At 73.5% G+C, this 42,756-nt stretch carries 37 protein-coding genes; 17 read left to right on the top strand and 20 right to left on the bottom strand.

What is annotated here, in order from left to right:
* Positions 1-39 precede the first annotated feature (39 nt).
* Together ACFWW9_RS22875 and ACFWW9_RS22870 are read right to left on the bottom strand one after the other, a co-directional pair.
* Complete coding sequence (locus ACFWW9_RS22875; protein WP_390381307.1) at positions 40-4,779, bottom strand: ThuA domain-containing protein; 4,740 nt, start codon at positions 4,777-4,779, stop codon at positions 40-42.
* A 222-nt stretch (positions 4,780-5,001) separates the two neighbouring features.
* Positions 5,002-8,712, bottom strand: coding sequence for a family 78 glycoside hydrolase catalytic domain (locus ACFWW9_RS22870; protein ID WP_390381301.1), 3,711 nt, complete (start codon positions 8,710-8,712; stop codon positions 5,002-5,004).
* Between the two features lie 398 nt (positions 8,713-9,110).
* On the opposite strand from ACFWW9_RS22870, the gene ACFWW9_RS22865 reads away from it, so the two are divergent.
* The 3 genes from ACFWW9_RS22865 (at position 9,111) to ACFWW9_RS22855 (ending at position 13,213) form a co-directional block, all read left to right on the top strand.
* Positions 9,111-11,372, top strand: a complete 2,262-nt coding sequence (locus ACFWW9_RS22865) for a glycosyl hydrolase (protein ID WP_390381298.1) — start codon at positions 9,111-9,113, stop codon at positions 11,370-11,372.
* Positions 11,369-12,754, top strand: a complete 1,386-nt coding sequence (locus tag ACFWW9_RS22860; RefSeq protein WP_390381296.1) for a glycosyl hydrolase — start codon at positions 11,369-11,371, stop codon at positions 12,752-12,754. The genes ACFWW9_RS22865 and ACFWW9_RS22860 overlap by 4 nt, the downstream gene beginning before the upstream one ends.
* 72 nt (positions 12,755-12,826) lie before the next feature.
* On the top strand, positions 12,827-13,213 hold the full coding sequence (locus tag ACFWW9_RS22855; protein ID WP_390381293.1) for an MmcQ/YjbR family DNA-binding protein: 387 nt from the start codon (positions 12,827-12,829) through the stop codon (positions 13,211-13,213).
* A gap of 3 nt (positions 13,214-13,216) precedes the next feature.
* Here the strand turns inward: ACFWW9_RS22855 and ACFWW9_RS22850 are convergent, their stop codons facing one another.
* From ACFWW9_RS22850 to ACFWW9_RS22835, 4 genes are read right to left on the bottom strand one after another with little or no spacing between them, the layout of a single operon-like run.
* Entirely contained in the window at positions 13,217-13,981 is a 765-nt protein-coding gene (locus ACFWW9_RS22850; RefSeq protein ID WP_390381291.1) for a DeoR/GlpR family DNA-binding transcription regulator, read from the bottom strand.
* Between the two features lie 18 nt (positions 13,982-13,999).
* Complete coding sequence (locus ACFWW9_RS22845) at positions 14,000-14,755, bottom strand: alpha/beta fold hydrolase (RefSeq protein ID WP_390381288.1); 756 nt, start codon at positions 14,753-14,755, stop codon at positions 14,000-14,002.
* The gene (locus ACFWW9_RS22840; RefSeq protein WP_390381285.1) at positions 14,752-15,600 is read right to left on the bottom strand and encodes a sugar phosphate isomerase/epimerase family protein; all 849 of its coding nucleotides are present in this window, start codon (positions 15,598-15,600) and stop codon (positions 14,752-14,754) included. The genes ACFWW9_RS22845 and ACFWW9_RS22840 overlap by 4 nt, the downstream gene beginning before the upstream one ends.
* Positions 15,597-16,637, bottom strand: a complete 1,041-nt coding sequence (locus ACFWW9_RS22835; RefSeq protein WP_390381282.1) for a Gfo/Idh/MocA family protein — start codon at positions 16,635-16,637, stop codon at positions 15,597-15,599. Before ACFWW9_RS22835 ends, ACFWW9_RS22840 begins: the two co-directional genes overlap by 4 nt.
* Positions 16,638-16,725: 88 nt before the next feature.
* Between ACFWW9_RS22835 and ACFWW9_RS22830 the strand changes: the two genes are divergently transcribed.
* Positions 16,726-17,658 (top strand): ROK family protein, encoded by a 933-nt coding sequence (locus tag ACFWW9_RS22830; RefSeq protein ID WP_390381279.1) that lies wholly within the window; start codon positions 16,726-16,728, stop codon positions 17,656-17,658.
* Here the strand turns inward: ACFWW9_RS22830 and ACFWW9_RS22825 are convergent.
* Entirely contained in the window at positions 17,600-18,304 is a 705-nt protein-coding gene (locus ACFWW9_RS22825) for a GNAT family N-acetyltransferase (protein ID WP_390381276.1), read from the bottom strand. The genes ACFWW9_RS22830 and ACFWW9_RS22825 overlap by 59 nt on opposite strands.
* A 92-nt stretch (positions 18,305-18,396) precedes the next feature.
* Here ACFWW9_RS22825 and ACFWW9_RS22820 point away from each other — a divergent pair, with 92 nt between their 5' ends.
* Complete coding sequence (locus ACFWW9_RS22820; protein WP_390381273.1) at positions 18,397-19,278, top strand: LysR substrate-binding domain-containing protein; 882 nt, start codon at positions 18,397-18,399, stop codon at positions 19,276-19,278.
* Positions 19,275-20,096 (top strand): hypothetical protein, encoded by an 822-nt coding sequence (locus tag ACFWW9_RS22815; protein ID WP_390381270.1) that lies wholly within the window; start codon positions 19,275-19,277, stop codon positions 20,094-20,096. Before ACFWW9_RS22820 ends, ACFWW9_RS22815 begins: the two co-directional genes overlap by 4 nt.
* On the opposite strand, the gene ACFWW9_RS22810 is transcribed toward ACFWW9_RS22815, so the two are convergent.
* Genes ACFWW9_RS22810 through ACFWW9_RS22795 form a run of 4 tightly spaced genes read right to left on the bottom strand, consistent with a single transcriptional unit; the run spans position 20,093 to position 22,303 of the window.
* Positions 20,093-20,692 carry a hypothetical protein gene (locus ACFWW9_RS22810; RefSeq protein WP_390381267.1) on the bottom strand — a complete coding sequence of 200 codons (600 nt, stop codon included), beginning with the start codon at positions 20,690-20,692 and terminating at the stop codon, positions 20,093-20,095. The genes ACFWW9_RS22815 and ACFWW9_RS22810 overlap by 4 nt on opposite strands.
* Before the next feature lie 2 nt (positions 20,693-20,694).
* Positions 20,695-21,189, bottom strand: a complete 495-nt coding sequence (locus tag ACFWW9_RS22805; RefSeq protein ID WP_390381264.1) for a methylated-DNA--[protein]-cysteine S-methyltransferase — start codon at positions 21,187-21,189, stop codon at positions 20,695-20,697.
* Positions 21,186-21,809: a methylated-DNA--[protein]-cysteine S-methyltransferase gene (locus ACFWW9_RS22800; protein ID WP_390381261.1), complete on the bottom strand. Its 624-nt coding sequence runs from the start codon at positions 21,807-21,809 to the stop codon at positions 21,186-21,188. Before ACFWW9_RS22800 ends, ACFWW9_RS22805 begins: the two co-directional genes overlap by 4 nt.
* Positions 21,806-22,303 (bottom strand): RNA polymerase sigma factor, encoded by a 498-nt coding sequence (locus ACFWW9_RS22795; protein ID WP_390381258.1) that lies wholly within the window; start codon positions 22,301-22,303, stop codon positions 21,806-21,808. Before ACFWW9_RS22795 ends, ACFWW9_RS22800 begins: the two co-directional genes overlap by 4 nt.
* 107 nt (positions 22,304-22,410) lie before the next feature.
* On the opposite strand from ACFWW9_RS22795, the gene ACFWW9_RS22790 reads away from it, so the two are divergent.
* The 3 genes from ACFWW9_RS22790 (at position 22,411) to ACFWW9_RS22780 (ending at position 25,581) form a co-directional block, all read left to right on the top strand.
* Positions 22,411-23,592: a histidine kinase gene (locus ACFWW9_RS22790; protein ID WP_390381255.1), complete on the top strand. Its 1,182-nt coding sequence runs from the start codon at positions 22,411-22,413 to the stop codon at positions 23,590-23,592.
* A complete protein-coding gene (locus ACFWW9_RS22785; protein WP_390381252.1) occupies positions 23,589-24,263 on the top strand; it encodes a response regulator in 675 nt (224 codons plus the stop codon). Before ACFWW9_RS22790 ends, ACFWW9_RS22785 begins: the two co-directional genes overlap by 4 nt.
* 124 nt (positions 24,264-24,387) lie before the next feature.
* On the top strand, positions 24,388-25,581 hold the full coding sequence (locus tag ACFWW9_RS22780; protein ID WP_390381249.1) for a serine hydrolase domain-containing protein: 1,194 nt from the start codon (positions 24,388-24,390) through the stop codon (positions 25,579-25,581).
* 3 nt (positions 25,582-25,584) lie between these two features.
* Here the strand turns inward: ACFWW9_RS22780 and ACFWW9_RS22775 are convergent, their stop codons facing one another.
* Positions 25,585-26,631, bottom strand: a complete 1,047-nt coding sequence (locus ACFWW9_RS22775; protein ID WP_390381246.1) for a magnesium and cobalt transport protein CorA — start codon at positions 26,629-26,631, stop codon at positions 25,585-25,587.
* Positions 26,632-26,805: 174 nt separating this feature from the next.
* Here ACFWW9_RS22775 and ACFWW9_RS22770 point away from each other — a divergent pair, with 174 nt between their 5' ends.
* Genes ACFWW9_RS22770 through ACFWW9_RS22760 form a run of 3 tightly spaced genes read left to right on the top strand, consistent with a single transcriptional unit; the run spans position 26,806 to position 28,969 of the window.
* Positions 26,806-27,381, top strand: coding sequence for an ATP-binding cassette domain-containing protein (locus ACFWW9_RS22770; protein WP_390381243.1), 576 nt, complete (start codon positions 26,806-26,808; stop codon positions 27,379-27,381).
* Complete coding sequence (locus ACFWW9_RS22765) at positions 27,378-28,229, top strand: metal ABC transporter permease (RefSeq protein WP_390381240.1); 852 nt, start codon at positions 27,378-27,380, stop codon at positions 28,227-28,229. The genes ACFWW9_RS22770 and ACFWW9_RS22765 overlap by 4 nt, the downstream gene beginning before the upstream one ends.
* Positions 28,190-28,969, top strand: a complete 780-nt coding sequence (locus ACFWW9_RS22760) for a metal ABC transporter solute-binding protein, Zn/Mn family (RefSeq protein ID WP_390381237.1) — start codon at positions 28,190-28,192, stop codon at positions 28,967-28,969. Before ACFWW9_RS22765 ends, ACFWW9_RS22760 begins: the two co-directional genes overlap by 40 nt.
* Before the next feature lie 39 nt (positions 28,970-29,008).
* Here the strand turns inward: ACFWW9_RS22760 and ACFWW9_RS22755 are convergent, their stop codons facing one another.
* Positions 29,009-30,574 (bottom strand): class I adenylate-forming enzyme family protein, encoded by a 1,566-nt coding sequence (locus ACFWW9_RS22755; protein WP_390381234.1) that lies wholly within the window; start codon positions 30,572-30,574, stop codon positions 29,009-29,011.
* Positions 30,571-32,232 (bottom strand): CoA transferase, encoded by a 1,662-nt coding sequence (locus ACFWW9_RS22750; protein ID WP_390381231.1) that lies wholly within the window; start codon positions 32,230-32,232, stop codon positions 30,571-30,573. Before ACFWW9_RS22750 ends, ACFWW9_RS22755 begins: the two co-directional genes overlap by 4 nt.
* A 95-nt stretch (positions 32,233-32,327) precedes the next feature.
* Between ACFWW9_RS22750 and ACFWW9_RS22745 the strand changes: the two genes are divergently transcribed.
* Positions 32,328-33,443, top strand: coding sequence for an acyl-CoA dehydrogenase family protein (locus ACFWW9_RS22745; protein ID WP_390381227.1), 1,116 nt, complete (start codon positions 32,328-32,330; stop codon positions 33,441-33,443).
* On the opposite strand, the gene ACFWW9_RS22740 is transcribed toward ACFWW9_RS22745, so the two are convergent.
* The 3 genes from ACFWW9_RS22740 to ACFWW9_RS22730 form a co-directional block, all read right to left on the bottom strand.
* A complete protein-coding gene (locus tag ACFWW9_RS22740; RefSeq protein WP_390381224.1) occupies positions 33,424-34,347 on the bottom strand; it encodes a hypothetical protein in 924 nt (307 codons plus the stop codon). The genes ACFWW9_RS22745 and ACFWW9_RS22740 overlap by 20 nt on opposite strands.
* Positions 34,344-35,429 carry an MFS transporter gene (locus tag ACFWW9_RS22735; RefSeq protein ID WP_390381304.1) on the bottom strand — a complete coding sequence of 362 codons (1,086 nt, stop codon included), beginning with the start codon at positions 35,427-35,429 and terminating at the stop codon, positions 34,344-34,346. Before ACFWW9_RS22735 ends, ACFWW9_RS22740 begins: the two co-directional genes overlap by 4 nt.
* 142 nt (positions 35,430-35,571) lie before the next feature.
* Positions 35,572-36,147: a sigma-70 family RNA polymerase sigma factor gene (locus tag ACFWW9_RS22730; RefSeq protein WP_390381221.1), complete on the bottom strand. Its 576-nt coding sequence runs from the start codon at positions 36,145-36,147 to the stop codon at positions 35,572-35,574.
* Between the two features lie 202 nt (positions 36,148-36,349).
* On the opposite strand from ACFWW9_RS22730, the gene ACFWW9_RS22725 reads away from it, so the two are divergent.
* Genes ACFWW9_RS22725 through ACFWW9_RS22710 form a run of 4 tightly spaced genes read left to right on the top strand, consistent with a single transcriptional unit; the run spans position 36,350 to position 41,428 of the window.
* Positions 36,350-37,915 (top strand): S8 family serine peptidase, encoded by a 1,566-nt coding sequence (locus ACFWW9_RS22725; RefSeq protein ID WP_390381218.1) that lies wholly within the window; start codon positions 36,350-36,352, stop codon positions 37,913-37,915.
* A complete protein-coding gene (locus tag ACFWW9_RS22720) occupies positions 37,912-38,490 on the top strand; it encodes an RNA polymerase sigma factor (protein ID WP_390381215.1) in 579 nt (192 codons plus the stop codon). Before ACFWW9_RS22725 ends, ACFWW9_RS22720 begins: the two co-directional genes overlap by 4 nt.
* Positions 38,487-38,921 (top strand): hypothetical protein, encoded by a 435-nt coding sequence (locus tag ACFWW9_RS22715; RefSeq protein ID WP_390381212.1) that lies wholly within the window; start codon positions 38,487-38,489, stop codon positions 38,919-38,921. Before ACFWW9_RS22720 ends, ACFWW9_RS22715 begins: the two co-directional genes overlap by 4 nt.
* Positions 38,918-41,428, top strand: a complete 2,511-nt coding sequence (locus ACFWW9_RS22710) for a CHAT domain-containing protein (protein ID WP_390381209.1) — start codon at positions 38,918-38,920, stop codon at positions 41,426-41,428. The genes ACFWW9_RS22715 and ACFWW9_RS22710 overlap by 4 nt, the downstream gene beginning before the upstream one ends.
* Here the strand turns inward: ACFWW9_RS22710 and ACFWW9_RS22705 are convergent.
* From ACFWW9_RS22705 to ACFWW9_RS22695, 3 genes are all read right to left on the bottom strand, one after another.
* Complete coding sequence (locus tag ACFWW9_RS22705) at positions 41,397-41,924, bottom strand: hypothetical protein (RefSeq protein ID WP_390381207.1); 528 nt, start codon at positions 41,922-41,924, stop codon at positions 41,397-41,399. The genes ACFWW9_RS22710 and ACFWW9_RS22705 overlap by 32 nt on opposite strands.
* Positions 41,914-42,450, bottom strand: coding sequence for a hypothetical protein (locus ACFWW9_RS22700; protein ID WP_390381204.1), 537 nt, complete (start codon positions 42,448-42,450; stop codon positions 41,914-41,916). Before ACFWW9_RS22700 ends, ACFWW9_RS22705 begins: the two co-directional genes overlap by 11 nt.
* A gap of 67 nt (positions 42,451-42,517) precedes the next feature.
* Positions 42,518-42,756, bottom strand: a 239-nt coding sequence (locus ACFWW9_RS22695; protein ID WP_390381201.1) for a GNAT family N-acetyltransferase, incomplete at its 5' end; no start/stop codon positions are given.

The raw sequence follows: 42,756 nt of genomic DNA, 5'->3' as shown, positions 1-42,756 counted from the left end.
CGGGTCGGGCGGACGCGGGGCGCCCGCCCGACCCGTGGACTACTCCCGGCGCCGCGGCGCGGGGTCGCCGTCGAGCTGGGCGATCACCGCGTCCGCGTCCCGGACGAGCACGGACCGCACGCCCGCGTCCGGCACGCCCGCGGCCAGGTCGCGGAACGTCCGCAGCTCCCGGACCGCCTTGGCGTCCTGGCCCGCCGCCTCGGCCTTGCGCGCCTTCGCCAGCTGCTTGGTGAGCTGGTCGTAGGTCGCCCTCGGCAACCGGTTGGTGGCCTTGAACCGGTCGAGCAGCTGGGACACGTCCCGCAGCGACGTGGTGACCGCGAACGGCACCGTCCTGGTGGTGGTGTTGCCCGCGACGTCGGTCGCGGACACCCGCAGCTCGTGCACACCCAGCGGCAGCTCGTGCAGCGCCACCGCGTAGCCGGAGGTCAGCGCCCGACCGGCCAGGGTCGCGGTGACCGCGCCGACGCCGGAGGTGGCGTCACCGGCCTCCCACGACACGACCACGTCCGTCGCGTCGCCGTACACCCGGCCGTTCGCCACGCCCGTGACGAGCAGGGTGGGCGCCGTGCCGTCGATCCGGATGGTCGCCGCCCGGTCGACCTCGGCGTTGCCCGCCGTGTCGACCGACCGGTGCAGCAGCGTGTGCGTGCCGTCGCCGGACACCGGGACCGGGCGGCTGTAGGCCGTCCACGCGCCGCCGTCGAGGCTCCACTCGGTGCGCGCCACCCCGGAGGCCGGGTCGGCGGCGGTCAGCACCACGGACACCGCGCCGCCGTGCCAGCCGCTCTCGCCGGGTGCGGCGAAGGTGGCGGTGGTGACCGGGGCCGTGGCGTCGAGCTTCAGCTCCAACGCCTTGACCTGCTCGACGTTGCCCGAGGTGTCGGTGGAGCGGTACTCCACCCGGTGCGCGCCGTCGCCGGTCACCACGACCGGCTCGGTGTAGGCGGTCCAGTCACCGCCGTCGAGCCGGTACTCGGTGCGCGCGACGCCGCCCGCGTCGGTGGCCGCCAGCTCCACCGACACCGGGGTCGCCGTGTGCCAGCCGGACCCACCGGGGGCGGTGCCGGTCGTGGCCCTGGTCTCCGGCGCCACCACGTCGAGGTCCTTGACGCGCACGTTGCGGAACCGCACGTCGTCGGCGTCGCCGTGGTTCTGCAGCCCGATGAAGCCCCGCGTCAGGTCGCGGGCGGGATCGGTGCTGGTGTAGTCGTTGATCGCCACGCCGTTCAGCAGCACCTGGATGCGCTGGCCGGTGACGACGATCTCGTAGGCGTTCCACTGCCCCGCCGGTTTCAGCGCGGCGTCGCGGGCGGCCAGGTCGGCGGCCTTGAACGTGTAGATCGAGCCGGTGGTGCGGTCGTCGGCGTCGGTCGGGTCGATCTGGATCTCGTAGCCCTTGTCCACCGCGACCCACGGGTCGTTCCCCGGATCGGGGAACCCGATGAACACGCCGGAGTTGTCGTCCCCGGCGAGCATCCAGTCGAGCTTCAGGCTGTAGGAGCCCAACTCGGCCTCGTGCCACAGCAGGCCCATGCCGCCCTCGGAGCGGATCGTGCAGTCGCTCTGCTGGGCGAACCGCCCCGGACCGGCCTGGTTCCACGCCTCCAGGCTCGCCGCGGTGCCGTCGTAGAGGCTGCGGTAGCCCGCCTCCGGCACGACCGGCACGCACGCGGCGGGCTGGTCCGTGCTGAAGGTGAACGAGTCCACGTCGAACAGCGCGCCACCGCCGCCCTTGAACACGAAGTACATCTCGTGCGTGCCACCGGGATCGGTGACGGGCGTCGGCGGGAGGTCGCGGTAGTTGTCCCAGCCGCCGGTGTTGGCCACCGGCACGGACTGCACCAGCGGACCGTCCGGCGCGTCGAGCCGGACCTCGAGCGTGCCGCCGGAGCCCCCGGACGAGACCCGGTAGCCGATCCCGGTCACCCCGGCGAGGTTCACCGGGCTGAACTTGATCCAGTCGCCGTTCTCGATCTCGCCGACCCGCTTGCGGCCCTCGGCCGTGTCGCGCTCCAACGCCCGCGCGCCCTGCGCGCCGGTGTAGAACTCGGCCTGCTTGTGCTTGGGCTGCAACACCGCCTCGTCCGACCCGGTCAGCGCCGGGGCGCCCGGAGCGCCGTTGTCGGTGTAGGTGGCGTTGATGACGCCGAAGACGTTGGCGTCCGCGCCGTGGCCGCCGTCGGCCGGGGTCGGGATGGTGCCCTGGCAGCCGGTGGCCCGGCTGAGCGGGTGGCCGTGGCTGTCGTGGCCGAGGATGTACTCCACGACGACCTTGGAGCAGTCGACCGGCTGGTCCTCCGGGTCGACGACCGTCACCGAGAACGGCACCTGGTCGCCGAAGCTGAACACCGAGCCGTCCAGCGGGGCGTTCAGGGTGACCACCGGGGCGGTGTTGCCGACGTTGACGACGACGCTCGCCGAGCCGGTCAGCCCGGTCGGGTCGGTCACCGACAGCTTGGCGCTGAACTGCCCGACGGTCGGGTAGGTGTGGCTCACCGGTCCGGCCTGCGTGGAGTCGGTGGTGTCGTCGCCGTCGAAGTCCCACGCCCAGGTCAGCTCGGGGCCGTCCTCGTCGGTGGTGCCGGTCGGGTCGAACGCCACGGTGAGCGGAGCCGGGCCGGAGGTCTTGTCGGCCTTGAGCTTCGCCACGGGCGTGTGGTTGCCGCGGGTGTAGTCGATCCGGTAGACCGCCGAGTCCGCGGCCCCGCCGAAGTAGCCGCTGCCGTAGTCCAGGACGTAGAGCGAGCCGTCCGGCCCGAACTCCACGTTCATCGGCCTGGTCAGGGTCATCGAGTCGAAGAACGGCGCGATCGTGCCGCGCTCGCCGTTCGGGCCGACGTCGATGGTCTTGATCCAGCCGCGGTCCCACTCGTAGGCGAAGTTCTTCTTGTCGAAGTACTCCGGGAACTTCGTGACCTGGTTCAGGGCGGGGTCGTAGTTGTAGGTCGGACCGCCCATCGGGGACTCGCCGCCGGTGCCGAACTCCGGCACGGACCCGCCGTCGTAGGGGATCCACGCGGCCTTGGCGGGCGGCAGGTCCACCAGCCCGGTGTTGTGCGGGCTGTCGTTGCGCGGGTGGGCGCAGTCGAACTTCGGCCCCGAGACGCCGGTGGCGAAGTCGTAGTCGTTGAACGCCAGGTTGTCCCCGACGCACAGCGGCCAGCCGTAGTTGCCCGGCTCCTTGATCAGGTTGAACTCGACCGTCCCGCCGGGACCGCGGTTCGGGTTCGCCGAGCCCGCGTCCGGACCGTAGTCGCCGAGGTGGATCCAGCCGGTCTTCTTGTCCACGGCGAACCGGAACGGGTTGCGGAAGCCCATCGCGTAGATCTCGGGCCGCGTCTTGTCGGTGCCCGGCGCGAACAGGTTGCCCGCCGGGACGGTGTACGAGCCGTCACCCGAGACCTTGACGCGGACGATCTTGCCGCGCAGGTCGTTGGTGTTGGCCGAGGAACGGCGGGCGTCGAACGCGGGGTTGCGGTCGGGGCGCTCGTCGATCGGGTTGTAGCCGTCCGAGGCGAACGGGTTCGTGTCGTCCCCCGTGGACAGCAGCAGGTTGCCCTGCGCGTCGAAGTCGATCTCGCCGCCCGCGTGGCAGCACAGGCCGCGGTCGGCCGGGATCTGGAGGATCCGCTGCTCGCTGGCCAGGTCCAGGGTGCCGTTGTCGGCCAGCTTGAAGCGCGACAACTGGTTGTGGCCCTGGAACGGCGCGAAGTCCGCGGCGGTCCCGCTCTCCGGCGCGTCACCGGCCGGGGTGTCCAGCGGCGGCGCGTAGTAGAGGTACACCCACTTGTTGGTGGCGAAGTCCGGGTCGACCGCGATCCCTTGGAGGCCGTCCTCGTCGTGGTTGTAGACCGACAGCGTCCCGGCCAGCGACGTCGTCGCCTCCGGAGTGGTCAGCCACACGCGACCGTCGCGGGAGGTGTGCAGCACCCGGCGGTCGGGCAGGACGGCGAGCGCGATCGGCTCCCCGGTCTTCTCCTCGCCCAGCGCGAGGGTGATCTGGTCGAAGTCCGCGTCGGTCGGCGGCTCGTTCGGCGTCGTGGTCCCCGGCGCGCAGTCCGCCCGCACGGCGCCCGCCGCGTAGCGGATGCCACCCAGCAGGTGCTGCCGGAACGCCGGGTCCGCGTAGGACTCCTTGGTGTGGCCCATGCCCGTGTACCAGGACCGGCCGCCGCCCTGCGGGTGGCACCACGCGATCGGGTGGTCGCCCGCGGGATCGGTGGGCGTGTAGCTGGTCTCGTCCAGTGCCGCCAGCACGTGCACGGCCGAGCGCGGGTTGCTCCGGTAGCTGTACCACTCGTCGGTGCGCGTCCACTTGGCGGGCAGGTGCGCCGTCGAGGCGTGGTCGTGGTCCTCGACCAGCACGTCGGCCTGCTGGATCGCCGGGTGGGACTTGAAGTAGGCGCCCACGAGGTCGCCGTACCAGGGCCAGGAGTACTCGGTGTCCGCGGCGGCGTGCACGCCCGCGTAGCCGCCGCCGTCCTGCACGAACCGCTCGAACGCGGCCTGCTGGTCGGCGTTGAGCACGTCGCCGGTCGTCGACAGCCACACGACCGCGTCGAACCGGTCGAGGTTGGCGTCGGTGAACGCGCCCGCGTCCTCGGTCGCCTCCACGGTGAACTCGTTGGCCGCGCCGAGCGCCTGGATCGCGGCGATCCCGTCCGGAATGGAGTCGTGCCGGAACCCGGCCGTCTTGGAGAACACCAGGACGTGCTCGCCGTCCGGGTGGGCCGCGGCGGGCGCGGCGAGGCCGACGAGCCCGGTCAGCAGGGCCAGTGCGGCGACGCCGAGGCGGGCCGCCGGTGGTCGTAGGTTCGGGGGTGGTGTCCGCAACTGCGGGTCGTGCTCCACGCTTCGCTTACCACGCACGGGTATTCTCTCCTCGTTCTCACCGAACTGGGAACCGCGGAAGCTGGGAGACCTCCTTTCGCGTCGCGGGGGGGGGGGGGCCCCGCCCCCCCCCGGCCCCCCCCCCGGGCCCCCCCGGGCGCTGTCCGGCTAGGCCGGTGCGGTGAAGGTGTAGCTGCCCGACGGCAGCCGGTAGGTCGCCGCCCCGGCCGAGTACCCGAAGGGCACCGCCTGCGCCGGGGCCGTGACGGCCGAAGCCGACCCGGCGGGCACCTTGACCGTGGCCGACGCCCCGGCGGGCACCCGGACCTTGAGGGTCAGCACGCCGCCCGAGATCGACCAGTCGCTGACCGCCTGCCCGTACGGCGTCTCGTACGCCGACTTCGCCGACGTCAGACCGCCACCCGGCTTCGGCGCGACGAGCACCGACCTGTAGCCGGGCGACGCCGGACCGAGGCCGCCGACCTGCCGGTAGAGGAAGTCGCCGACCGAGCCGAGGCCGTAGTGGTTGAAGGAGTTCATCCCGGCGTCCTGGAGGCTCCCGTCGGTGCGGATGCCGTCCCACCGCTCCCAGATCGTGGTGCCGCCCTTGGCCAGCATGTAGCCCCAGCCGGGGTAACCCGGCTGCAACAGGACCTGGTACGCGATGTCCGACCGGCCGTGGTCGGTCAGCACCGGCAGCAGGTTCTCCACGCCGAGGAAGCCCACGGTCAGGTGGCCGCCGGAGGCCGCGATCTTCGCGACCAGCTTGTCCACCAACGACTGCACGCGGTTGGCGGGCACCAGCCCGAACGCCAGCGCCAGCACGTACCCGGTCTGCGTGTTGCCCGACACCGTGCCGTCGGCGGCCACGAACCTCGCCGTGAACGCCGCCCCGACCTGGTCGGCCAGCGTCGCGTACTTGGCGGCGTCCGCCGTGCGCCCGGTCGCCTGCGCCATCCGCGACACGAGCCGCGCGGACCACCCGAGGTAGGCCGTGGAGATCAGGTTGCGGGCCGTGTCGTCGTTGACGTTGAGCCAGTCGCCGAACCCGCCGTCGTCGCGGATCAGGCCCGAGTCCGCGGTGGACCGCAGGTACTCGATCCACCGGGCCATCGCCGGGTACGCCTCGTCGACCACCCGGAGGTCGCCGGACCGCTGCCACAGGGTGTAGGGCACGATCACGCCCGCGTCGCCCCAGCCCGCGATCCCCTGCCCCGCGCCGAGGTCCGGCGCGGTGTTGGTGAACGCGCCGTCCGCGTGCTGGGCGTCGGTGAGGTCGTCGGCGTACTTGTTCAGGAACGACGACATGTCCATGTTGAACGTCGACGTGGCCGCGAACGCCGCGATGTCACCGGTCCAGCCCAGCCGCTCGTTGCGCTGCGGGCAGTCCGTCGGCAGCGACAGCATGTTGGAGCGCTGCCCCCACAGGATCGCCTGCTGCACCTGGTTGAGCATCGGGTTGGACGTGGTCAGGGTGCCGATCTGGGCGGCGGCGGTCCACGCGGTGCGGCCGGTGATCGCCGACGCGGTCGGGGTGCCGGGGAACCCGGTCACCTCGACGTACCGGTAGCCGTGCACGGTGAACCGCGGCTCGTAGGTCTCCGTCCCGTTGCCGGACAACGTGTACGTGTCCGTGCCGAGCCCGTCGATGCGCAGGTTCGTCGTGTACAGCGTGCCGTCGGCGTTGAGGATCTCGCCGTGCCGCATGGTCACCACGGTGCCCGCCGGGCCCGCGACCCGCAGCCGGTTCCACCCGGTGGCGTTCTGGCCGAGGTCGAAGATCCACACACCGGGCTTGGGCTGGGTGATGGCGATCGGCGTGCGGTCCTGCTGCACCCGGACACCCTCGTCCACCTGGGACACCAGCTTCGGCGCGGCGTCGGTCCGCACGCCGACCGCGCCCCACGAGCTGTCGTCGAAGCCCGCGCCGTCCCAGCCGCCGGGCAGCTTGCGGGCGTCGTAGCGCTCGCCCATCTGCATGTCGTCGGCGGTGATCGGTCCCGCCGTGTACTTCCAGCTGCTGTCGGTCCCGACGACCTGCGTGGTGCCGTCGGTGAACGTCAGCCGCAGCTGGGCGGAGTACCACGGCTTGGGGCCGTAGCTGCCCGCGCCGTACCAGGCGATGGTCCCGGCGTACCAGCCGTTGCCCAGCCACGCGCCCAGGGCGTTCGTCCCCTGGACGATCCGGCCGGTCACGTCGTACTCCTTGTACTGCAAGCGCTTCCCGTAGTCGGTCCAGCCGGGCGCGAGCACGTCGTCGCCGACCTTCGCGCCGTTGAGCCTGGTCTCCTGCAAGCCGAGCGCGGTGGTGAACAGGCGGGCCGAGGCGACCGGCTTGCCCACGGTGAACGCCTTGCGCAGCAACGGGGACGGCGTGGTCTGCGGGACGGCGACGCCGCTCCCCCACGGCCCGGAGCCGTAGGCCGCGGCCACCTGGGCGGCGGGCCAGGACGAGTCGTTGAAGCCCGGCTGCTCCCAGCCGGAGGCCGCGGTCTGCGAGGACTTCCAGGACCCGTCCGTGCTCGCGACCACGGTCCCGGCCACGACGAGCCGGGCGATCACGCCCGCGGGCGACTGGCTGGTGTTCTGGCCGGACAGCGCGATCGTGTTCGCCCCGGCGCGCAGGCGGCTCGCGACGTCGACGACGGCCGCCGTCTTCCACGAGTCCGCGACCCGCGGCGAGGTGCTGACCTGCGTGCCGTTGACCCACACGTCCACGGTGTCGTCACCGGTGACGATCAGGCTGGCCACGGTCGGCGCGGCGCCGAGGGTGACGGTCTTGCGGAAGTACCGGGTGGCGGCGGGCACTCCGCCCGCCGGATCGCCCTCGGGGTACCAGATCCAGTTCGCGCCAGTGAGCCCCTGCGGGTTCCCCGGCTGGCCGATGAAGGCGGCCTGCCACTCCGACGCGGGAGCGAGGAGGCCGGTCTCGAAGGACCGCACCGCGCCCCAGCCGCTCGCCTTGCCCTGGGTGTCCCAGACCTTGGCGCGCCAGAAGTAGCGGGTCTGCGACTTCAGCGCCGCGCCGGCGTAGACCACGTCCACGGACTGGCCGCTCGCCACGGAGCCGCTGTCCCAGAGGTCGCCGGTGCCCGCGTTCGCCAGCGCGGCGGTGCTCGCGACGATCACCTGGTAGGTGCCCTGCGCCTGGCCGCCGGAGCCGTCGAGCTTCCAGCCGAACCGGGGCCGGGCGGTGTCGACGCCGAGCGGCTCGACCTTGCGCTCGGTGGTGCCGTTGCCGACGCTCAACGGCGACGCGGCGGAGGGATCGGGGGCGACGACCCGGCTCGCCCACGGCCCGGTGCCGTACGCGCCGAGGTCCGCCACGGCGGGCCAGCCGCCGTCGTTGAAGCCCGGCTGCTCCCAGCCCTCGGCCGGCGTCTGCGAGGCCTTCCACGCGCCGTCGGTGGTGAAGTCGACCGTGCCGCCCGCGGCGACCACCCGGACCCGGCCCAGCACGCCCGCCGGGCCGGTGGAGCTGTTGCGCGCCACCACGGCGAGCGTGTTCGCGCCGGTCACGAGCGCGGACCGCAGGTCGACGTGGATCGCCTTGGTCCACGCGTCGACCTCGCGCGTCGAGGACGCCAACGGGGTGCCGTTGAGCCAGACGTCGACCGTGTCGTCGCCGGTGACGACGAACTGGGCCTCCGTGACGGCGCCCGCCGGGACGGTGAACGCGCGGCGGAGGTACCGGTCGGCCGCCGGGGCCGAGACGGCGGGACTGCCCTCCGGGAACCAGACCCAGTGGGCGTTGGCCAGGCTGACCGGGGTGGCGGCGAGCGCCGCCGGGCTGGCGAGCGTGGTCGAGACGAGGAGGAGGGCGAGGCTCGCGACGAGGACGCGCAGGGGTCCTCGTCGTGTGCTGGGGGCACGTCGCATTCTGGGCTCCGCGGATGTCGAGAGCAGGGGACTCGAGGCATCGATCTGACGATTAAAACGTTTCAATTACGGCACGGTGAAGAAGCTAGGTGATGCGAGTCACAGCCGTCAACCGCCGTACTGCCGACCCGCCCGACCCCCGCCGTCGAGCCCGGAGCCGTTCGGCGCAACGGCCGCCGCCGATCGCCCGTTCGCCCCTGGCGACTTTCGCGGTTAATCAATCAAGCTTCTCTGTCCCGGCCAAGAATGCGCACAATCGTTGACAGCACTGGATGACACTCCTATGGTCCAGGTGCTTACGCGGTTAAGTTCACCGGGTAATCCGTGGTCGCACCCCTCACCCCTGCCCGAGGAGGCCGTTCCATGTCCCGCTCACCCCTGCTCGTCGAGCCGCCGCGATGACCCGCTCGGCGGTCGCCTGCGCGCTCCTGCTCGTCGCGTCCCTGCTCGTCCCCACGTCGGCGCGGGCGTTCCCCACCTCGACCCGCGCGGCCCTGATCGACTACCTCACCGGCATCTCCGGCCAGTACACGCTGTCCGGCCAGCACAACCGGGAACCCAACTCCGACCCCACGAAGTACACCCGCGTGGCCCAGTCGATCACCGGCCAGACCCCCGGACTGTGGGGCGGTGACTTCCTGTTCCAGGCCGACGACGTCGCCCACCGGCAGTCGATGGTCGACGAGGCGATCCGGCAGTGGCGCGGCGGCTCGGTGGTCGCCCTGACGTGGCACCTCTGCCCGCCCACCACCGGCTCCACCTGCGACTGGGACAACACCATCAAGTCGCACCTGAACGACCAGCAGTGGAGCCAGCTCGTCACCGACGGCACGGCGCTCAACACCGCGTTCAAGAACCGGTTGAACGAGGCCGTGCCCTACCTGCGGCAGTTGCAGAACGCGGGCGTGCCCGTGCTGTGGCGGCCGATCCACGAGATGAACGAGGGCTGGTCGTGGTGGGGCGGGCGTCCCGGAGCCGACGGCAGCCGCAAGCTGTACCAGATCGTCCACGACCACCTCACGAAGACGCAGGGGCTGACGAACCTGGTGTGGGTGTGGAACGTCAAGGACGTCAACATGGGCTCGATCTCCCAGTACTGGCCGGGAGCGTCCTACGTGGACGTGGCAAGCCTGGACGTGTGGGCGAAGCTCGAACCCAGCGCGTCGGACTACCAGGCGATGCTGTCCATCGCGGGCGGCAAGCCCATCGCGCTGGCCGAGGTCGGCCGGGTGCCCAGCCCCGCGCTGATGAACGCCCAGCCGCGGTGGGCGTGGTGGATGGTGTGGGCGGAGTGGCTCACCGACCCCGCGTACAACACCAACGCGGCCGTGCAGCAGTCGTACTTCGCGCCCCGCGTGCTCAACCGCGGCGAGTTCACCGTGCCCGGCGGCGGCGGTGGTGGTTCGCGCACCGGGCCGATCACCGGGCTCGCGGGCAAGTGCGTGGACGTGGCCGGGGCCAACCCGGCCGACGGCACGCAGGTGCAGCTGTACACGTGCAACGGCAGCGGCGCGCAGCAGTGGACCGTCGGGACGGACGGCACGGTCCGCGCACTGGGCGCGTGCCTCGACGTGAACGGCGGCATCAACGCCGACGGCACGAAGATCCAGCTGTGGACGTGCCTGTCGGGCAACACGCACCAGCAGTGGACGCAGAACGGGACCACCTTGCGCAACCCCGAAACCGGCCGCTGCCTGGACGCCACCGGCCAGTCCAGCGCCGACGGCACGAAGCTGCAACTCTGGACGTGCAACGGCCAGACGAACCAGAACTGGACGCTGCCGAGCGGGACCGCGCGGTGCACGGCCACCCCCGGCGAACGGATCCTGCCGGTCACGTTCGCCGGGACCACCTACCCGGTCACCACCTACGTCCCCGCCGGAACCACAAGCCCGCTCCCGGTCGTGCTGAACCTGCACGGCAGCACCAGCACGGGCCCAGGGCAGCTCGCGTACAGCGGCATGAAAGCCGCCGCCGACCGGGACAAGTACGCCGTCATCGCCCCGAGCGGCGCGATCCCCAGCGGGAGCGGCTACGTCTGGAACGTCCCCGGCGTCGGCGCTCCACCCGCGGGGGCACGCGACGACGTGGCGTTCCTGGACCAAGTGGTCGCCACGCTCGCCGCTCCCCTGTGCGCCGACACCACCCGCGTCTACGGCACCGGCTACTCCGGCGGCGGTCGGATGGTGTCGGCCTACGCGTGCGCCCGTCCCGGCAAGGTCGCCGCCATCGCCCCGGTGGCGGGCCTGCGGGCGGGTCGCCCCGACCCGAACGACACCACCCGTCCGGACACCGTTTCCTGCCAACCGGGCCGCGGTGTTCCAGTGATCGCGTTCCACGGTCAGCAGGACGCCACGAACCCGTACGCGGGTGGTGGCAGTGATGTGTGGCGGTACTCCGTGCCCGCGGCGCAGCAGCGGTGGGCGGCCATCGACGGCTGCGGTCCGACTCCCACCACCACGGCGGTTTCCGCGCACGTCTCCCGGATCGCGTACACCGGGTGCGGCGCGGACGTGGTCCTCTACGCCGTGTCCGACGGCGGCCACACCTGGCCGGGCGCGCCGACCGAGTCCGCGGGCAACGGCACGACCACCCGCGAGATCGACGCCAACACCCTGATGTGGCAGTTCTTCCAGCGCTACACGGGCGGTGCCGCGTGACCCGCCGCTGGGCCGCGGCGCTGGCCGTCGCCGCGCTCCTGACCACCGCCCCGGCCCCCGCCTCGGCCACCACCACCGCCGCCGACGTGGTGGGCTACCTCGCGTCCATCAGCGGCCGGAACACCCTGTCCGGCCAGCAGGACGGCCCGAGTTCGGCGCCGTGGACGTGGCAGAACAAGGTCCACGACATCACCGGCGAGTACCCCGGCGTCTGGGGCGGCGACTTCGCCTTCGAGCAGACCGACGTCAACGCCCGCGCGACCGTGGTCGCCCAGGCCAAGGCCGTGTGGGCGGCGGGCTCGATCCCCGCGCTCATGTGGCACTCGTGCCCGCCCACGGTCGCCACGACGTGCCACTGGGACTGGGGCGACGGCGCGATCCGCAGCACGCTGTCCGAGTCGCAGTGGACCGAGCTGGTCACGGACGGGTCCGCGCTCAACCGGCGGTGGAAGCAGCGCCTCGACGAGGCCGTGCCCTTCCTGCGGGACCTGAAGAACAGCGGCGTCCCGGTGCTGTGGCGGCCGATCCACGAGATGAACGAGGGCTGGTCGTGGTGGGGCGGCCGTCCCGGCGCGAACGGGAGCCGCAAGCTCTACCAGATCACCCACGACTACCTCGCGAACACCCAGGGCCTGACGAACCTCGTGTGGGTGTGGAACGTGAAGGACATCGCGGGCGGCGCGGCGCACCTGTCCGACTACTGGCCCGGTTCGTCCTACGTGGACCTAGCCACGCTGGACGCGTGGTCCAACAAGCAGCCCACGGCGGAGTACTACCAGGCGATGCTGTCCGTCGCGGGCGGCAAGCCGATCGCGCTCGCCGAGGTCGGCACCGTGCCCACCCCGCAAACCCTGGCCGCGCAACCGAGGTGGACGTACTTCAGCGTGTGGATCGGCTGGCTCACCGATCCGGCGTGGAACGACAACGAGTCCGTCAAGCGCACCTACTACGACGGCCGGGTCCTCAACCGCGGCGAGGTCCACCTCACCCCGCCGTCCACCCGCACCGGCCCGATCACCGGCATCGGCGGCAAGTGCGTCGACGTCCAGGCCGCGAACCCGGCCAACGGCACGCCGGTCCAGCTCTACACCTGCGACGGCGGCACCGCGCAGCGCTGGACGGTCGGCACCGACGGCACCGTGCGGGCACTGGGCAAGTGCCTCGACGTCACCTCGGCGGGCACGGCCAACGGCACGGCAGTCCAGCTCTACGACTGCAACGGCACGGCCGCCCAGCAGTGGACGGCCACCGGAACCCGGCTGGTCAACACCGGCTCCGGCCGCTGCCTCGACGCCGTCGGCAAGGCCTCGGCCGACGGCACCCGCCTCCAGATCTGGGACTGCACGGGGAACTCCAACCAGGCCTGGACGCTGCCCGCGTGACCCCGTGGGTGGTCGGGTCCCCCGCCCGGCCACCCACCTATACTGGGGCTCCTGACTTTCCGGGGAGCGACCGTGTCCGTGTCGAGCGACGAGTTCTTCCACCTCCTCACCACCCTCGTGGACGTGCAGCGCGCGGACGGCGCGCAGTACAGCTCGTTCAGCGTGAGCGGCAAGCGCTTCGGCTACTACTGGCCCCGCACGCAGACCGTCGGTCTCAAGCAGACCATCACCGAACAGCTCGCACTGGTGGCCGAACGCCCGGACGTGTTCGAGGAGCAGTTCACGTCCGGCGGCTTCGGCTGGGTCGTCGTCTACCTCGACGGCGTCGAGGCCGACGAACTGGCCGAACTGCTCTTCGAGGCCTGGCGCCTGTCCGCACCGGAAGACCTGGTCGCTACCGTGCCCGACCTGGCCCTGTCCCGCCAGACCACCCCGCGCCGCCGCGGCAAGCGGGCGTAGCCGCTACCGCGCGACGGTCAACTCGACGTCGTGGTCGCGGCACCACCGCGTGACGTCGTCGGTGGCGCGCTCGGTGACGACCACGTCCACGCGGTCGAGCGAGCACACCGAGACGAAGTCGCTGACGCCGAACTTGCTGCTGTCCAACGGAACGACGACCCGGCGGGCCCGGTCGATGACGGCCTGCTTGACCTGAGCCTCGGAGACGTCCGCGACGGTGAGCCCGTCCTCGGTCAGCCCGCTCGCGCCGACGAAGGCGATGTCGACGGTGAACCGGGCGAGGTTGTCCAGGGCGACCGGGCCGATGAGCGACCCGCCGAGCGGCCGGACCTGACCGCCGATCAACGTGTGCCGGACGCCCGGTCGGTCCGCGACGAGCGAGGCCACACCGAGCGCGTTGGTGAGGACGGTGACGTCCGAGAGGTCCTCGGCGATCGCCTGCACGGTGGTGCCGGAGTCGAGGAACACCGACGCGCCACGGGTGATCTCGTCGCGGCACGCGCGGGCGATGAGCCGCTTGGCCTCCAGGTGGTGGCCGCCGCGGTCGTGGAACGGCACCTCGTGCCGCGGCTCCACGGCGATCGCGCCGCCGTGGGTGCGGCGCAGCAGCCGACGCCGCTGGAGTTCGTCGAGGTCCTTGCGGATGGTCGGCTCGGTGACCCCGTACGCCTCGACGAGGTCGGCCAGCCGCACCCGGCCCCGCGCCGCGACGGTGTCGGCGATGCTCCGACGCCGTTCCTCGGCGAAGACGGGGTGGTCGTTCGACATGGTCGACACTGTAGCCGGCTACGGTTCCGGGTCCGACGACCCGAGCGCGGCGGCGACCTCGCGGTGGACGGCGGTCCGGTGCTCGGCGGGGTCCACTCCCTTGTGCGGCACCAGGGTCAGCCGCGCGCCGGGGATCCACGTGGTGAGCGTGCGGGCCAGTTCCTCGGGGTGCACCGGGTCGCCGGGAGCGGCGAGGACGAGCGTGGGCACGCGGAGGTCGGCGTACGCCTCGCGGTTCGGCAGCGGCAGGTCGTGGGGCAGCTCGGCCAGCACCCTGGACCGCGCGACGGCGTGGGGGCGGGCGAACTGGCCGAGCAGGGACGCCGCCATGGCGGGCGAGGTGTCCACGACGGACAGGTACTCGGGTGTCGTCCGGAACGCGTCGAGGCCCGCTTCGGGGCCGAGGGTGCGCAGGAGGTCGGCGATCCGGCCGAACGGGGCGAGGTTCGGCGCCGGGCTCACGTCCAGCCACGCGGGCCGGACGAGGACCAGCCGCTCCACGAGGTCCGGTCGGGTGGCGGCCAGGGTCGTGGCCACGCCCGCGCCCATCGAGACCCCGACCACCGGCACCGGCCCGCCGAGGCGCGGCGAGTCGAGGAGGTCGGCGACCAGCGCGGCGAAGGCGGCGAACGACACCGGCTGGTCGTCTGTGAGGTCCATGTCGCCGTGGCCCGGCAGGTCCGGGGCGATCCGCGTGGCGCGGACGTCGGCGGGGAGGAGGTCGAGCGACTGCGCCCGACTCCCGCCGAGGCCGTGCAGCAGGACGGCCGTCACCGGGCCGCCGCCTCGGCGTGCCAGCGGAGCAGGTCGGCGTGGACGCGCGGGGCGTCCTCCTCGGAGGCGTCCTGGACGATCATCGGCCCGGCGGCGACCCGGTCCAGTTGGGCGAACAGCGCCGGGTAGTCCATCAGGCCAGCGCCCGCCGCGGCGTAGCCGGACTCGACGACGTCCTTGGCCTGGGTGCCGAGGATCCGCGCGCCGAGCAGGTCCACGGCCTCGCCGACGATCTCGTCCTGCCGGGCGACCGTGTGCGGCGTGAGCAGGTTGGCGGGGTCGAGCACGATGCCGATCGGGGCGTCGTCGCCGAGTTCGGCGAGCAGGCGGGCGGCGGCCTGCGCGTCGCGGACGACGTTGCCGTGCTCGGGTTCGACGCCCAGCCGGACCCCCGCAGCGCGGGCGGCGTCGAGCAGCGGGTCCAGGGTGCGCCGCAGGTCGTTCCACGCGGCGGGATCGGTGTTGTCCGGGTGGGCCCGCCACATGTTCTCCGGGTCGCGGGTGCCCGTGCACAGGGTGAGGACGTCCGCGCCGAGCACGCCGATCAGCTCGATCAGCCGGACGGCCTGCTCGGTCTGGCGACGGCGCAGCCCGGTGTCGGGGTGGATGGCGTTGAACGTCCCGGACACGCTGGGGATGGCCAGGCCCGCGGCGTCGAAGGCCGCGCGCACCTCGGTGAAGCGGGCGTCCTCGACGTCGACCGCCAGGGTCGGCAGGCCGATCGCGGCGAAGTTCCAGTGCGCCAGGGCGTAGCCCGCTCCGGCGACGGCCGTGGCCACCTCCGCGGGCGTGCGGCGGGGGAAGGTGCGGGCGAAGATGCCCAGCCGGGGAGCCAGGTCGCTCACAGCGCCACCTCGACGCCGGTCTCGACGGCGGTGGCCGTGGCGTCGATGAGCCGCACGGCCTGCACGCCGTCGTCGACGTCCGGGTCCGGCGCACCGCCTTCCCGGATGGCGCGAGCGAACGCCTCGACCTGGCGCTCGTAGGCGTCACCGTCGGTGAGTTCCGGAACGGTCGTGGCGCCGTCGACGTACGCGTGGACGGTGGAAGCGCGGCGGTAGAACGGGAAGTGCGTGTCCACCCGCACCGAGCCGTGCGCGCCGAACACCTCGATCCCCTCGGACGGCAGGCCGGGCACGTCGACCGTGATGCCGACGGTGCCGACCGCGCCGGACGCGGTGGTCAGCAGGACCTGCCACGTCTGGTCGCGGCCGTCCTCGCGGTGCCGCACGACCACGGAGGCGACGTCGCCGAGCAGGAACCGGACCGTGTCGAAGATGTGCGAGCCGTGCGTCGCGAGCAGGTAGCGGCGGCGGTCCGCCTTGAAGGCGGCCTCGGTCTCGCGCGCCGCGGGGTCCGCGTGGACGTGCGGGAACAGCGTGGCCTCGATGCCGGGGCGCAGGTCGCCGATGCGGTACCAGGCGGTGAACGAGCGGGGGCCGCCCAGGCGTTCCGCGACGAACCGCCGGGCGTACTGGAGGCCCTGGTCGTGGCGCTTCATCGCGCCGACCTGGAGCACCAGCCCGGTCCGGTGGACCAGGTCCGCCAGGTCTTGGGCCTCCTGGACCGTCGTGGCCAGGGGCTTCTCCACCAGCACGTGCTTGCCCGCCGTGAGCGCCTCGGCGGCGATCGAGCGGTGGAACCGGTCGGGAGCGGCGACGATGACCGCGTCGACCGACGGGTCCTGGAAGACCTCGGCCTGGTCGGTGTGCGCCGAGGGCACGCCGTAGCGCCGCGCCACGGCGTGGACCACGTCCTCGCTCGGGTCGCACACGGCCACCAGGTCGACCCCGTCCGCCTTCTCCAGCGCGGGCAGGTGCGCCACCTGGGCGATCCGCCCGCAGCCGATCAGGGCCAGCCGGGTCACGCTCTCCCTTGACACGGTCGCGTCCTTCCTGTTCGGTCGGATTCGAAACCATTCGAACCAAACCGAATCAAAACGAATGCCCCTTGTCAAGGAAGGCCCGACGATGGACCGTGCGCTCGGGATCGACATCGGCGGCACGAAGATCGCGTGCGGCCTGGTCCACCCGGACGGGACGGTCGACGAGGTCGCCACGATCCCCACCGCCGGGACCGGGCAGGCCGTCGTCGACCAGGTCGTCGCCCTCGTCGACGACTACCGGAGCCGGCATGCCCCGACCGCCGTGGGACTCGTCGTGCCCGGCGGGGTGGACCCGCGCACCGGGATCGTCACCGCCGCGGCGAACCTCGACTGGACCGACCTGGACCTCGCGGCCGCCCTCCGACTGCCGCCCTCGGTCACCGTCCACGTCGACAACGACGCCGACGCGGCCGCGTGGGCCGAACACCGCTTCGGCGGCCACCCGCGCGGGGACTCGCTCGTGCTGATCACCGTCGGCACCGGCATCGGCGGGGGCATCGTCGTCGACGACCGGGTCGTCCGGGGAGCCACCGGCGCGGGCGGCGAGATCGGCCACCTCCCCCTGGTCCCTGCGGGCAGACCGTGCGAGTGCGGCTCGCGGGGCTGCTGGGAGCAGTACGCCAGCGGCCGCGCCCTGCACCGCGCCGCACAGGCGGCAGGCTGGCCCACCGGCCACGCCGCACTCCGAGAAGCACTGCGCGGCACCACGTCCGCGACCGAGGTGGTCACCGAGATCACCACCCACCTGGTCCACGGCATCACGATCCTGACCGCCGTCCTCGACCCGGCCCAGGTCCTGCTCGGCGGCGGCCTCGGCACCGACCCCGCGTTCCAGCACTTCGTCCACACCGCCGCGGCGGCCACCAAGCCCACCAAACCCCGCGCTCAAGTCCCGATCCGTCCCGCCACGCTGGGCACGCACGCGGGCGTCATCGGCGCAGCCGACCTCGCCAGGACCGCTACGCCACGGCGTGGGGACCGCGGAGCACGGCGAGGTGGAAGTCGCGGCGGGCGGTGAATCCCAGGGTCTCGTAGAGGCGGATGGCGTTGGTGTTGGTGGCTGTCACGTGGAGGAACGCGGTGTCGCCCCGGTCGGTGGCGGTGGCGATCAGTGCGCGGACGAGGCTGGTGCCCAAGCCTTGGCCGCGGTAGGCCGGGGAGGTGCAGACGGCGCTGATCTCGACCCAACCCGAGGGGCGCATGCGTTCGCCTGCCATGGCGGTCAGCACGCCGTCCTGGCGGATGCCCAGGTAGGTGCCCATCTCGATGGTGCGCGGCAGGAACGGGCCGGGTTTGGTGAGGGCCGCCAGGTCGAGCATCTCCGGGACGTCCTCGGGGCCCAGGCGGACGGCGCGGGGGTCCGGTGCGCCCTCGGCGGTGGGGGACGCGGTCATCTGCACGAGGTCGAACTGGTCGACGACGGTCCAGTCGTCGGGCACCGAACCCGACCGGTGCGGGTAGGCGGCGGTGTCGGGGCCCAGCAGGTGGGCCGCGTCGTTCCAGTCCTCCACCGTGGGGTCGTCGGGCAGGCCGAGGAACGGCGACACGTCGGCCGGGTAGCGCAGGGCGCGACCGCGGGTGAGGGCGAGGTGGGCGTGAGCGGGAGAGGACAGGGACCCGTGGACCGGGTTGTCCAGGACGTGCACACCGGCCTGGTTCAGCACAGGACCTCCTTGATCGGCCTCCAGCATCACCCCGGCCGTTACGATGAGGCAAATCGATGCACTTCATCCGGTGATCGGCGGAGTCGATGAGCGTGACCTTGCGTCAACTGGACGTGTTCGTGGCCGTGGCGGACCACGGCGGGTTCGGCGCCGCGGCGGGCGCGCTGGGCATGAGCCAGTCCTCGGTGTCGCACGCGCTCGCCTCGCTCGAGGCCGCGGTGGGCGGCGATCTCGTCGCGCGGGCCACCCCCGTCCGCCCGACCGCGCTCGGCGAGGTCCTGCTCCCCCACGCCCGCGCGACGCTCGCCGCCGCGCGGTCCCTCACGGCCGCCGCGGCCGCGCACACCAGGGCCGCGACCAGCGGGACGATCAGCCTGTCCGTGCCGCCGACCGTGGCGCGCGGTCTGCTGCCGGGGCTGCTGCGGCTGTGGCACGAACGCCTGCCGCACCTGGAGATCACCGTCTTCGAGGCGGTCGACGAGGAGATCCACCAGTGGTTGGAGAGCGGCACGGTCGACGCCGCCTTCCTCATCGACCCGGACCCGCTCCCCCACGGCGCGCTGCACGTGGCGACCGACGTCTACGAGGCCGTGGTCCGCGCCGACCACCCGCTGGCGGGCGAGGACGTCATCGACCTCGCCGACCTGTTGGAGGACCCGCTGCTGGTCACCACGTCCGGGTTCGAGCCGCCGCTGCGCCGCCTGCACGCGCTGGCGGACCTGCCCTACCGGCCCGCCCGGCGCATCCGGGAGCTGATGACGCTGCTGTCCATGGTGGAGGCGGGCATCGGCGTCGGGGTCCTGCCCTCGCTGGCCGCGAGCATGCTGTCGGACACCCTCACGCTGGTCCCGCTGCGGCCCCGGCAGGAGCGCAAGCTCGTGCTGACCGGCCCGACCGCCCGACCGTGGCACCCGAGCGTCCTGGCGATCCGGGACCTCACCGAGGCCGCCGGTCGGGCATCATCCGTGGGATGACAGGTGCGCGGCGGTTCTGGGAGTTGTACGAGTCGGTGCACGCGGTCGTGTACTTCCACCCGACGGCGTTGGCGGCGTTGAGCGACGTGGGGCTGCGCGGGTTCTGGCGGGGGTACTTCGCGCAGCGCGCGGCCCCGTTGGGGGCCGTGGGCGAAGGGCCGGTGCGAGCGTCGTTCTTCGGCTTCTCGGTGGCCATGACGGGACGGGCGCTGCCCGCCGTGTGGGAGCTGGCGTCGCCGGAGGCGGTCCTGGAGGCGCGGCGGGTCGGCGCCGGGCGCGCGGTGGCCGAGTCGTTCGGCGGTGACGTCGCCGGGCTCGCGGACGACCTGTGGGCGGTCGTGGCGGGGATGCCGTGCGACGGGCGGGTGCTGGCGGCGGCGAACGCCGCTCTGCTGCGGCCGGAGGACCCGTTCGAACGGCTGTGGCTGGCGACGACCGTGCTGCGCGAGCACCGCGGGGACGGGCACGTGGCGGCGTTGCTCACGGCCGGGCTGACCGGGCTGGAGTCGTTGGTGCTGCGGGCTTCCTCCGACCTGGAGCGCTCGGTGCTGCAACCCGCGCGCGGGTGGACCGACGACGAGTGGTCGGCCGCGGCGGAGGCGTTGGCGGAGCGGGGCCTGGTGCGCGACGGGCGGATCAGCGACGCGGGGCGGCGGCTGCTCGACGAGGTCGAGCGGGTCACGGACGTGCTCGCGTGGGACGGCTGGACGCGAGCCGGGGGCACGGCGGACGTGGTGGAGCGGTTGCACGGCCCGGCGGTGGCGTGCCAGGCCGTGCTGCCCGCGGTGAACCCGATCGGGCTGGGGAAGCTCGACTAGCGCGCCGAGTCGTCCACCTGGACCGGGTAGCCCGCCCGCAGCACCGCGACCGTGGCCGGCGGGGTGATCAAGCACGCCGTGCCCGCCGTCGGCACCGGGAGGTGGTCGCGGTAACCCTCGTGGGTCCACGTGGTCAGGTGATCGTCGACCACCACCGCCGGGATGTCGTCGAGCAGCACGAACACGCCGTCCGGCAAGTCCCTCCACGGCAAGGCGTGCAGACGGCGGCGGTGGGTACCGCGGACGATCCGCTCGTCGTGCAGCCGCCGGTTCATCTCCCGCGCCGACGCGCCGCCCCACGCCTCCTGGTACGCCAGGTAGCCGGGGCGGCGGCACTCGCCGCACGGGCGGTGTCCGGCGGCGAACGACACGGCCTCGTCGTGGAAGAACAGGTGCGTCCACCGGCGGGGCAGCCACTGCTCGCGCCGCCGGTCGCGGAACTCCAGCGCGCAGGTGATCCAGAGGTCGCCCGCGTGCCGCCGCACGATCTCCCGGCCCTCGTGCAGGACTCCCCGGTTGCCGGTCCACGCGCCGCGCAGCGGGATCGCGACGATCTCGCCCAGCGGCGTCACCCGGTTCCGGGCCGGGGAGTCCACGGCTAGAACAGCCTGCCGTCGTCGGCCGCGGGCGGTTCCTCCAGTGCCAGCAGGAAACGCTTGCGCTCCAGGCCTCCCGCGTAGCCTGTGAGGCCGCCGCTCGCCCCCACGACCCGGTGGCACGGCACGATGATGCTGATCGGGTTCCACCCGTTGGCGTTGCCGACGGCCTGCGCGGCTCCCGGTTCGCCCAACTCGGCGGCCAGTTGGCCGTACGTGCGGGTCTCGCCGTGCGGGATCTTGGTCAGCAGCGCCCACACCCGGCGTTCGAACCCGCTGCCGCGCGGGGCCAGCGGGAGGTCGAACTCGGTGCGCTCGCCCGCGAAGTACTCGCCGAGCTGCCGAACGACCTCGGGGAAGGCCGCGTCGTCGCGCGGGCCGAGGTCGGTCACGCGCGGGCGGCGCTTGTGGCCGTCGAAGTAGAGGCCCACGAGGGACTCGCCGTCGCCGACGAGCGTCAACGGGCCCACCGGGCTGTCGATCAAGGCGTGCTTCACGCCGCGGCCTCCATGGTCAGCAGGAGCCGCTTCGCGTCCTCGCCGCCGCGGTAGCCGCCGAACGAGCCGTTCGAGCGGACGACGCGGTGGCACGGGACCACGAGCGGGATGGGGTTGGTCGCGCAGGCGGTGCCGACCGCGCGGACGGCCTTCGGGCTGCCCGCGGCGGTCGCGACCTGCGCGTAGCTCTCGGTCCGGCCGTAGGGGATGTCGACGAGGTGTTCGAGGACCGAGCGGCGGAACCCCTTGGACAGCCGGAAGTCCAGCGGCACGTCGAAGTCGTGCCGGGTGCCGGCGAAGTACTCGTCGACCTGCCGCGCCACGGCGTCGAGCCGCGCGGGCGCGGCGAGGATCCGGGGGCTCACCAGGGTGGCGAGTTCGGCCAGCACCGCGTCCTGGCCTTCGAGGTCGAAGGCGACGCGGACGAGGCCCGCGCTGGTCGCGGCCAGCAGCAGCGGCCCGACGGGCGAGTCCACGGTGCGGTAGGCCACGTCCAGGAGGCCTTCCCGGTGGGCGGCGGCGACCAGGCGGTCGCGCAGGTGGGCGCCGACGGCCCCGTCCAGCCGGTCGCGCAGTTCGGCGGTGACCGCCTTGTCCCGCAACGCGTCGACGTGCGTCATGACGGCGCTCCTTCCAGTTCGGTGGTCTTCAGGTACCTGGCGCGCAAGGCCTTCATCCCGTCGGCCGCCGCGCGGCGGGCGGCGTCGGCGCTGCCGCCCACGATCGCGGCGACCTCCTGGTACGGCAGGCCGACCAGGTGGTGGTACGCCACGGCCGCGCGCTGCTTGTCCGGCAGCCGGGCCAGCTCGTCCCACAGGTCGCCGTCCCAGTCCTCGGGCCTGCCGGTGCGGCTGTGCTCCTCGGGCGGCTCGCCGACCGGCACGGCCCGGCGGGCCCGCGCGCGGGTGATGTCGACGGCCTTGCGGTGCGCGATCGTGACGAGCCACGCCTCCACGTTGGCGTCGGCGGGCAGTCCGGGATAGGCCTTCAGCGCGGACAGGAACGTCTCGGACCACGCGTCGTCCGCGTCGACCGGCCCCACCACGGCGCGGCAGACCCGGAGCACCACCGGCCCGTACTCGTCCACGATCCGCTCGAACGGTTTCACGATCACATCCAGTAGACGCCGCGGCGACCGGAAACGTGAGGTGCCCGATCACGAACCCGGCACACTAGTCCATTCGGCCGTCCCGGCAGGCCCGCTCCCTATACTGCGCCCCCATGCAGGGGCCGCCGCTCAGCCGTTGGGCAGACCACGTCCGAGCGCTCCCCCGAGCCAGGCGGGACGTCCTGGTCGCGCTGCTGGTCGCGGCGGTGTCGTTCACGCCAGGCCTGGCCGACAAGGGCACCGTCCTGGGCTGGTTGACGCCGCTGCGGGCGTTCGACCTCCTGGCCGCGCTGCTGGTGCTCGCCCACTGCGCGCCACTCGTGGTGCGCGGCCGGGCTCCGGCGCTGTGCCTGCTGCTGGTGTCGTCGGCGTTCTTCGCCTACCAGTACCTGGGTTACCGCCCCACCGCCGCGTCGATCGCGCTGTACCTGGCGCTCTACGGCGCGGGCGCGCACCAGGAGCGGTTCCGCCGCGCCACGGCCGTCACGTGGGTCGCGGTGTACCTCGGCGTGTCGATCGCCCTGGTCGCGGCGGGCTCGCCGTTCACGGTCGTGGAGTACCTGGAGTTCCTCGCGCTGCCCGCGGGCTGCTGGTTGATGGGCACGGCGACCCGGTCGCGGCTGCGGGAGCAGGAACGGCAGCAGGAGCGCGACCTGGAGACGGCCATGCGGGAGGAGCGCGAGCGGATCGCCCGCGAGCTGCACGACGTGGTGACGCACCACGTGACCGCGATGGTCATGCAGGCCGACGCGGCGCAGTACGTGCCGGAGGCGGACCGGGCGGCGGTCGTGGGCGGGCTGGAGGCCATCGGCGGCACCGGGCGGCGAGCGCTCGCGGACCTGCGCGACCTGCTCGGCGTGCTCGCCCCGGCCCACGACGCGCCCGCCGCTCCCCGCGCGCCGACGGCGGGGTTGCTGGGCGACCTCGTGGAGCGGACCCGGCTCACCGGGCAGCCGGTGGACGTGGTGCGCGACGGCGAGCCGCGCCAGGTCGACGGGATCGTGGAACTGGCCGCGTACCGGGTCGTGCAGGAGGCGCTCACCAACGCGCTGAAGCACGCGCCGGGCCGCCGGACCGTGGTCCGGGTGTCGCACGCCGTGCCCGACGAGGTGACGGTCGAGGTGACGACGGCGGGCGGTCCCGAACCCGTCCCAAGGCCACCGGAGTCCGGGCGCGGGCTGGCCGGGTTGCGGAGGCGGGTGTCCCTCGTGGGCGGGGAGTTGACCGCGCGGCGCGACGACGACGGCGGGTTCGTCCTGCGCGCCCGGCTGCCGACCAGGTCCGGTGCCGTGTGACCACCAGGGTGCTGGTCTGCGACGACCAGGCGATGATGCGCGCGGGCTACGTGACGATCCTGGGCGCGCAGGCCGACATCGAGGTCGTCGGCGAGGCGGACAACGGGGTCGACGCCGTGCGCGAGGCCCGACGGCTGCGCCCGGACGTGGTCGTCATGGACATCCGGATGCCGAAGCTCGACGGGATCGAGGCCACCCGGCTGATCGCGGGCCCGGAGTCGCCCGACCGCGTCAAGGTGCTCGTGGTGACGACGTTCAACCTCGACGAGTACGTGTTCGAGGCGCTGCGCGCAGGCGCGAGCGGGTTCCTGCTCAAGGACACCCCGCCCGCCGAGATGATCGCGGGCGTGCGGACGATCGCGGCGGGCAACGCGCTGCTGGCCCCCGAGGTCACCCGCGGGCTGATCGGCCGGTACGGCGAGCGGATCCGCGACGACGGCGGCGCGGCCAAGCGGGTCGAGGAGGCGTTGGCGGACCTGACCGCGCGCGAGGTCGAGGTGCTGCGGCTGGTCGCCGCCGGGATGTCGAACGCCGAGATCGCCGACACCCTGTTCCTGGGCCGGGAGACCGTGAAGACCTACGTGTCGCGGATCTTCGCGAAGCTCGACCTGCGCGACCGCGTCCAAGCCGTCGTGCTGGCCTACCGGATCGGCCTCGTCACGCCCGAATGACCGCCGTCCATCCCCCACGGGAGCCATAAACGGCTCACCTCGGGGTGATCCCGCCGCGAGTCCCCGACTCCTAGCGTCGATCTTGTCACCGAGGCGGTGGCGACGACGACGAGGAGAAGAACCCATGACGCGCAAGACCACCCGGCTCGCGGCGCTCACGCTGGCACTGCTGACCGCGGCCACCGCGGTCCCGGCGTCCGCCACGACGTCCGACGTCCGGGAGTTGCGGCGGATCGCCGAGGCGGCCGTCGCCGCCGGGGTGCCGGGCGTGGTGGTCCGGGTCGACACCGGCCGCGGCCCGGCCGTGGAGGTCGTCCGGCAGGCCGCGTGGACCACGGCCGACCACGAGCTGGCCGCGGGCGACCGGTTCCGGATGGGCTCGAACACCAAGACCGTCACGGCGACGCTCGTGCTGCAACTGGTCGGCGAACACCGGCTCGCGCTGGACGACACCGTGGAGAAGTGGCTGCCGGGCCTCGTGCCCAACGGCCGGAACATCACCCTGCGGATGCTGCTCAACCACACCAGCGGGATCGCCGACTACGCGTACGAGGTGCTGCCGGTGATCACCGGCCAAGCGCCGCTGCCGACTCCGTTGGAACTGCTCGCGATCGGCACCGGCCTGCCGGTGAAGTCCGCGCCCGGCCAGGAGTTCCACTACAGCAACACCGGGTACACCGCGCTCGGCCTGGTGCTGGAGAAGGTCACCGGCCGCACGCTCCCCGACCTCGTGCAGCGGCGCATCGCCCGGCCGTTGGGGCTCAAGGACACCTTCCTGCCCGACGGCGCGGTGCCGCGGATCGCGCACGGCTACGAGCCCGACGCGGCGCACCTCGCGCCCATCCTGCCGCCGGGCACGCCGGAGGGCTTCGGCTTCGTGGGGCCGGTCCACGACGAGCACGTGAACGTCACCGGGCTCGACCAGTCGTGGGACGACGCGGCGGGGTCCATCGTGTCCACCACCGCGGACTGGGCCCGGTTCGACCGGGCGCTGCTGGCCGGGGAACTGTTCCCCCGGCGGCTGCTGGCGGAGATGCGGCCCAGCATCGTGGAGGACGAGACCGGCGTGAACCGGAGCTACGGGCTGGGGCTGGAGGAGTACCGCTCGCCGTGCGGCACGGTGTGGGGCCACGACGGCGCGCTGCCCGGCTACCGCAGCGACAACTTCGCGGACCCGTCCGGGCGCAGGACGGTGTCGATCCTGAGCACCACGCACTTCGGCCTCAAGGCGAACGCCGAGGCGGGCGCGGCCGAGGACCGGCTGGTGGACGCGGCGATCTGCGTCATGCTCGGCAAGCCGATCCCCGCCGCGGGCTGACCGCTACAGCCACCGGTTGCGCTTGAACATCCGGTGCAGCACCAGGCAGCCGGTGGCGACCACGGCCAGCACGCCGTAGTAGCCGTACTCCCAGTGCAGCTCGGGCATGGTCTCGAAGTTCATCCCGTACAGCCCGAAGACCATGGTCGGCAGGGCGACGATGGCCGCCCACGAGGTGATCTTGCGGACGTCGTCGTTCTGCCGCAGGGTGATCTTCGCCAGGGTCGCGTAGAGCAGGCTGGTCAGCAGCACGTCGAACGAGGCGATCCGCTCGGACACCGACGCCAGCCGGTCCACGAGGTCGCGGAAGTCCGCCCGGACGTCCTCGGGCACCAGCGGGCTCTCGTGCTCCCCCAACGCGCGCAGCAGCGTGGCCAGCGGGGTCACGGACCTGTTCAGCTCCACGATCTCGCGCTTCATCAGGTACATCTGCTCCGCGCCGACCGGGCTGTCCGGGACGAAGACCTGCGCCTCGATCTCGTCGATGTCGCCCTCGAACGCCTGCGTCACGCCGAGGTGGCTGGCCACGACGTGGTCGGCGATGGCGTGCAGCACCGCGGACGGGCCGCGCGCGAGCCGTCCGGGCGCGGCCTCCAGCTCCTCGCGCAGGCCGCGCAGGCTGGAGTGCCGCCCGTGCCGGACCGTGACGACGAAGTCCGGGCCCAGGAACGCCATCACCTCGCCGGTCTCCACGATCTCGCTCGCCCTGCCGGGCGCGTCGTGGGCGACGTGGTGGGCCGTCTTGAGCACCATGAACGTGCAGTCGGCGTGGTGCTCCAGCTTCGGCCGCAGGTAGCCGCGCACGGCGTCGGCCGGGGCCCGGCCGGGCAGCCCGAACACCTCCGCGAGCGCCCGGACCTCCTCGATCGGCGGTTCGAGCAGGCCGAGCCACACGAACCCCTCGCCACGTCGGCGCACTTCGGCCAAGGCGTCGGCGGGCGTCCACGACCCCGGCACGCGCAGACCGTCGACGTAGACGGCGCACCCGACCACGGAGGTGTGGCCGAGCAGCGCCCGTTCGTCGTCGCCCGTGGGCGGCGCGCTCGTCATGTGGGTCCTCCCGTCGGCGGCCCATGATGATGCCAAGTCCCCCGCCACCGCCGGGAACCAGGACCGCCCACGCGCCGACTACTGGGCGGGCCAGCGGATCGAGGGGGACGGGTGTCGGTGGGACTGCGGGTGCGCTTGGACGGGGTGACGTGCGCACACGGGCGGAGAGCCGTCGTGCGCGAGGTGGACCTGGTCGTCGATCCGGGGGAACGGGTCGCGCTGACCGGCACCAACGGCTCCGGCAAGACCACGTTGCTGCGGGCCGTTCTCGGGCTGCACCCGGCGCGGTCGGGCGTGATCGAGGTCGGCGGGGTGCGCGCCGGGTCCGCCGCGGACTGGACCCGACGGCGGCGGGAGGCCGCGTGGATCCCGCAGAAGCAGGCCGCGGGCCGGTTCCCGCTGCTGGCCGACGAGCTGCTCGCCAGCAGCGGAGCGCCGGAGGCGGCCCGTGCCGCCGCCGAGGAATTGGGGGTCGCCCACCTGCGGTCCCAGCCGCTGCACACGTTGTCCGGCGGGCAGTTGCAACGCACCTACCTCGCCCGCGCGATGGGCTGCATCGCCGCGGGCGCGGGACTGCTGCTGGCCGACGAGCCGACGGCGGCGCTGGACTTCGCGGGCCAGGCCGACGCCGCGCGACTCTTGACCGGCCTGCCGGTGACGGTGCTGGTGGTCACGCACGACCGCGCCGTCGTGGACCGGTGCGAACGCGTGCTGGAGATGGCCGCCGGAACCCTGCGGGAGATCACGTGACCGGGTTCCTGGACCTGCTGGCGCTCGGGTCCGTCCAGCGGGCGGCGTTCGCCTTGCTGCTCGGCGCGATCGGGCTGCCGATCGTCGGCGTGGTCATCATCGGCCTGGACATCGTCCCGGTGCGGTTCGCGATGATGCACATCGCCCTGCTGGGCATCGCCTTCGGCCTGCTGACGGGCGTGGACCCGTTGCTGTGCGCGGTGGTCGCGTGTGGACTGTCGGGCGCGGGCCTCGCCCCGCTGGCCCGCAGCTCCACCGGCCTGTCCGGCGCGATGGGGCTGTTGATGAGCCTCGCCATCGCGGCGGCGCTGCTGCTCCTGTCGATCTCCGGGGTCAACGCCGCGGGCGCGTTCGAGCTGCTGTGGGGGTCGATCCTGGCGACGCGCACCGGTGACGTCGTGCTGCTCGCCGTGCTGGCGGTGGTCGTACCCGGCCTGTTCTTCCTGCGCCGCGAACAACTCGCGCTGCTGCTGCACGACCGGGAGTTGGCCGCGTGCTCGGGGGTCCGGGTCGAGCGGCTCACGACGGTGCTGCTGGTGCTGGTCGCGATCGCCGTGGCGGGCGCGATCCGGCTGACCGGCGCGCTGCTGGTCGACGCCCTCACCCTGCTGCCCGCGCTGGCCGCCCGGCGGTTGGCCCACTCGCTGACCGGCATGGCCGCGTGGGCGGTCGGCATCGGCGTCGTGGTCAACCTGGCCGGGTTCACCCTCGCCCTTCTCCTGGACCAGCCACCCGGCCCGGTCCTCGTGCTCCTGGCGGGGGTCATCGCCCTCGCCGCCCACCTGATCCCCGAACGGAGAACCACCGCATGGCAGTCCTCACCCCACGAAGCGGTCTCGCCGCACTAGTCGCCTCGGCGCTGCTGGCGGGCTGCGGGGCAGGCGCCCCGACGACGCCCGCCGCCAAGTCCGACGGCCCCAAGGTCGTCGCGACCACGACGTGGGAGGCGGGGTTCGCCAAGGCGGCGGGCGCGACCGACGTGAAGGTGATCGTGCCCCAGTCCGTGATGCACGCCCCGGACTACGACCCGAAGCCGTCCGACTTGGCGGCCGTCGCCGACGCGGACTTCGTGCTGTTCGCGCCGTTCGAGGGCTTCGCCAAGAAGATCACCGACGCGGCCGGGTCGGACGCGAAGACCGTCGAGGTCGCGCTGGACAACTCGCGCGACAAGGTCAAGGCCGAGGTGACGAGGCTCGGGGAGTTGTTCGGCACCAAGGAGGCCGCGGCGAAGTGGACCGCGTCCTTCGACACCGAGTACACCGCGCTCGCGGGCCAGGTGAAGGCCGCGTGGCCGGGCGGGCAGCAGCCGAAGGTCGTGGCGCAGGCGTTCGTCGGCTACGCCGCGGACCTCGCGGGCGCGCAGGTGCTCGGCGTCTACGGGCCCGAGCCGATCACCGCGTCCCAGGTGGCCGACCTGTCCGGCAAGGGGCCGCAGTTCGTGTTCGAGAACACCCACATGAGCACCGGCACCGTGCTGGCGGACTCGCCCGCGAAGCAGGTGATGATCGTCAACTACCCGGCCGACGACCTCGACCTGCTGGGCGTCTACCGCGTCAACGCCAAGACCATCGCCGACGCGATGAAGTGAGCCCGCGGGGTGGGGCGGCGACGCCCCACCCCGTCCGGCTCAGCCTAGGCCGATCCGGCGGCGCAGAGCGTCCTTGTCGACCTTGCCCGCCGGGCTCAGCGGCAGTTCCTCCAGCACCAGCAGGCGTTCCGGGTGCTTGTAGCGGGCCAGCCCCGCCGCTCCCAGGAACGTCCCCAGGTCCTCCACCGCCACGGTCGCCCCCTCGACGAGCACGAGGCACGCGCACAGGCGTTCGCCCATCAGCTCGTCCGGCACGCCGACGCACGCCGCGTCGCGCACGGCGGGATGGCCGACGAGCAGCTGTTCCACCTCGACGGGGCTGATGTTGTCGCCGCCGCGGATCACGATGTCCTTGCGGCGTCCCACGACGTCGAGGTAGCCGTCGGCGTCGAGCACGCCGAGGTCGCCGGTGCGCACCCAGCCGTCCGGCGTGCGGTGGCGCTCGTTCAGGGTGTCGTCGCCGAGGTAGCGCATCGGCGTCATCGGGCCGCGCGCGACGATCTCGCCGACCTGCCCGTCCGGCACCGGGTTCAGGGCGTCGTCGACGATCCGGATCTCCGCCACGGCCGGGTTCGGCCTGCCCGCGCCGGTGGCGCGCTCCGGCGGGTCGTCGAGCGCGGTGTGGCAGTTGACGCCGTCGGCCGAGCCGTAGACGTTGACCACGACGCAGTCGAACGCCTCCCGGCACGCCGCCGCGGTCACGGCGTCCAGTTGCGCGCCGCCGGGGGCGATCACCCGGATCGACGAGGTGTCGGTGGTGGCGAGCCGCGGGTGGTCCACCAGCATCCGGAACATGGTCGGCACGCCGAACAGGTGCGTCGGCCGGGCGCGCTCGACCAGGTCCAGCGTGGCCTCGGGGGTGAACTTCGCCTGCGCCACCACGGTTCCGCCGTGCCGCGCGAGCGTCACGGTCGTGCCGTTGCTGCCGAACGACGACGCCAGCGGCACCAGGAACAGCGCCCGCAACTCCTCCCCCGGCGGGATCAGCCTGCCGACGAACGCGCCGCGACCGCCCAGCAGAGCGTTGTGGGAGTACAGCACCATCTTCGGCTCGGACTCCGACCCCGACGACACCAGGATCCGCGCGGACCCGTCCGGGTCGGACCGGACGGGAGTGATCGCACGCGCCTCCCTGTTGGCCAGGTCGTCCGATGTCAGGACGTGGTGCAGCGTCGGGAGTTCCAGGGCGCGGATGCCGGGTACGGCGGCGGGCTCCACCACCGCGGCGACGGCTCGGCTGCGGCCGATCAGCGAGCGCGCCTCCCGCGCGCCGCGACCGACGGGGAACGGCAGCACCACCCCGCCGAGCGCCGCCACGGCGAGGTCGACGGCGCACGCGTGCCGGGAGTTCGCCAGCTGCGTCGCCACGACGTCACCGGCGTCCACCCCGGTGGCGCGCAAGGCCGCGGCGTACCGCAGGGCCAGCGCGTTGAGGCCCGCGTAGGTGATCACGCCCTCGTCGTCGACCACGGCGGGCCGGTCGGGGTGCAGGAACACCTGGACGGAGAACAGGTCGTACAGGTCGTGGTCCGGGTAGAGGCCGAGGTCGGCCCACCGCCTGCGCAGGGCGGTCGGGACGAGGTCGAGCAGCGCCGTCGCGGTCATCGGAACCCCCAGGGTGTGAGCACGGCCGGACATCGGTCTTCGTCGAGGTGGACGGCGTCGGCGAACCGCGGGTCGCCGGGGACGGTCGCCAGGTCGTCGGTCACGCGCACTTCATCCACTGTGGACTCGGCGGCGACCCACCACCCATCGGTTCGCCGTTCCGGGCGGCGGAAACCCGGTGCCGGACGACCTTTCGCCCGTAGTTGCAGCAGGTCCGCGGCGGCCAGCAGCGACGACTCGCACCGGACGCCCCGGCCGGTCAGCTCGCGGGACAGCAGCGCGGCCACGGTCGCGTGCGCGCCCAGCAGTCCGCCGAGGACGTCGAGCAGCGTCATCAGCGACGGCGCGGGCGGCTCGTCGGCGGGGCGCAGCAGCTCGCCCAGCCCGGTGCGGGCCTGCGCCATGAAGTCCGTGCCCAGCGGCGCGTCCGCCAGCCGCCCGGCCCACCCCGACGTGTGCACGTGGACCAGCGCGGGGTTCACCGCCACCAGGTCCTCCGCGCCGAGCCCGAGTTGCTCGGCCTTGCCCGGAGCCCAGTTGTGCAGGAACACGTCCGCCGTGGACACCACGTCCCGCAGCACGTCCCGGTCGCGCGGGTCTTTGATGTCGACCTCCCGCGCGGACTTGCCGCGGTTGAGCGCGAGCCACCGCGCCGAGGTGTCGCCGCACGTGGGTGGCATGCCCCGCAACGGATCCCCGCCCGGCGGCTCGATCCGCACGACGTCCGCGCCCAGCAGCCGCAGCAGGTGCGCGGCCAGCGGGGCCTGCACGCGCCGCCCCGCCTCCAGCACGACGATCCCCGCCAGCGGAGCCGCCGTCGTGGCCGCTTTCGGGCCCACGTCATCGAATCCCGTGCCCAGCGGCGCGAGTTCCCACGCCGGAAGGGCGTCGAACTCGGCCCGCCTGCGGGCGAACGGCACCAGCTCGCAGATGCTCATGGCGGACCGCTCGGCGTGCTCGACCAGTTCGGGGAACCGAAGTCGTGCGGCGGCCTCCGCGAGGCCCGCGGGCAACGGCGCGGCGGCCGTGGCGTAGCGGAACTGGAACGGCCGCCACCCGGCGGCGATGTCGGCGTTCGCCGCGCCGACACGGGTCCAGAACGCCTGCCACACCGCGGGATCTAGCGCCTCGACCTCGAACAGCACGCCGTCCGAGCTGAGGAACGGAGGACCACCGGGGCCGATCGGCGCGGCCTCGCCGTCCGGAGCGCCCGCCGCCGCGAGGTACTGCGACACTGTGAGCAGCGCGGCCTGCGCCACGCTGGTGGTCACCTCGCCCGCCCCGCCGCCGCGCAGCGCGCCCACCCTGGCCGCCAGCAGGCCCGTTCCCGCGAGCACCCCCGCCGCCGTGCCGCAGTAGTCCAGGCCCAGACCCGCCGGGGCTCCGGTGCTGCGGCCGTGGACGTGCATCGGCCCGCACACCGCCTGCGCCGTGACCTCGTCGACCACCTCGCCGCCGCGCACCGGCCCGGCCCACTCGACGTCGAGACCGTCCGCCCGCGCCGCGAGACCACCCGCGTCCGGGAACCGGGACACCTCCGCGCCCGACTGCTGGAGGAGCGCGCCGAGGACGTCGGCCGCCGCCGAGGTCCCCCGCACGGTGATCGCGGTGGAGGTCAGCGGTGGATCGGTCGACGTCCGGTCGAGGTGCAGGGTCACGGGAACCTCCTGTGCCGTTGGCGTTGCCTCCCAGGAGTCGGACGGCCACCCGCCGGGGTTCCCGGCCGGTGGGAAACGAGGGCAGGAGGTTTTCCTTGCTTGACAAGGTTTCCGGTTTCGTGGTGGACGAGGTCGAACCCGTCGAGAGCACGCTCGACGCGGGTGGGGAACCCGCGCGCGAGGCCTTGGCGGTCCTGCGCGCGACCGCGAGGCGGCGGGGGTTGTGGGCCTTGCCACTCCCCGTGGAGCACGGCGGTGGCGGGCTCGGGCTGGCGGACTACTTCGCGCTGGCGGAGGCCGAGGGCCGCAGCGACCACGGTCCGGCCGCGCTGGGCTCGGCGAGCCTGCTGGACGTGCGGATGCTGGGCGCGCACGCCACTCCCGCCGTGCGCGAGCGGTACGTCGGCCCGCTGGTGTCCGGCGCGATCACCGGCAGCTACGCCATGACCGAGCCGGAGGTCGCGGGCTCGGACCCGTCCGCCGTCCGCACCCGCGCCGACCGCGTCGCCGACGGCTGGCTGCTGACCGGCCGCAAGTGGTTCACCACGGGCGCGGCGCACGCGGCGTTCACGACGGTCCTGGCCCGGTCGCCCGAGGGCCTCTCACTGTTCGTCGTGCCCACCGACACGCCGGGTTTCCGCGTGGTGCGGGAACTCCCGGTGCTCGGGGCGGCGGGCCAGGTCGAGATCGAGCTGGTCGACGTGCCCGTGCCCGCCGAGAACCTGCTGGGCGAACCGGGCTCCGGACTCGCTGTCGCGGGCGGCAGGCTGGCGCTCGGGCGGACGCTGCGCTGCCTGCGGTGGCTCGGCCAGGCCGAGCGGGCGTTCGACCTGATGTGCGACCGCGCGGCGACCCGCCGCATCGGCGACGGCGTGCTGGCGGACCGCCAACTGGTGCGGCAGCACGTGTTCGAGGCGCTGCTGGCCCTGCGCTCGGCCCGCGCGCTGGTCCACCAGGCCGCGGCGCTGGTCGCGGAGGACCGGCCCGCCCGCACCGAGATCGGCCTGGCCAAGGTCGCCGCCGCCCGGACCCTGCACCAGGTGGTCGACTCCGCGACCCAGGTGTTCGGCGCTGAAGGCCTGACGTCCGACACCCCGTTGCCGATGCTCGCCCGGCTCGGCCGTGCCGCCCGCATCCTCGACGGGGCCGACGAGCTGCACGTGTCGGAGACCGCCCGCGCCGTGCTGCGGGCTAGAGCGCGTGCGCGGTGACCAGCCCGGCCTCGATCGCGAGCGCCAGTGCGAAGAAGAAGTCGCCCCACACCAGTTCGCGGCCGACGTGCGGGTCGTAGCAGCCGTCGACCAGCCTGCCCTCGACCAGGTGCCGCTCCTCCAGTTCCCGCACCACCGCCGCGGCCTGCTCGTGCCGCCCGAGTTTGAGCAGCGCCACGGCGGCGATCGCGGCGGCCGACGTGTCGAGCGGCCCGCCGCCCCGCCGGGCGGTCGGCACCAGGCCCGGCCACTCGGGCACGAGGTCGTCGTTGTCGAGCCACGTGCGGGCGTCGGCGGCGGCGAGCATCCACCACGCCTCACCGCGGCTCCACCCGACCGGCGGCTCGTCCTCCGGCCACCAGGTCTCGCCGTCCCACCGCCACCCGGCCCGGTCGCGGCACAGCCGGAGGTGCTGCCCGGCGTGGGCCCGCGCGACGTCCTCTTCCCCGGCCCACGCCAGCAACGGCAGGGTTCCCGGCACCCCGTCCACCCTCGCGCGGACGGTGCCGTCGTCCCCGAACGCCGTCCCCCACGGCACGACCCCGGCCCGCGCGTCGAACCGCCCGGCCAACGACCGCGCCCCTCGTCGCGCCAGCGCCACCGGCTCGTCGGACAGCCCCAGCCGTGCACCGGCGGCGGCCCCGTACCAGAGGATCAGCCCCTGCGTGGCGGTGTCCGCGTCGACCCAGCAGGCCAGCTTCCGGCTCCACGCCTCGGCGTCCCGCACGGCCCCGGTCGCCTTGGCGCGCAACCACAGCAGCCCCACCCAGCACCCGGCCGCCCACGACCCGCGGGCCGTGGTCCGCCACTCCCCGGTCACCGGGTCCGCGTGCAACGGAAACCGCTCCCCCACCTGCGCGAGCGTCCGGTCGACCCGGTCGAGCACGTCCTCCAGGGCGGTCACGACCGCCACACCGCCACGACGCAGGCGGCGAGCGCGAACTCCACCGCCACCACGACCCACCCGGCCGAGTACCCGAGGCCGTCCACCAGCAGCCCGAACACCGGTGGTCCCACGGCGAACCCGGTGAAGAACCCGGCCGACACCAGCGCCGAGTCACGTCCGGTCGACTTCGGCGTGGACGCGGCCACGACCGCCGCCATCGACACCGCGTTGGCGGCCACGGCGAACCCGCCGACCCCCAGCACCCCGACCCACGCCAGCCCGCTCCACACCACCGGCGACAGCAGCAGCGCCACCACGGCCACCACCGCGGCCAGGCACAACGGCACCAGCAGTCCGGGACTGCCCAGCCGCGTCCACACGATCCGCCCCACGATCCCGGTCACCCCGAGCGCGGCCACCAGCGCGGCCGCGACCCGCACGCCGAACCCGAGTTCCTGCTCCGCGAACAGCGCCACGTAGGTGTTCACCGCCGCGATCCCGGCCCCGAGCAGCACGGAGAACCCGAGCAGCCACCACACCGCGGGCCCCGCGGACAAGGACACCCCGAACTTCGGCACCCGCGCGGGCTCGGGGTCGGCGGGCAGCAGCAACCCGGCCCCGGCGAACAGGAACGCCAACCCGGCGGCCACGCCCACGGCGACCCGCCACCCCACCCCGTCGGCGATCCACGCCAACGGCAGCCCGGCGACGAACGCCCCCAACTGGACCCCGGACTGCTTGAGCCCGATCACCCCGCCACGCCGAGCGGGCGGCACCACGGCCGCGACGATCTTGTTGGTGGACGGGTTCGCCAACGCCTGCGGCACCCCGGCCACCCCGACGGCGACGACCAGCACCAGGTAGTGCGCCGCCGTGGCGAACACCACCAGCGCCACCCCGCTCACCACGAACAGGGCGACAGCGGACCGCCGCGCCCCCACCGCGTCGACCACCGGCCCGATCACCAACGACAAGGCCGCCGCGACCCCGAACCCCGCGGTGACCAACACCCCGAGCAACGGCCGCCCGATGCCGAACTCCCCGACCAGCGCCGACGCCATCGTCCCCAACAGGAACAACGGCACCATCGAAAACCCCATGGCTCCGGTCAACACGACCGGCACCACCACCCGCACCCCTCGCTCCACCCCCACCAGTCGGCCTGCCGAACCACCTGGTTCCCGGTGACTTCGACGGAGGTGCGGCAGGGGATCCCGTGAAGGGACGGTCCCGATCAGCCGGTCATCCCACCGACCGCTCCCCCGTCGTGGACCCCAGCAGTGCCACCAGGTCCTCCCGCGCCCGTGCCACCCGCGACCGGATCGTCCCCACCGGGCACTCGCACACGATCGCCGCGTCGGCGTACGGCATCCCCAGCCACTGCGTCAGCACGAACGCCGTGCGGCGGTCCGGTTCCAGTGAGGACACCACCGCGTTCAGCGCCACGCCTTCGTCGAACCCCGGCAGGTCCCCGGACTGCCCCGCCTCCACGACCCGCGCCCAGTCCTCCACGCCTGCCACCCTGGGCCGGACCTTCGCCGCCCGGATGTGGTCCGCGACCACGCGTCGGGCGATCGAGAGCAGCCACGTCCGGCCGGACGACCGGCCTTCGAAACGGGCCAGGCTGGGGAGGGCGCGCAGGTACGTGTCCTGGGTCAGGTCGTCGGCCAGCTGGACGTCACCGGCCAGGTGGGCGACGAACCGCCACACGTCGGCCTGGGTGGCGCGCACGAACGGCTCGGTCGCCGACCCGTCCCCGTCGCGGACCCGGAGCGCCAGTCGGGTGATCTCGGCGTCGTCGCACCTCAGCAGCCTCACACCTGCTAGTACGGGCCGGCGGGACCCGGAGTTCAACCCGTCCGATGGCCCAAACCGGCGTGTTCGACCACTTGGTCCACGCGGTCCGATGTGGACCACTGCGCCCAACCGTGTCCACTTCGTGACGTCGGGCGCGCATCCAGCACGGCGGTCGCGCCCTCTCGGTCGTGTACCCGAAACACGGCGAGAAGGGGAGCCCACGATGACGATCCGCTCGGCTCGACGATCGACCACCGGCGCGGACCACGCCGACCTGCCGGACTGGCCGCAGCGGTCGTTGGACCGGCACGGTGGGCGAACGCTGCGCCCCGTCGAGGCGACCCGGAGAGCCGACGGGGCGGCGATCGACTCCACCGTGTACCGGGCCGCTGTCATGCTCATGCCGCGCACCGTGCTGGCCGACGCCGCCGCGTGCGAGCTGGTCGACGCCGAGCTGAACAGCGTCGGGCTGAGCATGAAGCGCGACACCAAGGACGCCTGGCCCACCCCCGAGCTGCCGGACGAGCTGTACGGGCTGGAGCCCGAGCTGCGCGACCGGATCCCGATCCCCGTGGTGCTGTTCGCCAACGGGCCGACGACGTCGGTCGTGGACGCGTGGACCGGCGTGCAGCAGATCCGGCTGGGGGTCGCGCAGGGGCGGATCACCCTGCTGCCCTCGGCGGTGAACCGGATCTCGGTGGAGCACCTGCTCGTCGGGGCCGCCTTCGGCGGTGTGCCGACGTGGAGCCCGCACGACCTGCGCGCGGGCGACGACGGCGGCGGCTGGGACGACCCGTACCGGCTGCTGCCGGTGGCGTTCACCGGCGCGCCGCCGCACCGGCGGGAGTGCGCGGCGGGCGAACGCCGGGTCGTCGTCGCCGTCCCGGACTCCGGGCTCAACGCGCACCCGTGGTTCGGTGTGGAGGCCGTGGGCGACCCGCTGCCCGTGGACGGGTTCGTGCGGGTCTACGAGGCCTCCGAGACCGTGCTGCGCGAGCAGGGCAAGCGCCTGGGCGGCCTGACGCCGACGCAGGTCCTGGTCGACGCGTGGGAGGACCCGCTCTACACCGACGAGCTGTCCGAGGAGATCGGCAGGGCCGCCGGGCACTTCACGTTCATCGCGGGCCGGATCCGGCAGAACGCGCCGGACGCCGACGTGCTCGCGCTGCGCGTCCTGCACCCCGACAACGTCTGCTACGAGGCGGACCTGCTGCTGGCGCTGTGGATGCTGGTCGCGCGGATCAAGCAGGGCGGGCACGTGGACGTCGTCTCGCTGTCCCTCGGCGGGTACGTCGAGGACGACTCGGACGCCGTGCACCACCTGCGCGAGGTGATCACCGCGCTGACCGACCTCGGCGTGGTCGTCGTCGCGGCCGCGGGCAACGACGCCACGACCCGCCCGTTCTACCCGGCGGCGCTGGCGGCGGAGAACCCGCTGGTGCTCAGCGTGGGCGCGCTCAACCCGGACGACACCGAGGCGTGGTTCAGCAACGCCGGGTCGCACGTCACGCACGAGGCCACCGGCGCCAACGTGCTGAGCTCCTTCCCGACGACCCTGCGCGGGGCTCGGGGCGCGCGGATGCACAGCGGGTCCGGCGCCCGGCAGACCGCCGATCCGGATTCGTTCGCGAGCGGGTTCGCCATCGGGTCGGGCACGTCCTACGCCGCGCCGGAGGTCGCCGCGGCCGTGGCGGTGGCGCTCACCGGCGGCGCGGTCGGCATCCCGGTCCCCGACCCCGCCTCACGGGTGGAGCGCGCGGCCGACGCGGTGAAGGGGCTGCCGACGTGACGCAGGGCAAGCGGCGGTTGGACGACGAGCAGTTGGGCGTGCTGCTGGAGAAGACCCGGTCCGGCGACCGGTCGAGCCTGGACGCGGTGGTGCGCGACCTGACCCCGCTGCTGTGGCACGTGGCTCGCTCGCAGGGCGTCGACGCCGAGACCAGCGCGGACGTCGTGCAGACGACGTGGCTGAAGCTGCTGCGCGGGCTCGACGGCATCCGCGCGCCCGGCGCGCTGGTGAGCTGGCTCGTCACGACGACGAAGCGGGAGGCGTGGCGGGTCGGCCGGGCCCAGCGCGCCGAGCGCCCGGTCGGCGACGACGAGTTCTTCGACGAGCCGGACGGCGCTCCGGGCCCGGAGGACCGGGTCGTCGTGTCGACGCGCGACCGCGAGCTGTGGGACGCGGTCGAACGGCTGCCGCAGCGGTGCAGGCAGCTGCTGCGCATCGTCGCGTTCCTGCACCGCCCCGACTACACCGAGGTGTCCGCCGCGCTGGGGATGCCGCGCGGGTCGATCGGGCCGCAGCGAGGCCGGTGCCTCGACCGCCTGCGGACCCTGTTGTCCACGAAGGAGGGTGGCCGGTGAGCACCGACGACGAACTGCTCCGCCGGATGCGGGACCTGTGGGACGAGGTGGACCCCGTGCCGCCCGACCTCGCCGACCTGACGTGCTTCGCGCTCGACCACGCCACCGCGGACGACGAGGTGCTCGACGTCGTGCGGCAGTCGCGGCCCGTCGGGGTGCGCGGGGACGAGAAGTCGCAGCTGATCACGTTCGACAGCGCCAGCCTGACGATCATGGTCAGCGTGACGGCGCACGCGGACGGGTCGCTGCGGCTCGACGGGTGGATCACGCCGCCCGCCGCGTACCCCGTGGAGCTGCGCACCCCGGCGGGCACGCGGTCCACGGCGTCCGACGGCAACGGGAGGTTCGCGTTCACCGGCGTGACCCCGGCGCTCGCGCAGTTGTCGGTGCTGGCCAACGGCACCGTCACCACTCCCGCGATCGCGTTGTGACGGCGGTCGCGGATCGGGTTCGGGACCTGCACGACCGCGGCCGGGAAGCACTGGGCGCGGGCCGGTCGGACACGGGCCTGCGGCTGTTCCGGCGGGCGCTCGCGCTGCTCGACTGGCCGGACACCACCGACCCCGAGCGCCGGGCCGCCGCGGCGCGGGTGCTGATCAGCACCGCGGCGGCCGAGGTGCACCTCGGCCGGTCCGCCGCGGGCTTCGCGCTGCTCGACGAGGCCGAGACCGCCGTCGCCCAGGCGGACCGGAGCACGCTGCTGCTGCAACGCGGTCTGCTGTGCATCCTCACCGGCCGGATGGACGACGCGCTGCGCCACCTCAACGAGGGCATCCCGCCGCACGCGGCCACCGACGACCACTACGGCCTCGCGTCCGCCCTGCTGAACCGGGCGATGGTCCACAGCCTGGCCGGGCGGCCCCGGATCGCGAAGGCCGACCTGGTGCGGTGCGAGGAGATCGCCCGGACCGCGGACCTGCCGCTGATGGTCGCCAAGGCGCGGTTGAACCGCGGCTACTGCGAGATGCTCATGGGCGACATCCCGGCCGCGCTGCACGCGTTCGACCTGGCGAAACCGGGGTTCACCGAGCACGCGGAGGGCCTGCTCCCGGTGCTCGCCATCGACCGGGCGCGGGCGTTGCTGCAAGCGGGGCTGGCCGACGAGGCCGCCGCCGAACTCGACGAGGCGATCCGGCTGCTCGGGCGTGCCGGACCGACCTACGAGCGCGCGGAGGCCGCTCTCACGCGGGCGAGCGCGGCCGTGGTGCAGGGCGTTCCGCGCACCGCGCGGCTGTGGGCGCGCCGGGCGGAACGCCTCTTCCTGCGCCGGGGCGACCGGAGTTGGGCGGCCGTCGCGGTGCTGACCCGGCTGCGCGCCGACTTCCAGGCCGGGCGACGACTCGCGGCCATCGCGGCTGAGGCCGAGGAGCTGGCGGCGACGCTGCACGGCCTCGGCCTCCCCAACGACGGCGAGGTCGCCCGGCTGCTGGCCGCGCGGGCGCTCGTGCGGCTCCGCAGGCACGCCGAGGCGCGGGTCCTGCTGACGGGCCGCCGCAGCCCGTCGCCGGTGCTGGAAACGGTGCTGCTGCGCCGGGTCGCGTGGGCCGAGTGGCACGCCGCGACCGGCGACCGGGCCAGGGCGTCGCGCCAGGCCCGGTCGGGGCTGCGGGTGCTGCACGGGCAGCGCGGCCGGTTCGGCAGCCTGGACCTGCGCACCGGAACGGCGGCGCTGGGCGTCGACCTGGCGGCGGTCGGACTGGCCACGGCGTTGCGCGGCGGGCGGGCGAAAGCCGTCTTCGCGTGGGCGGAACGCTCTCGCGCGCAAGCGTTCCTGACGTCGCCGGTGCACCCGCCGGACGACCCCGAGACCTCCGACGCCGTGGCGGAGCTGCGGCAGTTGGCGATGGTCGTGCGCGCGGCGGAGCTGGCGGGCAGGCCGGACGCGGAAGCGGCCCGGCGGTGCGCCGAACTGGAGCACCTCGTCCGCGCCCGCGGCTGGCAGGCGCGCGGCGACGGCGAGCAGGCCGACCCGAACGCGCTGCACGAGGTCGCCGCCGCGCTCGGGGACGCCGTGATGGTGAGCTTCCTGCCGTCCGACGGCCACCTGCACGGGCTGGTCGTCGTGGACGGCACGGCGCGGATGGTGTCGTTCGGGGACTTCCCGTCGATCGCCGAGACGACCGCCCGGCTGCGCTCGGACCTGGACGCGCTGTGCGGCCGCAGGCTCCCGGCGGCGCTGCGGGCGGTGGTCGAGACGTCGCTGCGGCACCAGCTCTCCGTGCTGCACGAGCGGATCCTGGTGCCGCTCGGCCCCCTGCTCGGCGATCGCGACCTGGTGATCGTGCCGACCGGGCCGCTGTCGAGCGTGCCGTGGGGGCTGGTCGACGCGCTGCGCGGCCGTCCGGTGACCGTGACGCCGTCCGCGTCGGTGTGGCTGCGGGGACGGCGGCCGTCGACCCCGTCGGCGATCGCCGAACCGCTACTGGTCGCGGGCCCGGACCTGGAGTTCGCGCCGGGCGAGGTGCGCAAGATCGCCGAGGTGCTGCCGTCGGCGGTCGTGCTGACCGGTGCGGCGGCGTCCGTCGGCGCGACGCTCGCGGCCATGGCGGACCGCCGGATCGTGCACTTCGCCGCGCACGGCCACCACGAGCCGGGGAACATCCTGTTCTCCCGGCTCGACCTCGCCGACGGCCCGCTGATGGCCTACGACATCGGCACCCTGCCGGGCGCGCCCGAGCACGTCGTCCTGTCGTCGTGCGACACCGGCCGGTCGGTGGTCCGGGCGGGCGACGAGATGCTCGGCTTCGCCGCCGCGTTCCTCTACGGCGGAACCAGAACGGTCGTCGCCGGTGTGGCGCGCGTGCCGGACGACTCGGTGGTCGACGTCATGACCACCTACCACGACCTGCTGCGCCGCGGCGCGTCCCCGTCCAGGGCGCTGGCCGAGGCGTCGCAGGCGACACCGCTCATCCCGTTGGTGTGCTTCGGTTCCGGGTGATCAGGTCCCGGACCGCCGCCGCGTCGGGGATGCTCTCCAGCAGGATCACCTGGTTCGGCGCGGGACGTGATCCCCGTGCCACCAGCGCGGACGGTCGGCCGAAGGTGATCGTGCCGAGGCCGTCCGGATGTTCTTTCAGCACAGGGGGTTCGAGGGCGTTCAGGTAGGCGCTGCGCTCGGTGGTCGAGCCGAACGGCTTGATCACCACGATGACGCGCTGGTCGGTCACCGCGTACTCGGCGCTGCGCAAGGTGAGCTGCCGCAGGCCGTACCTGGCCACGACGAACCAGGCCAGCACCACGAACCAGAGAACCGGGAAGACGCGGAACAGGCCGCTCGGCCGCTCGGCCGACAGCGTCGGGAAGAACAGCACGCCGAAGAGGACCAGCGCGCCCAGCACCGGCAGCACGAACCGGTCCCAGTGGTCGAACAGCGGGAAGCGCGCGGGCTTCCCCTGCCACAGCAGCGTTTCCGACGGCAGCAGGTCAACCCGCATAAGGCGCTGCCTTCGCCCGTGCCTCGGCGATCAGGTCGCGCACGGTCCGCGCGTCGGCGATCCTCACGAACTCGGGCGGCTGCTCCCTCCTGTTCCAGCCACCCATCCCGCTCATCCCGTCCAGCAGCCCCGAGTCGCCGAAGGTGATCGACCCGGTGCCGTCCGACGACTCGCGCAGCACCGGCGGTTCGAGCTGCGAGATCCACACGCCGTGCTCCTTCTCGCGGCCGAGGACGGTGGTCCGCACCACGACCCGGCGGTCGGTGACGACGTACTCGCTGCCGCGCAGCCTCAACCACCGCATCACCGTCAGGCCGACGATGTTGTAGAGGATCGCCAGGCCGAACAGGACGATGATGATCGTGCCGAAGGTACCGGGCGGCGTGTTCTGCCGGATGACGAAGAAGTAGGCGAAGAAGGCCGCCACGGCGAGGAGGGACGGGATCGTGACGACGTCGGACCGGTGGAAGAACGGGAAGGCGGCCGGTCTTCCTTCCCACAGGACGGTCTCGGCAGGCTCGGTCATGCCGGAACCGTAGGTCGCGACCGCGAGGTTTGTCCTGGTTTTGCCCCACAACCGCACGGGTGGACCACTACCCCGACCGCACGCCCAGCCACTGCTCGGCGCCGTACTCCTCGAACTGCTCCACCTCGGTGAACCCCAGCTTGGCCGCGACGCGCATCGACCGGCCGTTGGCGGTCTGGGTGCAGAGCACCACCGGCTCGCCGGGGAGCGCGGCGGCGCAACAGTCGATAGCCCCCGCCCACCCCACCACGGCGTAACCCTGCCCCCACCCCAGCGGCAGGAACAGGTAGCCCAGGTAGAAAGTAC

Source organism: Umezawaea sp. NPDC059074 (assembly GCF_042738955.1).
Classification (GTDB): Bacteria; Actinomycetota; Actinomycetes; order Mycobacteriales; family Pseudonocardiaceae; genus Umezawaea.
Note: the sequence above shows the minus strand (reverse complement) of the source record. Positions and strands in the feature narration are given on the sequence as shown.

Excerpts from the sequence above, each read along its gene's own strand:
- ACFWW9_RS22870 (WP_390381301.1), bottom strand. The coding sequence starts at position 8,712 with ATGCGACGTGCCCCCAGCACACGACGAGGACCCCTGCGCGTCCTCGTC.
- ACFWW9_RS22865 (WP_390381298.1), top strand. The coding sequence starts at position 9,111 with ATGACCCGCTCGGCGGTCGCCTGCGCGCTCCTGCTCGTCGCGTCCCTG.
- ACFWW9_RS22850 (WP_390381291.1), bottom strand. The coding sequence starts at position 13,981 with ATGTCGAACGACCACCCCGTCTTCGCCGAGGAACGGCGTCGGAGCATC.
- ACFWW9_RS22830 (WP_390381279.1), top strand. The coding sequence starts at position 16,726 with ATGGACCGTGCGCTCGGGATCGACATCGGCGGCACGAAGATCGCGTGC.
- ACFWW9_RS22815 (WP_390381270.1), top strand. The coding sequence starts at position 19,275 with ATGACAGGTGCGCGGCGGTTCTGGGAGTTGTACGAGTCGGTGCACGCG.
- ACFWW9_RS22800 (WP_390381261.1), bottom strand. The coding sequence starts at position 21,809 with ATGACGCACGTCGACGCGTTGCGGGACAAGGCGGTCACCGCCGAACTG.
- ACFWW9_RS22790 (WP_390381255.1), top strand. The coding sequence starts at position 22,411 with ATGCAGGGGCCGCCGCTCAGCCGTTGGGCAGACCACGTCCGAGCGCTC.
- ACFWW9_RS22780 (WP_390381249.1), top strand. The coding sequence starts at position 24,388 with ATGACGCGCAAGACCACCCGGCTCGCGGCGCTCACGCTGGCACTGCTG.
- ACFWW9_RS22775 (WP_390381246.1), bottom strand. The coding sequence starts at position 26,631 with ATGACGAGCGCGCCGCCCACGGGCGACGACGAACGGGCGCTGCTCGGC.
- ACFWW9_RS22760 (WP_390381237.1), top strand. The coding sequence starts at position 28,190 with ATGGCAGTCCTCACCCCACGAAGCGGTCTCGCCGCACTAGTCGCCTCG.
- ACFWW9_RS22755 (WP_390381234.1), bottom strand. The coding sequence starts at position 30,574 with ATGACCGCGACGGCGCTGCTCGACCTCGTCCCGACCGCCCTGCGCAGG.
- ACFWW9_RS22735 (WP_390381304.1), bottom strand. The coding sequence starts at position 35,429 with ATGGGGTTTTCGATGGTGCCGTTGTTCCTGTTGGGGACGATGGCGTCG.
- ACFWW9_RS22725 (WP_390381218.1), top strand. The coding sequence starts at position 36,350 with ATGACGATCCGCTCGGCTCGACGATCGACCACCGGCGCGGACCACGCC.
- ACFWW9_RS22705 (WP_390381207.1), bottom strand. The coding sequence starts at position 41,924 with ATGCGGGTTGACCTGCTGCCGTCGGAAACGCTGCTGTGGCAGGGGAAG.
- ACFWW9_RS22700 (WP_390381204.1), bottom strand. The coding sequence starts at position 42,450 with ATGACCGAGCCTGCCGAGACCGTCCTGTGGGAAGGAAGACCGGCCGCC.